The 57,431-nt window shown below is 75.6% G+C and carries 54 protein-coding genes, 1 tRNA gene and 1 riboswitch (2 of these 56 running past the window's edge); of the genes, 35 read left to right on the forward strand and 20 right to left on the reverse strand.

Translation table 11 applies throughout. The annotated features are described in order from the left end of the window. Positions 1-423, forward strand: partial view of an aldo/keto reductase gene (locus tag FMM08_RS11140; RefSeq protein WP_147926438.1) — the end only. Its footprint begins 549 nt before the window's first position; 423 of the gene's 972 nt are visible here — the last part of the coding sequence; the start codon falls outside the window, past its left edge; its stop codon occupies positions 421-423. 75 nt (positions 424-498) lie between these two features. Here the strand turns inward: FMM08_RS11140 and purB are convergent, their stop codons facing one another. The 4 genes from purB to FMM08_RS11160 all read right to left on the reverse strand — a co-directional run bounded on the left by purB (position 499) and on the right by FMM08_RS11160 (position 4,425). Next, positions 499-1,941 carry an adenylosuccinate lyase gene (purB, locus tag FMM08_RS11145; protein ID WP_187279695.1) on the reverse strand — a complete coding sequence of 481 codons (1,443 nt, stop codon included), beginning with the start codon at positions 1,939-1,941 and terminating at the stop codon, positions 499-501. 94 nt (positions 1,942-2,035) lie between these two features. Then, on the reverse strand, positions 2,036-2,983 hold the full coding sequence (locus FMM08_RS11150; protein ID WP_147926439.1) for a M23 family metallopeptidase: 948 nt from the start codon (positions 2,981-2,983) through the stop codon (positions 2,036-2,038). Positions 2,984-3,118: 135 nt separating this feature from the next. Next, entirely contained in the window at positions 3,119-3,778 is a 660-nt protein-coding gene (locus FMM08_RS11155; protein WP_255472285.1) for an MOSC domain-containing protein, read from the reverse strand. Next, entirely contained in the window at positions 3,775-4,425 is a 651-nt protein-coding gene (locus FMM08_RS11160) for a glycosyltransferase (protein WP_187279696.1), read from the reverse strand. Before FMM08_RS11160 ends, FMM08_RS11155 begins: the two co-directional genes overlap by 4 nt. Before the next feature lie 121 nt (positions 4,426-4,546). On the opposite strand from FMM08_RS11160, the gene FMM08_RS11165 reads away from it, so the two are divergent. Together FMM08_RS11165 and FMM08_RS11170 are read left to right on the forward strand one after the other, a co-directional pair. Further along, complete coding sequence (locus FMM08_RS11165) at positions 4,547-4,882, forward strand: hypothetical protein (RefSeq protein ID WP_147926441.1); 336 nt, start codon at positions 4,547-4,549, stop codon at positions 4,880-4,882. Next, the gene (locus FMM08_RS11170; RefSeq protein ID WP_147926442.1) at positions 4,879-6,465 is read left to right on the forward strand and encodes a hypothetical protein; all 1,587 of its coding nucleotides are present in this window, start codon (positions 4,879-4,881) and stop codon (positions 6,463-6,465) included. Before FMM08_RS11165 ends, FMM08_RS11170 begins: the two co-directional genes overlap by 4 nt. Before the next feature lie 51 nt (positions 6,466-6,516). Here FMM08_RS11170 and FMM08_RS11175 read toward each other — a convergent pair whose 3' ends face one another. Beyond that, positions 6,517-7,986 (reverse strand): sugar porter family MFS transporter, encoded by a 1,470-nt coding sequence (locus FMM08_RS11175; RefSeq protein WP_147926443.1) that lies wholly within the window; start codon positions 7,984-7,986, stop codon positions 6,517-6,519. A gap of 96 nt (positions 7,987-8,082) precedes the next feature. On the opposite strand from FMM08_RS11175, the gene FMM08_RS11180 reads away from it, so the two are divergent. The 4 genes from FMM08_RS11180 to FMM08_RS11195 all read left to right on the forward strand — a co-directional run bounded on the left by FMM08_RS11180 (position 8,083) and on the right by FMM08_RS11195 (position 13,042). Continuing rightward, the gene (locus tag FMM08_RS11180; RefSeq protein WP_222710672.1) at positions 8,083-9,219 is read left to right on the forward strand and encodes a histidinol-phosphate transaminase; all 1,137 of its coding nucleotides are present in this window, start codon (positions 8,083-8,085) and stop codon (positions 9,217-9,219) included. A 97-nt stretch (positions 9,220-9,316) separates the two neighbouring features. Then, positions 9,317-10,468: a thiamine pyrophosphate-dependent dehydrogenase E1 component subunit alpha gene (locus FMM08_RS11185; RefSeq protein WP_147926444.1), complete on the forward strand. Its 1,152-nt coding sequence runs from the start codon at positions 9,317-9,319 to the stop codon at positions 10,466-10,468. After that, complete coding sequence (locus FMM08_RS11190; protein ID WP_147926445.1) at positions 10,465-11,544, forward strand: alpha-ketoacid dehydrogenase subunit beta; 1,080 nt, start codon at positions 10,465-10,467, stop codon at positions 11,542-11,544. The genes FMM08_RS11185 and FMM08_RS11190 overlap by 4 nt, the downstream gene beginning before the upstream one ends. 40 nt (positions 11,545-11,584) lie before the next feature. Further along, positions 11,585-13,042: a dihydrolipoamide acetyltransferase family protein gene (locus FMM08_RS11195; protein WP_147926446.1), complete on the forward strand. Its 1,458-nt coding sequence runs from the start codon at positions 11,585-11,587 to the stop codon at positions 13,040-13,042. Positions 13,043-13,135: 93 nt separating this feature from the next. On the opposite strand, the gene aroQ is transcribed toward FMM08_RS11195, so the two are convergent. Then, positions 13,136-13,579, reverse strand: coding sequence for a type II 3-dehydroquinate dehydratase (gene aroQ / locus FMM08_RS11200; protein ID WP_147926447.1), 444 nt, complete (start codon positions 13,577-13,579; stop codon positions 13,136-13,138). 43 nt (positions 13,580-13,622) lie between these two features. Here aroQ and FMM08_RS11205 point away from each other — a divergent pair, with 43 nt between their 5' ends. Next, entirely contained in the window at positions 13,623-14,429 is an 807-nt protein-coding gene (locus FMM08_RS11205) for a carbon-nitrogen family hydrolase (protein ID WP_147926654.1), read from the forward strand. A 25-nt stretch (positions 14,430-14,454) separates the two neighbouring features. Here the strand turns inward: FMM08_RS11205 and FMM08_RS11210 are convergent, their stop codons facing one another. Next, complete coding sequence (locus tag FMM08_RS11210; RefSeq protein WP_147926448.1) at positions 14,455-15,261, reverse strand: hypothetical protein; 807 nt, start codon at positions 15,259-15,261, stop codon at positions 14,455-14,457. A 96-nt stretch (positions 15,262-15,357) separates the two neighbouring features. Between FMM08_RS11210 and FMM08_RS11215 the strand changes: the two genes are divergently transcribed. Genes FMM08_RS11215 through FMM08_RS11230 form a run of 4 tightly spaced genes read left to right on the forward strand, consistent with a single transcriptional unit; the run spans position 15,358 to position 22,653 of the window. Beyond that, a complete protein-coding gene (locus tag FMM08_RS11215; protein WP_147926449.1) occupies positions 15,358-17,418 on the forward strand; it encodes a bifunctional copper resistance protein CopD/cytochrome c oxidase assembly protein in 2,061 nt (686 codons plus the stop codon). Further along, positions 17,415-19,538, forward strand: coding sequence for an alpha/beta fold hydrolase (locus FMM08_RS11220; protein WP_147926450.1), 2,124 nt, complete (start codon positions 17,415-17,417; stop codon positions 19,536-19,538). Before FMM08_RS11215 ends, FMM08_RS11220 begins: the two co-directional genes overlap by 4 nt. Then, positions 19,535-20,581 carry a Gfo/Idh/MocA family protein gene (locus FMM08_RS11225; protein WP_147926451.1) on the forward strand — a complete coding sequence of 349 codons (1,047 nt, stop codon included), beginning with the start codon at positions 19,535-19,537 and terminating at the stop codon, positions 20,579-20,581. The genes FMM08_RS11220 and FMM08_RS11225 overlap by 4 nt, the downstream gene beginning before the upstream one ends. A 29-nt stretch (positions 20,582-20,610) precedes the next feature. Further along, positions 20,611-22,653: an NHL domain-containing thioredoxin family protein gene (locus FMM08_RS11230; RefSeq protein WP_147926452.1), complete on the forward strand. Its 2,043-nt coding sequence runs from the start codon at positions 20,611-20,613 to the stop codon at positions 22,651-22,653. Between the two features lie 106 nt (positions 22,654-22,759). Here the strand turns inward: FMM08_RS11230 and FMM08_RS11235 are convergent, their stop codons facing one another. Further along, the gene (locus tag FMM08_RS11235) at positions 22,760-23,419 is read right to left on the reverse strand and encodes a response regulator (protein WP_147926453.1); all 660 of its coding nucleotides are present in this window, start codon (positions 23,417-23,419) and stop codon (positions 22,760-22,762) included. Then, complete coding sequence (locus tag FMM08_RS11240) at positions 23,407-25,506, reverse strand: sensor histidine kinase (RefSeq protein WP_147926454.1); 2,100 nt, start codon at positions 25,504-25,506, stop codon at positions 23,407-23,409. Before FMM08_RS11240 ends, FMM08_RS11235 begins: the two co-directional genes overlap by 13 nt. Positions 25,507-25,662: 156 nt before the next feature. On the opposite strand from FMM08_RS11240, the gene FMM08_RS11245 reads away from it, so the two are divergent. Together FMM08_RS11245 and FMM08_RS11250 are read left to right on the forward strand one after the other, a co-directional pair. Continuing rightward, positions 25,663-26,040, forward strand: coding sequence for a hypothetical protein (locus FMM08_RS11245; RefSeq protein WP_147926455.1), 378 nt, complete (start codon positions 25,663-25,665; stop codon positions 26,038-26,040). A 51-nt stretch (positions 26,041-26,091) separates the two neighbouring features. Continuing rightward, positions 26,092-26,733, forward strand: a complete 642-nt coding sequence (locus tag FMM08_RS11250) for a LysE/ArgO family amino acid transporter (RefSeq protein WP_147926456.1) — start codon at positions 26,092-26,094, stop codon at positions 26,731-26,733. A 14-nt stretch (positions 26,734-26,747) separates the two neighbouring features. Here FMM08_RS11250 and FMM08_RS11255 read toward each other — a convergent pair whose 3' ends face one another. Next, complete coding sequence (locus FMM08_RS11255) at positions 26,748-27,335, reverse strand: helix-turn-helix domain-containing protein (RefSeq protein ID WP_147926457.1); 588 nt, start codon at positions 27,333-27,335, stop codon at positions 26,748-26,750. 46 nt (positions 27,336-27,381) lie between these two features. On the opposite strand from FMM08_RS11255, the gene FMM08_RS11260 reads away from it, so the two are divergent. The 5 genes from FMM08_RS11260 to FMM08_RS11280 all read left to right on the forward strand — a co-directional run bounded on the left by FMM08_RS11260 (position 27,382) and on the right by FMM08_RS11280 (position 30,845). After that, positions 27,382-28,116, forward strand: coding sequence for an AzlC family ABC transporter permease (locus FMM08_RS11260; RefSeq protein ID WP_222710674.1), 735 nt, complete (start codon positions 27,382-27,384; stop codon positions 28,114-28,116). Then, positions 28,113-28,445: an AzlD domain-containing protein gene (locus FMM08_RS11265; protein WP_222710675.1), complete on the forward strand. Its 333-nt coding sequence runs from the start codon at positions 28,113-28,115 to the stop codon at positions 28,443-28,445. Before FMM08_RS11260 ends, FMM08_RS11265 begins: the two co-directional genes overlap by 4 nt. A gap of 110 nt (positions 28,446-28,555) precedes the next feature. Beyond that, complete coding sequence (locus FMM08_RS11270; protein WP_147926459.1) at positions 28,556-29,650, forward strand: DNA polymerase domain-containing protein; 1,095 nt, start codon at positions 28,556-28,558, stop codon at positions 29,648-29,650. A 149-nt stretch (positions 29,651-29,799) separates the two neighbouring features. Continuing rightward, a complete protein-coding gene (locus tag FMM08_RS11275; protein ID WP_147926460.1) occupies positions 29,800-30,021 on the forward strand; it encodes a DUF6458 family protein in 222 nt (73 codons plus the stop codon). Between the two features lie 92 nt (positions 30,022-30,113). Next, on the forward strand, positions 30,114-30,845 hold the full coding sequence (locus FMM08_RS11280; RefSeq protein ID WP_147926461.1) for a hypothetical protein: 732 nt from the start codon (positions 30,114-30,116) through the stop codon (positions 30,843-30,845). A 67-nt stretch (positions 30,846-30,912) separates the two neighbouring features. Here the strand turns inward: FMM08_RS11280 and FMM08_RS11285 are convergent. Further along, positions 30,913-30,983 (reverse strand) — tRNA-Gly (locus FMM08_RS11285). Between the two features lie 53 nt (positions 30,984-31,036). Continuing rightward, positions 31,037-32,446: a TonB-dependent receptor gene (locus FMM08_RS11290; protein ID WP_147926462.1), complete on the reverse strand. Its 1,410-nt coding sequence runs from the start codon at positions 32,444-32,446 to the stop codon at positions 31,037-31,039. Between the two features lie 220 nt (positions 32,447-32,666). Between FMM08_RS11290 and dcd the strand changes: the two genes are divergently transcribed. Then, a complete protein-coding gene (dcd, locus tag FMM08_RS11295) occupies positions 32,667-33,269 on the forward strand; it encodes a dCTP deaminase (RefSeq protein ID WP_147926463.1) in 603 nt (200 codons plus the stop codon). A gap of 15 nt (positions 33,270-33,284) precedes the next feature. Continuing rightward, positions 33,285-34,292 (forward strand): hypothetical protein, encoded by a 1,008-nt coding sequence (locus FMM08_RS11300; protein ID WP_147926464.1) that lies wholly within the window; start codon positions 33,285-33,287, stop codon positions 34,290-34,292. A gap of 22 nt (positions 34,293-34,314) precedes the next feature. Here the strand turns inward: FMM08_RS11300 and FMM08_RS23025 are convergent, their stop codons facing one another. Next, on the reverse strand, positions 34,315-34,482 hold the full coding sequence (locus tag FMM08_RS23025; protein WP_187279697.1) for a hypothetical protein: 168 nt from the start codon (positions 34,480-34,482) through the stop codon (positions 34,315-34,317). Positions 34,483-34,516: 34 nt separating this feature from the next. Next, positions 34,517-34,798, reverse strand: a complete 282-nt coding sequence (locus FMM08_RS11305; protein ID WP_147926465.1) for a DUF4235 domain-containing protein — start codon at positions 34,796-34,798, stop codon at positions 34,517-34,519. A gap of 54 nt (positions 34,799-34,852) precedes the next feature. Beyond that, positions 34,853-34,965, forward strand: a riboswitch (TPP riboswitch). A gap of 69 nt (positions 34,966-35,034) precedes the next feature. Here FMM08_RS11305 and FMM08_RS11310 point away from each other — a divergent pair. The 9 genes from FMM08_RS11310 (at position 35,035) to FMM08_RS11350 (ending at position 44,146) form a co-directional block, all read left to right on the forward strand. Continuing rightward, the gene (locus tag FMM08_RS11310; RefSeq protein WP_147926466.1) at positions 35,035-35,853 is read left to right on the forward strand and encodes an ECF transporter S component; all 819 of its coding nucleotides are present in this window, start codon (positions 35,035-35,037) and stop codon (positions 35,851-35,853) included. Between the two features lie 7 nt (positions 35,854-35,860). Then, the gene (locus FMM08_RS11315; RefSeq protein ID WP_147926467.1) at positions 35,861-37,516 is read left to right on the forward strand and encodes an ABC transporter ATP-binding protein; all 1,656 of its coding nucleotides are present in this window, start codon (positions 35,861-35,863) and stop codon (positions 37,514-37,516) included. Then, positions 37,513-38,319 (forward strand): energy-coupling factor transporter transmembrane component T family protein, encoded by an 807-nt coding sequence (locus FMM08_RS11320; protein ID WP_147926468.1) that lies wholly within the window; start codon positions 37,513-37,515, stop codon positions 38,317-38,319. Before FMM08_RS11315 ends, FMM08_RS11320 begins: the two co-directional genes overlap by 4 nt. A gap of 164 nt (positions 38,320-38,483) precedes the next feature. Continuing rightward, positions 38,484-39,125: a GNAT family N-acetyltransferase gene (locus FMM08_RS11325; protein WP_147926469.1), complete on the forward strand. Its 642-nt coding sequence runs from the start codon at positions 38,484-38,486 to the stop codon at positions 39,123-39,125. A 182-nt stretch (positions 39,126-39,307) separates the two neighbouring features. Next, complete coding sequence (gene dnaK / locus FMM08_RS11330; RefSeq protein ID WP_147926470.1) at positions 39,308-41,194, forward strand: molecular chaperone DnaK; 1,887 nt, start codon at positions 39,308-39,310, stop codon at positions 41,192-41,194. Then, complete coding sequence (gene grpE, locus FMM08_RS11335) at positions 41,191-41,832, forward strand: nucleotide exchange factor GrpE (protein ID WP_147926471.1); 642 nt, start codon at positions 41,191-41,193, stop codon at positions 41,830-41,832. Before dnaK ends, grpE begins: the two co-directional genes overlap by 4 nt. Before the next feature lie 69 nt (positions 41,833-41,901). Further along, complete coding sequence (locus tag FMM08_RS11340; protein WP_147926472.1) at positions 41,902-42,963, forward strand: DnaJ C-terminal domain-containing protein; 1,062 nt, start codon at positions 41,902-41,904, stop codon at positions 42,961-42,963. 6 nt (positions 42,964-42,969) lie between these two features. Continuing rightward, positions 42,970-43,446 carry a heat shock protein transcriptional repressor HspR gene (locus FMM08_RS23950; protein ID WP_304653981.1) on the forward strand — a complete coding sequence of 159 codons (477 nt, stop codon included), beginning with the start codon at positions 42,970-42,972 and terminating at the stop codon, positions 43,444-43,446. A 226-nt stretch (positions 43,447-43,672) separates the two neighbouring features. After that, entirely contained in the window at positions 43,673-44,146 is a 474-nt protein-coding gene (locus tag FMM08_RS11350) for a DUF4262 domain-containing protein (RefSeq protein WP_187279698.1), read from the forward strand. A 49-nt stretch (positions 44,147-44,195) separates the two neighbouring features. Here the strand turns inward: FMM08_RS11350 and FMM08_RS11355 are convergent, their stop codons facing one another. Then, complete coding sequence (locus tag FMM08_RS11355) at positions 44,196-45,140, reverse strand: aldo/keto reductase (protein ID WP_147926474.1); 945 nt, start codon at positions 45,138-45,140, stop codon at positions 44,196-44,198. 117 nt (positions 45,141-45,257) lie between these two features. Here FMM08_RS11355 and FMM08_RS11360 point away from each other — a divergent pair, with 117 nt between their 5' ends. After that, positions 45,258-46,043, forward strand: a complete 786-nt coding sequence (locus FMM08_RS11360) for an isocitrate lyase/PEP mutase family protein (protein WP_147926475.1) — start codon at positions 45,258-45,260, stop codon at positions 46,041-46,043. A 35-nt stretch (positions 46,044-46,078) separates the two neighbouring features. Here the strand turns inward: FMM08_RS11360 and FMM08_RS11365 are convergent, their stop codons facing one another. Next, on the reverse strand, positions 46,079-47,497 hold the full coding sequence (locus FMM08_RS11365) for a GGDEF domain-containing protein (protein WP_147926476.1): 1,419 nt from the start codon (positions 47,495-47,497) through the stop codon (positions 46,079-46,081). A gap of 149 nt (positions 47,498-47,646) precedes the next feature. Here FMM08_RS11365 and gnd point away from each other — a divergent pair, with 149 nt between their 5' ends. The 4 genes from gnd (at position 47,647) to clpB (ending at position 54,702) form a co-directional block, all read left to right on the forward strand. Further along, positions 47,647-49,152, forward strand: a complete 1,506-nt coding sequence (gene gnd / locus FMM08_RS11370) for an NADP-dependent phosphogluconate dehydrogenase (RefSeq protein ID WP_147926477.1) — start codon at positions 47,647-47,649, stop codon at positions 49,150-49,152. A gap of 147 nt (positions 49,153-49,299) precedes the next feature. Next, a complete protein-coding gene (locus tag FMM08_RS11375) occupies positions 49,300-50,769 on the forward strand; it encodes a DUF2786 domain-containing protein (RefSeq protein WP_187279699.1) in 1,470 nt (489 codons plus the stop codon). A gap of 173 nt (positions 50,770-50,942) precedes the next feature. After that, positions 50,943-51,905 (forward strand): manganese catalase family protein, encoded by a 963-nt coding sequence (locus FMM08_RS11380; protein ID WP_147926479.1) that lies wholly within the window; start codon positions 50,943-50,945, stop codon positions 51,903-51,905. 88 nt (positions 51,906-51,993) lie between these two features. Further along, positions 51,994-54,702, forward strand: a complete 2,709-nt coding sequence (clpB, locus tag FMM08_RS11385; RefSeq protein ID WP_147926480.1) for an ATP-dependent chaperone ClpB — start codon at positions 51,994-51,996, stop codon at positions 54,700-54,702. Between the two features lie 89 nt (positions 54,703-54,791). Here the strand turns inward: clpB and FMM08_RS11390 are convergent, their stop codons facing one another. The 4 genes from FMM08_RS11390 to FMM08_RS11405 all read right to left on the reverse strand — a co-directional run. Beyond that, positions 54,792-55,244 carry a hypothetical protein gene (locus FMM08_RS11390; RefSeq protein ID WP_147926481.1) on the reverse strand — a complete coding sequence of 151 codons (453 nt, stop codon included), beginning with the start codon at positions 55,242-55,244 and terminating at the stop codon, positions 54,792-54,794. Further along, a complete protein-coding gene (locus FMM08_RS11395) occupies positions 55,241-55,543 on the reverse strand; it encodes a DUF4190 domain-containing protein (protein ID WP_147926482.1) in 303 nt (100 codons plus the stop codon). Before FMM08_RS11395 ends, FMM08_RS11390 begins: the two co-directional genes overlap by 4 nt. A 120-nt stretch (positions 55,544-55,663) precedes the next feature. Further along, complete coding sequence (locus FMM08_RS11400; protein WP_147926483.1) at positions 55,664-56,809, reverse strand: alpha/beta fold hydrolase; 1,146 nt, start codon at positions 56,807-56,809, stop codon at positions 55,664-55,666. Positions 56,810-56,817: 8 nt separating this feature from the next. Further along, positions 56,818-57,431, reverse strand: the 3' portion of a protein-coding gene (locus FMM08_RS11405) for an exodeoxyribonuclease III (RefSeq protein ID WP_147926484.1). 187 nt of this gene lie beyond the right edge of the window; the window shows 614 of its 801 coding nt (coding positions 188-801); the start codon falls outside the window, past its right edge; it ends in the stop codon at positions 56,818-56,820.

A 57,431-nucleotide genomic window follows, 5' to 3' on the forward strand; every position in this document is an offset into this window, starting at 1 on the left:
GCCGGGCTGCCCGGCCCCGTCGCCGTGCAGAACGCCGGCAGCGCCGTCACGCGCACCGACCCCGCCGTCGTCGACGCCTGCCGCCGCCACGGGCTGCTGGCCCTGCCCTACGGCGCGCTCGCCTCGGGCTTCCTGACCGGCAAGTACTCGCGCGGCGGCGAGGTGCCCGAGTCCGTGCGCGCCGAGGGCGTCGGGAAGCGCTTCGGCGACGAGCGCAGCTGGGCGGTGCTCGACGCCGTCCGCGCTGTCGCGCAGGCGCGCGGGGCGGAGCTGGGCACGGTGGCGCTGGCCTGGCTGCGCGCCCAGGGCGCGGTGCCGATCGCCTCGGCGCGCACGCCCGAGCAGCTGCCCGCCCTGCTCGCCGTGACCGCCGTGGAGCTGTCCGCCGACGAGCTGGAGAGCATCACCACCGCCGGTCTCTGAGGTGGACGACGACGGCCCCGCACCCTCACGGGTGCGGGGCCGTCGCCGCTCGCGCAGCGGTGGTCGGGCGGAGGGTCAGACCGTGCGCGCGAGCTGCTCGGCGATGCCGGTGTAGGTGCCCGGGGTGAGGGCCAGCAGGCGGTCGCGGGCGTCGTCGGGCAGGCCCAGCCCGGACACGAAGGCGCGCATGCCCTCGGCGTCCACCCGGCGGCCGCGGGTGAGCTCCTTGAGGCGGGAGTAGGGGTCGTCCATGCCGGGCACGCCCGCGACCGACGCCGCGCGCATGACGGACTGCACGGCCTCGCCGAGCACCTCCCAGTTGGCGTCGAGGTCGCGCGCGAGGGCGGCGTGGTCGACGTCCAGGCCGGCCAGGCCCTTGCGGACGTTGTCCAGCGCCAGCAGCGAGTGCCCGAAGGCGGTGCCGATGTTGCGCTGCATCGAGGAGTCGGTGAGGTCGCGCTGCAGGCGGGAGGTCACCAGCGTGGAGGCGAGGACGTCGAGCAGGGCGCTGGAGACCTCGAGGTTGGCCTCGGCGTTCTCGAACCGGATCGGGTTGACCTTGTGCGGCATGGTGCTGGAGCCGACCGTGCCCTGGCCGCGCACCTGGGCGAAGTAGCCCAGCGAGATGTAGCTCCACACGTCGGTGCACAGGTCGTGCAGGACCCGGTTGAACCGGGCGACGTCGCTGTACAGCTCCGCCTGCCAGTCGTGGCTCTCGATCTGGGTGGTGAGCGGGTTCCACTGCAGGCCCAGGCCCTCCACGAAGGTGCGGGAGACCTCCTGCCAGTCCGTGGTGGGGACGGCGACCACGTGCGCCGCGTACGTGCCGGTCGCGCCGTTGAGCTTGCCGAGGAAGTCGGCGCGCTCCACGCGGCGCAGCTGCCGGTCCAGGCGGGCTGCGGTCACCGCGAGCTCCTTGCCCAGCGTCGTGGGGGTGGCGGGCTGGCCGTGGGTGCGGGCCAGGGCGGCGGCCCCGGCGGCGTCGTGGGCCATCTGGACCAGCTGGGCGTGCAGGGACCGCGCGGCGGGCAGCCACACCTGCTGGACGGCGCCGCGCACCATGAGCGCGTAGGAGAGGTTGTTGACGTCCTCGCTGGTGAGGCAGAAGTGCACCAGCTCGACGAGGTCTGCGGCCGACCCGGCGGCCAGCTGGCGCCGCAGCCACACCTCCACGGCCTTGACGTCGTGCACCGTCTCGCGCTCGATGGTCGCCATCTCCTCCACGACGGCGGGGCCGAACCCGTCGACCAGGGCGCGCACGGAGGCGACCTCGGCGTCGGTGAGGCGCCGCGCCCCGGGCACAGCGCCGGTGGCGGTCAGGTGGACCAGCCACTCGACCTCGACGCGCAGCCGCTCGCGGTTGAGGGCCGCCTCCGACAGGTGCTCCACGAGCGGGGAGACCGCGGCGCGGTAGCGGCCGTCGAGCGCGCCGAGGGCGTAGCCGGCCTCGGCCAGGGACGACGGCTGCGACGGCTGCGAGGACGACGACGGTGCAGCAGCAGGCGTGGGGGTGCTCACGGAGCCTCATCCTCCCAGGCGCGAGAGCACCCCCGCGCCAGGTGGCGCGGGGGTGCGGAGTGCGGCTGGGCGGCTGCGCGCCTCGTCGTCGTCCTCAGGCGGCGGGGGCCACGCGCACCGGGATCCCGGCGGCCATGCGCAGGTGCGGGGTGTCCACGAGGAGCAGCTGGGCCTGGGGCTCGGGGACGGCGCCGGAGCAGCCGACCGACCCGACCACCTGGCCGGGCAGCACCCGGTCTCCGGGGCTGACCCGCACGGAGCGGCGCTGCAGGTGCGGCAGGACGGCGTAGCGGCCGCCGCCGCAGTCCAGGACCACGTGGTTGCCGAGCACCGCGCGGGTGCCGACCAGCTCGCGCGCCGCGTCCAGCAGCCCGCCGCAGGCGCGGGCCAGCCGGCTCTGGCGGCAGGCGTGGTCACGCGCTCCCTCGACCACGCGCAGCACGGTGGCGTCGGCGGGGGCCAGCACCGGCTCGCCGAACGTCGCGGCGTCGCCCACGGGCAGCAGGCCGAGGCGGCGGGCCAGCGCGGCGCGGCGGCCCGGCACGGGAACGGCGGCCGGGTCGGGGACGGCGACGTCGAGGACCAGGCCCACGGCGTGCGCCCGGCCGTAGGAGCCGGGGCCGGTGGAGCCGGAGTCGTCGGCCTCCACGCAGCTGCCCGCGAGGGGGGCGGCCACCAGCTGCAGGGACGACCAGCGCCCCCGCGGTGCCAGCACGGACAGCAGCGACGCCAGGGCCACCAGCGAGACACCGGCCAGCCCGATGACCGTGGCGCCGTCGCCGGCCAGCTGGGGCCACGGCAGCGGCAGCAGGTGCAGCGCAGCACCGGCGGCCACCAGACCCGCGCCCGCCAGACCGGCCGCACCGCGGACCCGCGCGCAGGCGCGGACGGCCAGCGGGGTGCGCGCCGGCGACGTCACCAGCTCCAGGGTCGCGCTCGACCGCTCCCCGCCCTGGGAGGGCGCCTGGGCGCCGCCTTCCAGCAGCACCAGCTCGTCCAGCAGGGAGCGCGAGGGGTGCGGGATGTCCGGCAGTGCGGTCACTCGAGCACGCTAGGCACGCGGGGCGCCGGATCTGCGGCGCCACGCCGGTGGGTCCACGGGGAACACCGGACCGCCGCCAGAGCCCTCCGGTGGCGGTGGGAGGCGCCGCCGCTCTGCTGCGGGTGCGGGTGCGGGTCAGGGGAGCCGACGGCCCCCGCGCGGCAGCACCGCCTCGCCGGCGCGCGCCGGCTCGAGCGGGACGTCGGAGAGCAGGACGGCCGCGCCGCGGTGCAGCCGCCCCGACCCGAGGGGCTCGCAGCGCAGCCCGCCCCGACCGCGCAGCGCCGCGTGCGCTCCGGGGGCCAGCTGGCGGTCCATCCACGCGCACGGCGCGGCAGGACGGCGACCCGCCAGGAGCACCGGACCCCCTCCGCAGTCCAGCGCGAAGGTCCGCCCCCGCAGCGGCTCCAGCTCGGCGCCGCGCAGCACGACGTTCCGCCTCGCCAGGAGCGGGTCGAAGGGGACGGCGCCGAGCTGCGCGGCCACGGCTTCCAGGGCCTCCACCGCGAGCAGCGTCACGGCGGCGTCCATGTGGGCGGCCTTGCCGAAGAACCTGTCACCGACGATCCCGCGTCCGGCGACCACGTCGGCGCTCTCGCGGTCCTCCGACGCGGGTCCGGTCGCGCCGCCGTCGCCCTGGTGCTCGTCGGTGTCGAAGGGGAGCGGACCGTCCTTCGGGCGGCCGAAGTACCGGTGCACCGGTGAGACCAGCAGGTGGAGGACCTCCACCGGCGTCCGGTGGACCAGCAGCGCCAGCGCCTGCTCCGAGGCCGTCACCGGTGCGGGCGCGGTCACCGGTGCAGCGGGCCCGGCCCGCAGCGCACGGGCACCTGCGCCACGCGCCAGCCCTCGGCGGCCGCGGCCGCCAGCAGCTGCTCGGGCGCCGAGCCGTCGACGGCGGCCAGCAGCTGGCGGCGGGCGGCCAGCGCCGGAACGGCGTCGCCCAGGCGCAGCGGTCGGCCGGTGGTGTCGCAGGGCCCCGGGGTCCCGCTCCGTGCGGCCAGCTCGGTCAGGCGCCGGTCCATCCGGCGGGCGGCCGCGCCGTCGAGGAGCCGTCGGTGCAGCGGCCACCGCCACAGCGCGGTGGGGTCCCACGCCCGGCGGCGGACGGCCACCACGAGGTCGGCGCTGCCGCGCGCCACCGGCTCCGCGAGCCGCTCCAGCTCTCGCGGGTCGACCCCGCTGCGGCCGTCCATGAGCGCGACCACCGGCGCCGTGGTGCGCTCCAGGCCCGCGGCCCAGGCCGCCTCGAGCCCGTCCGGGGCGTGCCCGTCGAGGGGCGCGACCACCCCGCGGTAGCCCTCGGGCAGGCGGGCCAGCACCCAGTCCGGCGCGCGGCCCCGCGCTGCGGCGAGCACCGCGTCGACGCGGGCCGTGCCGGGCGGCGGGGAGCAGGCGAAGGTCGGCTCCAGGTCCCTCGCGGCGTCGTGCACGCTCTCCACGAGGTCCGACGGTACGTCGCCCAGCACGTCGTGCGCCCACAGGTGCTGGTCGGGGGCGCGTCGTCCACAGGCGCGGTCCGCGGCGCTCGGCTGCGGGCCGGTGCGCCAGGACCATCGACGGGTGCCCCAGACCACACCCACCGCCGGGTGCACCAGCGGCTACCGCGACCTCGGAGACGACCTCCGCGCCCTCGCGGCGCCGAGCGAGGCGCTCGCGCAGCTGGCCGCGCGCCTGCGGACCGCCGCCTCGACGGTCGAGGCCCAGGCGGCCGTGCACCGCGGGCTGCTCGCGCTGGACTGGCACGGGCTCGCCGCGACGGCCTTCGTCGGGCTCGTCGCGGTGAGAGCGCTGCGGCTGGAGCGCCTCGCCGGAGAGCTGTCCGACCTCGCCGACGGCGCAGCCCGACGGGCTGCCGCGGGCGACGCGGTGCGCTCCGCCGCCGGGTGGGCGTCGTGAGCGCTGACGAGGGCCTCCGGGTCTCAGGTGGGGCGGGTGGCACGGCGGTCGAGCTGGAGGACCTCGACCACGCCGCGACCCGCCTCCACCACAGCGCCGCGGACCTGCGCGAGGCCGGTGCAGACCTGCACCGGGGGAAGAGCCTGCTCCAGGGCCTCGACGGCGTCCTGGCGGACCCCGGAGCCGTGCTCGCGCTCGAAGGCGGCCTGGTGGCTGCGCACCAGGAGCTGCAGCAGGTCGCTGAGAGCACCGAGGGCCTCGCCCAGCTGGTGGCGGTCTGCCTCGCCGGGTACCGGACCGCGGACGAGGCCGACCGGAACCGGTGGGCCGCGTTCGGGGCAGCGGTGGGGCTCGTGAGCCCCGTCATCCCCGTGCTGGGGTGGGTCGTGACCGAGAACACCTCGGCGTGGCGGCGCGAGCCACCGGGCGGCGGCGGGGCCGAGGTGCCCGCCCCGGGCGCCCCGTCCGCGGTGCAGCAGCTGCCGCCGCCGGGTCCGGGCGTCGCGCTCGGTCCGCCGAGCGGGGCGGTGCCCTCCTCCGCTCCTGCTCTCCCCGGGCTCACCGGGTCGTTGCCCGCCACCGCCGATCCGCAGCTGGTGCCGGTGCCCGGTGCTCCGGTGCCGGCACTGCCGGGCGCAGGCGCGCCGGTGGTCCCCGAGGCCGAGCAGCACCCGGACGGGCTGACGGTCCTCGGCCGCTTCATCGGGCCGGCGGAGGAGCCGTTCTTCGGCGCGCTGGCCGGTGCCCTCGCCGGGCCCGCGGCGCTGCTGGTCCCGGCGGCACCGCTCCTCATGTCCCGTGCGTCGTCGTCCGGCGCCGACCGTGGCATCGGAGCCAGCACGAGGACCGTCGTGACCCCGCGCCCCCTGCCAGCGGAGGTCGCCGCTGCTGGGGCGCCCACAGGTGTCGGCGACGTCCTCCGACGCCTCGAAGACGCGCACGAGGCCCCCCGGTCCGAGCTCCGCATCCGCGTGGAGCGGACGGTCCACGCCGACGGCAGCCGTTCGACGATCGTGTACCTGCCCGGCACGAAGGACTGGTCGTCGGGGTCCACCAACCCCGCGTCCTGGGACGCGATCGCGCTGGGGATGGCCGGTGAGCCCTCCGCCTTCACGGACGCGGTCGTGAAGGCCGTGGAGGACGCCGGCGTGGAGGCCGACGAGCCCGTCATGCTCGCCGGCTACAGCCTGGGCGGCATCACGGCGGCGCAGCTGGCCGCCGACCCCGCCCTGCGGGCCCGGTTCGACGTGCAGGGGCTGGTCACCGCGGGCTCGCCCATCGGGAACGTCGACCTGCCCCCCGACGTCCAGGCGCTCTCCCTGGAGCACGACGAGGACCTGGTGCCCAAGCTCGAGGGCGTCGAGAACACCTCGCTCCGGAGCAACCAGGTCACCGTCACGGCACCCACGCCCGGCCAGCTGGGCGCCCACGAGGTGCAGGGCTACGCGGTGCTCGCGGAGGCGGTCGACGCCTCCGACGACGCCTCGCTGACCGCCGTCCGGGCAGCCGTGGGGCAGTTCTTCTCCCAGCCGGGCGACAGCACCACGGTCACCGAGGTGGCGGCGACCCGGGTGGACCGGTGAGGCGCCGGCCCGGACGGCCCGGACAAGCCGGCCGGCCCGGACGGCCCGCGGTCAGGCGCGAGCGCGCTCGCGGCGCTCCACGCGCAGGTCGTCCATGTCCTCCAGCTCGCGGCCCTTCGTCTCGGGCACCGCCCTGAGGACGAAGAAGAACGACAGCAGGGCCAGCACCGTGTAGAGGCCGTACGCCAGCGGCAGCCCGACCTCCGCCAGCGGCGGGAAGGTCGTGCTGATGACGAAGTTCGCGATCCACTGGGCCGCGGCGGCCACCGACAGGGCGGCAGCGCGGATGCGACCGGGGAACATCTCGCCGAGCAGCACCCAGACGATCGGGCCCCACGTGATGCCGAACGAGACGATGAAGAGGTTGGCCGCCACCAGTGCCACCGGGCCCCACGGAGCCGGCAGGGAGAGGTCCTGGCCGTTCGCGGTGCCCTGCGTGAAGGCGAGGGCCATGGCGCCCAGCGACACGGTCATGCCCAGGGAGCCGGCCAGCAGCATGGGACGGCGCCCCACCTTGTCGACCAGGGCGATGGCGATGAGCGTCACGAGCACGTTGGTGATGGCCGTGATGACCGAGAACAGGCCGGACTGCTGCTCGTCGAACCCGACCGAGCTCCACAGCGAGGTGGAGTAGTAGAAGATCACGTTGATGCCGACCGCCTGCTGGAAGACGGACAGCAGGATGCCGACCCAGACGATGGGCTTCAGGCCCAGGCGCGGGCCCCGCAGGTCGCGCAGCGACGGCTCGCGCTCGGCGGCCAGGTGCTTGGCGATCTCGGCGATGCGCCGCTTCACCAGCCCGCGGTCCTTGAGGCCCTGGATGCTGGCCAGCACCCGCCCGGCCTCCTCCTGGCGCCCCTTGGCCACGAGGTAGCGCGGTGACTCCGGCACCGCGAGCGCCAGACCGGCCCAGACCACGGCGGGGATGACGCCGACGAGGAACATCCAGCGCCAGGCGGGCAGGCCGAGCCAGAAGTCCTCGCCGGCCCCGCTGGCGGCACCGGCCAGCAGCGCGTTGGAGACCAGGGCCGACAGGATGCCGACGGTGATGGCGAACTGCTGCAGGGAGCCGAGCCTGCCGCGGATGGCGGCCGGGGAGACCTCGGCGATGTAGGCGGGGGCGATCACCGACGCGGCGCCGATGCCCACGCCTCCGACGGCCCGCCACAGGATGAGGTCCCACACGGCGAACGCCAGGCCGGAGCCGATGGCGCTGACGGCGAAGATCGCGGCAGCGATGACCATGACGCGCGTGCGGCCGAACTTGTCGGCCAGCGGGCCGGCGAACCACGCGCCCACGGCCGCGCCGAGGAGCGCGCACGAGACCGTGAAGCCCTTGAGCAGGGCGCCGATGCTGAACTGCGCGGCGAGGGCGTCGACGGCACCGTTGACCACGGAGGAGTCGAACCCGAAGAGGAAGCCGCCCACGGCCGCCACCACGGCGATGGCGATGACCTTGCCGGTGGTCTTCTCCCCGCCCGCGGGGGACCCCCCGCCGCTGCGCTGCGTCGTGCTGCTCACCCCGGGCACCCTCCTCCTGCCGCAGGCGCCTCGCACGCCGAGACCTCTCGTGATCGCCCTCCCGGGTGGCGGTCTGCGCGGCCTACCGTGGCGCGCGTGAGCAGCCCGCCGTCGTCGTCCTCGTCCTCCTCGCCCGTGGCGGTGTCTCCGCGCGTGCGCGCAGCGGTCAGCGCCCTGCCCGGCTACCTGCCCGGCCGGCCCGCGCCCTCAGGCCCCGGGGGCGCCTCGTACAAGATCTCCTCCAACGAGAACCCGTACCCGCCGCTGCCGGCCGTGCTCGAGGTGGTGCAGCGGGCCGCAGCGGAGCTGAACCGCTATCCCGACATGGGCTCGGCGGACCTGGTCCACGCCCTCGCCGAGCACCTCGACGTGCCCGCGGCGCGCGTGGTGCCCGGCACGGGCAGCGTCGGCGTGCTCGGGGCCGTGCTGCAGGCGGTCTGCGAGGCCGGTGACGAGGTGGTCTTCGCGTGGCGCTCCTTCGAGGCCTACCCGATCGTCGTCGGGCTGTCCGGCGCGACGCCGGTGCCCGTCCCGCTGGACGGCGCCGGCCGCCACGACCTCGGCGCGATGGCCGACGCCATCACCGAGCGGACCCGCCTCGTGCTGGTCTGCACGCCGAACAACCCCACCGGTCCGGTGGTGGGCGCCCAGGAGCTGGAGGCGTTCCTCGCCCGCGTGCCGCGGGACGTGCTCGTGGTGGTGGACGAGGCCTACCTGGAGTTCGTGCGCGACCCCACCGCCGTCGACGGGCTGGCCGTCCACCGCGCCCACCCGAACGTCATGGTGCTGCGCACCTTCTCGAAGGCGTACGGGCTCGCGGGCCTGAGGGTCGGCTACGCGGTGGCGCACGAGCCCGTCGCCGACGCGCTGCGCCGCGCTGCGGTGCCCTTCGGCGTCTCGGGCATCGCCCAGCTGGCGGCCGTCGCGTCGCTGCAGCAGGCGGACGCCCTCATGGAGCGCGTGGACGCCATCGTCGACGAGAGGGAGCGGGTGGCCTCCGAGCTGGCGCGCCAGGGCTGGCGGATCCCGCGCTCGGAGGCCAACTTCGTCTACCTGCCGGTGGGCAGCTCCACCCCGGACCTCGTGGCCGCCTGCTCCGACGCCGGCCTGTCGGTGCGCGGGTACGGCAGCGACGGCGTCCGCGCGACGGTGGGTGACGTCCCCGCGGACGACGTCCTCCTGGAGGTGTGCGGGGCCTTCCTGCAGCGCTGGAGCCCCGACCGGGTGGGCTGAGGGGGGCACGGGGAGGAGGGTGGCGCGCGGCGCTTCCGCAGGAGACCTACGGGACCGTAAGGTACGGTCCCGTAGGTAGTCCAGCACAGGAGGTCGCGTGCCCCCCGTCGCCCCCGCGCCGCAGGCGCCGGTCCAGCTGCTCAGCCCCGCCGGGGTGCGGCGCAGCCAGCCGACCGGTGAGCACGAGCACCCCGACGTCGAGGAGTACGCAGCCCTCGTCGCCGAGGTCGGCGCCGAGCAGCTGCGCGCCCGCTACCGCGACATGGCGCTGGTGCGCCGCTTCGACGTCGAGGCGACCGCGCTGCAGCGCCAGGGCGAGCTGGCCCTGTGGGCCAGCTGCACCGGCCAGGAGGCCGCCCAGATCGGCGCCGGGCACGGCCTGGCCCGTCACGACCACGTCTTCCCCACGTACCGCGAGCACGGCCTCGCGTGGGTCCGCGGGGTGGACCCGCTGCAGGTGCTGCAGCTCTACCGCGGCGCCAGCCACGGAGGCTGGGACCCGGCCGCCCACGCGTTCCACGTGTACACGCTGGTCATCGGAGCCCAGCTGCCCCACGCCACCGGCTACGCCATGGGGATCCAGCGGGACGGCCTCGTGGGCACCGGAGACCGCGGCCGCGACACCGCGGTGATGGCGTGCTTCGGTGACGGCGCCAGCTCCCAGGGCGAGGTCAACGAGTCCCTCAGCTGGGCCGCCGTCTTCAGCGCCCCGGTGGTCTTCTTCTGCCAGAACAACGGCTGGGCCATCTCCGCCCCCGCCTCGCGCCAGAGCGCAGCGCCGCTGCACGCGCGGGCCGCGGGCTTCGGGATGCCCGGCGTGCAGGTCGACGGCAACGACGTCCTCGCCGTCGAGGCGGTCGTGCGCGCTGCGGGCGACCGCGCCCGCAGCGGCGCCGGCCCCACCCTCGTCGAGGCCGTCACCTACCGCGTGAACGCGCACACCACCTCCGACGACGCCGGGCGCTACCGCACCCGCGAGGAGGAGGAGTCCTGGGTCGCCAAGGACCCGCTCACCCGCGTCGAGGCCCACCTGCGCGCCACCGACGGCGCCGACGACGCCTTCTTCGCCGCCGTCCGGGAGGAGTCCGACGAGCTCGGCGCCCGGGTGCGCCGCGGGGTCCGCGAGATGACCGACCCCGCCCCCACCTCGATGTTCGACCACGCCTACGCCGCTGAGCACCCGCTGGTCGCCTCCGAGCGCGCCTGGCTGGAGACCTGGCTGGCCACCGAGCCGGAGGAGGCCCGATGAGCGCCACCACCACCCGTCCCGGCGCCGCCGGCGCGGGAGCGACCGCCGGTGCCGCGCCCGCATCGGGCACCGCCACCCTGACCCTCGCCAAGGCCATCACCGCCGCCCTGCACGACGCCATGGCCGCGGACGACAAGGTCCTGCTGATGGGCGAGGACATCGGCAGGCTCGGCGGCGTCTTCCGCGTCACCGACGGCCTGCAGGCGGCCTTCGGCGAGGACCGCGTGGTCGACACCCCGCTCGCCGAGGCCAGCATCCTCGGCACCGCCGTCGGCCTGGCGCTGCGCGACTACCGGCCCGTCTGCGAGATCCAGTTCGACGGGTTCGTCTACCCCGCGTTCAGCCAGATCGTCACCCAGCTGGCCAAGATGCCGGCCCGCCTCGCCGGGACCGCGCAGCTGCCCGTCGTCGTCCGGATCCCCTACGGCGGGGGCATCGGCGCGGTGGAGCACCACAGCGAGTCGCCCGAGGCCTACTTCGCCCACACCGCGGGCCTGCGGGTCATCACGCCGGCCACCCCGCAGGACGCCTACTGGATGCTCCGGCAGTCGCTGACCCAGCCCGACCCGGTGGTCCTGCTCGAGCCCAAGCGCCGCTACTGGGACAAGGGCTCCGTCGACACCTCGGCCGAGGCGCTCGCCGCGGCCCCCGGCCTGCACAGCGCCCGCGTCGCCCGCCCCGTCAGCGACGCCCGCGTCTCCGAGGGCGGCGCCGTCACCGTGGTCGCCTACGGCCCCACCGTGCGGGTGGCCCTCGACGCCGCCCTGGCCGCCGCCGAGGAGGGCGTGGAGCTGGAGGTCGTCGACCTGCGCAGCCTCTCCCCGCTCGACGTCGGCGTGGTCGAGGCCAGCGCCCGGCGCACCGGCCGCGTCGTCGTCGTCCACGAGGCCCCGGTGTTCCTGGGCATGGGGGCGGAGGTCGCCGCGCGCGTCACCGAGAGCTGCTTCCACTCCCTCGAGGCGCCCGTGCTGCGCGTGGGCGGCTTCGCCGTGCCCTACCCGGCGGCGCGCATCGAGGAGCACTACCTGCCCGACGCCGAGCGCCTGCTCGACGCCGTCGACCGCGTCCTCGCCTGAGCCAGGCCCTGATCCCGTGACCATCCTCGAGGAGGCGTCCGTGACCACCCCGACGAGCACCACGAGCACCCAGCACTTCCTCCTGCCCGACGTCGGCGAGGGCCTCACCGAGGCCGAGGTCGTCAGCTGGCGCGTCGCCGTGGGCGACGTCGTGGCCGACGGCGACACCGTGGTCGAGGTCGAGACCGCCAAGTCCCTGGTCGAGCTCCCCTCGCCGTTCTCCGGCCGGGTGGTCGGCCTGCTGGTGCCCGAGGGCACCACCGTGGACGTCGGCACCCCGCTCATCGCCGTGGAGACCGCTGCTCCCGCAGAGCAGGCCGGCCGGCCGGTGCAGGACCACCCGCACCGCCCCGCGCCCGTGGCGCCCACCGGCCAGGGCGGTTCCGGCCTGGAGGGCGGTCCCGTCTCCGCCGTCGACCACGAGCACGAGGTCGAGCGCGAGGCGGTGCTCGTCGGCTACGGCGTGAGGCCCGCCACCCACGGCCACGCCGCGCGCCGCCGCCGCACCGTCCGCAGCCAGCGCCCCGCGGGCCAGACGGCGTCCGCCCCGCCCCGCCAGGGCGGCGCCTCGGACAAGCCGCTCGCCTCGCCGCCGGTGCGCGCCATGGCCCGCGACCTCGGCGTGGACCTGGCCAGCGTCACCGCCACCGGGGACGGCGGCGTGGTCACCCGCGACGACGTGCGCGCCTTCGTCGACGCCCGCGGCGCCCTGCCCGAGGCGCCCGCCGGCCAGCGGCCCGACGACCTCGCGGTGGTCCAGCTGCCCGCCGACACCACCTCCACCGAGCCGGGGTCGGACCGCGAGACCCGCATCCCCGTGCGCGGCGTGCGCCGCGCCACGGCCCGCCAGATGGTGGCCAGCGCCTTCACCGCGCCCCACGCCACCGCCTTCGTCACGGTGGACGTGACGCGCTCCATGAAGATGCTCGAGCGCGTCCGCGCCGAGCGGGAGTTCCGCGACGTGCACGTCTCCCCGCTGCTGCTCGTGGCCCGCGCCGTGTGCCTGGCGGCAGCGCGCCACCCCGGCATCAACGCCAGCTGGGACGAGCTTGCGCAGGAGATCGTCATCAAGCACTACGTGAACCTCGGCATCGCCGTGGCCTCCCCGCGCGGCCTGCTCGTGCCGAGCATCAAGGACGCCCACGAGATGTCCCTGGTGCAGCTCGCCCACGCCCTCGGCGACCTCGTCTCCACCGCGCGCGCTGGGCGCTCGCAGCCCGCCGACCTGTCGGGCAGCACCCTGTCGATCACGAACATCGGCGTCTTCGGCGTCGACTCAGGCACCCCGATCCTCAACCCCGGCGAGGCCGCCATCCTCTGCGTGGGCCAGGTGGCCAAGAAGCCGTGGGTGCACAAGGGGAAGGTCAAGCCCCGCGACGTGGTGGAGCTGTCGGTCTCCTTCGACCACCGCCTCGTCGACGGCGACCTCGGCTCCAAGTTCCTCGCCGACGTCGCGCGCGTGCTCGAGCGGCCCGACACGGCCCTGCGCTGGGCCTGACCGACCCCGCCCTCCCCGCACTTTCCGCGGAAAGTGCCTTTCCCGTGCCCTTCTTCTCGCACTCTCCGCGGAAAGTGCGAGAAGAGGGGGTGGTCAGTCGGTGCTGAGGCGGCCGGCGAGGTAGCGCAGCGCCGCCAGGTAGCCCTCCGGACCCATGCCCGCGACGACGGCCGCGGCCACGGGGGAGATGTAGGAGTGCGCCCGGAACGGCTCCCGCGCGTGCACGTTGGTCAGGTGCACCTCCACCAGGGGCGCGGTCAGCTGGGCGCACGCGTCGCGCAGCGCCACGGACGTGTGGGTCCACCCCGCGGGGTTGAGCACCACGCCGGCGCCGAGGTCGGCGGCCTCGTGGACCCAGCCGATCATCTGGCCCTCGGTGTCGGTCTGCCGGCAGGTCAGCTCCAGACCCAGCTGGGACGCGACCTCCGTGCACCGGGCCTCGATCTCCGGCAGCGTCGTCGCGCCGTAGACGGCGGGCTCGCGCAGGCCCAGGCGTCCGAGGTTGGGGCCGTTGAGCAGGAAGACGGGTGCGGTCACGCCGCCTAGGGTGCCAGCCGTGACCAGTGCCCAGCAGGGGACCGTGCAGGTGAGCGTGCTGCAGGTCGGCTACGACGACGACGAGCCGGTGGCCGCCCGCGTCGACCGCGTGGCGCAGCTGGTGGCCGACCAGCGCGGCGCCGACCTCGTGGTGCTGCCCGAGCTGTGGGCGCCGGGCGGCTTCGCCTACCGCGAGTGGGAGCGGCGAGCGGAACCGCTCGACGGGCCGACCGTGCGGGCCCTGGCCGACGCCGCGCGCGCTGCCGGTGCCGTGGTGCACGGGGGCTCGCTGGTGGAGCGCACCGAGCAGCCCGGGCCGCAGGGGCGCCACCTGTGGAACACCTCGGTGGTGCTGGGACCCGACGGCGCCCTGCTGGCCAGCTACCGCAAGGTCCACCGGTTCGGCTTCGGGGCGGGGGAGCCTCTGCTCATGGAGGCCGGTGAGGACGTCGTCGTCGTCGACCTCCCCCTCGGACCGGAAGGCGAGGCGGTGAGGACCGGCCTCGCCACCTGCTACGACGTGCGCTTCCCCGAGCTGTTCCGCCGCCAGGTGGACCTCGGTGCCGAGCTCGTGCTGCTGCCCGCGGCCTGGCCGGCGGCGCGCTTGGCGCACTGGCGGCTGCTGACCCGTGCGCGCGCCGTGGAGGACCAGGTGGTGCTCATCGCGGTCGGGACGGCGGGCACGCACGCGCGCACGCCGATGGCGGGCCACAGCGCCGTCGTCTCGCCGTGGGGCGAGGACCTCGCCGAGGCCGACGCCGACGAGCAGGTGCTGCGCGTGGAGGTGGACCTCGGCGAGGTGGCCCGCTGCCGGGAGCAGTTCCCGGTGCTCGCCGACCGCCGCCTGTAGCGAGCGGGCCAGCGGCCGGGCCCGGTCAGGCCGTCGCGGCGACGGCCTCGTGCAGGGCGGTGGCCGTGAGGTCCACCACGTCGTCGGCGTCGTGCGGTGCGGAGGGGAAGGGCAGCCGCAGGTGCAGGCGGTCGCCGTCGGAGAGCACGCCGAGCACGGTGGCTCCCCGCTCGTCGACGGCCACGGGCAGCACGTCGGCCAGGTCGGAGGTGCCGCGCCAGGCCGGTCCGTCCAGCACCATGCGGGAGCGGGCGGCGGGGCTGGCGCGGCGCAGCCCGTCGAGCAGCTCCTCGCGCAGGTCCACCCGCAGCCGCTCGAGGGCGTCCGCCTCCCAGGGCGCCACCGGGTCGGGGACGGCCGCGGCGAACTCCTCGGCGTCGACCTCCTCGCAGCGGGGTGCCCGGTGGCAGTGGGCGTGCTCCACGGTGCCGCGCAGCAGCCGGCGCCCGCGCCAGCTGCGCAGGGCCTCGGACAGGCTGTGGCACGCGGCCAGCAGCTCCAGCGCCGCCGGGCGCTCCGAGGGGGGCACCTCCTCCAGCTCGAGCCAGACCTGCACGCTGGCGAGCGGCACCGTCGCATCGGGCAGGGCGGCGCTGCGCTCCACCTCCAGCACGCACGTGCCCGGGTGCGGGCCGACCGGCGGCAGGTCGGGCAGCACGGCGTCGGGCGGCAGGAGGAGCACCACGCGGCCCTGCTCGTCGCAGCCGTGCAGCACGCCGTGGCTGCGCCAGCCGGCGACGGCGAGGACGGCGACGCCGGAGCCGGCGGCCACGGTGCGCGCGGTCACCGCGGCGGTCAGGAGGTCGGTGGAGGCGGGGGAGGCGGCGGTCACGGGCGCCAGTGTGGACCGGGCCCGAGGAAATAGGCAAGGCTTGCCTAAGTTCTTGGACGTCCCCGGGGTGTCGGCTCGGCGGCATACCCTCGACGGGTGGTGCTCGAGCGGGACGCGACGGCTGTCCGAGACGTCGACGGCGCAGGTCGCTCCCCCGTCGCCCTGGCCCTCGTGCTGGGCCTCCCCACGGCCCTGGTGGCAGTGGTCGTGTCGATGGTGGCCACCGGTGCGGCCGTGCCCGGGGTGCTGGGCGACGCCGGGCCCGTCGTGCGCTGGGGCCTGCCCGTGCTGCGCACCACCGGGGACCTCGCGGTCTCCACCGTGCTCGGGTCGCTCGTCCTGCTGGCGTTCGCGCTCGTGCCCGGCTCCCCCGCCTGGCGGGCGGTCTCGCGGCTGGCCTCCGGCGCTGCCGTCGCCTGGGTGCTGACCGCCGTCGTCCAGCCCGTCCTGTCGTTCGCCGACATCGCCGGCACGCCCCTGAGCAGCGCGGGCCTGGGGAGCCAGATCGGCTACTTCCTCACCGAGGTCCCCCCTGGCCGCACGCTCCTGGCCACCGCTGTGCTGGCGGTGCTCGCCGGCACGCTCGTGGCCCTCGGCACCGCCACGCCGGCCTCGGCCGCCGTCGCGGCGCTCCTCACCGCCGCGGCGCTGGTGCCGATCGCCCTGGGCAGCCACGGCAGCGCGGAGGGCGGCCACCACACGGCGGTGTCCGGCTGGTGGCTGCACGCCCTGGGCGTCGGGGTGTGGTTCGGCGGGCTGGTCGCCCTCGCCGTGGCCGGGCCGCACCTCGGGCGGAGCCTCCCGGTGGTGGTGCGGCGCTACTCCGCGATGGCGCTCGGGGCGTTCGCGCTCGTCGTCGTCTCGGGCCTGGCCAACGGCTGGGTGCAGATCGGCGCCACGGCCTCGGGCCTGCTCAGCCCCTACGGGGCGCTGCTCGGCGTGAAGACGGCCGCCGCCCTCGCGCTGGGGGTCGCCGGGTGGCTGCACCGCCGCAGCGCCATCGCCGGCCTCGACGGCGCCGTCGAGCGGGGCAGGAGCGCCGCGGGAGCGCCGTCGCCGTTCTGGCGGCTCGTGGGAGGTGAGGTGCTCGTCATGGCCGCCGCGGTCGGCGTGGCCGTCGCGATGGTGCGCACCGGCCCGCCCGCCGGCGCCGACGGCGGTCCGCGCTCGCTGGCGGAGCAGCTCACCAGCGACGTGGTGCCGCCGCTGCCCGCCACCCCGCTGCGGCTGCTGCTCCAGCCCGCCCCCGACCTGCTGTGGCTGGTGGTGTGCGGCGCCCTGGTGGTCGCCTACGCGGCGGGCCTGGCCCGCCTGCGCGCCCGGGGCGACCGCTGGCCGGCCGGCCGCGCCGTCTCGTGGTTCGCCGGGGTCGCGGTGCTGGCGTGGGCGACGTCGTTCGGCCCGCAGGCCTACATCGACCTGCTCTTCAGCGCCCACATGGTGGCGCACATGACGATCATGATGGTCGCGCCGATCCTCCTGGTGGCCGGTGCGCCGATCACCCTGGCGATGCGCACCCTCCCCAAGCGGCGCGACGGCAGCCGCGGTCCCCGCGAGTGGCTCATGGTGCTCGTCCACTCCCGGTGGGCGCGCTTCGTCTCCCACCCCGTGGTCGCCGCGGTCCTCTTCGCCGGCAGCATCATCGTCTTCTACTACTCCCCGCTGTTCGGGCTGGCGCTGTCCACGCACCTCGGTCACGAGCTCATGGAGGTGCACTTCCTCCTCACCGGGTACCTCTTCGCGTCCGCCGTGATCGGGGTGGACCCCGGCGCCTGGAACCCGCCCTACCCGCTGCGGCTGCTCCTGCTGCTGGCCACCATGGCGTTCCACGCCTTCTTCGGGGTGGCGCTCACCGGTGGCAACGAGCTGCTCGCCGCCGACTGGTTCTCCCGCCTGGGCCTCGGCGTGGACGCCCTGGCCGACCAGCGCACCGGCGGCGCCATCGCCTGGGGCATCGGGGAGATGCCCACCCTGGTGCTGGCCATCGTGCTGGCGGTGCAGTGGTCGCGCAGCGACGAGCGCGAGACCCGCCGCCGCGACCGCGCCGCTGACCGCGACGGGGACGCCGAGCTCGCGGCCTACAACGCGATGCTGGCCGCCCGGTCCGGTGGCTCCCCTGACAGCGCGACCCAGGGTGCTGGTAGGCAGGAGCGATGAGCCGCACGCCCGACGGCACGCCCTTCTCCGACCTGGTCGCGTACACCCGGCTGCCCCGCACGGGGGGTCTCGCGCTCTCCCCGGACGGCACCCGCCTGGTCACCGCGGTCTCCCAGCTCGACGAGCGCGGGGGCGGCTCCACCACGGCGCTGTGGGAGGTCGACCCCACCGGCCGGCGCCCGGCGCGGCGGCTGACGCGCGGCGCCGAGGGCGAGTCCTCACCAGCCTTCACCCCCTCTGGCGACCTGCTCTTCACCTCCGCCCGCCCCGACCCCGCCGCGGCGGAGGACGACGGCGACGACGCGCCGGCCGCGCTGTGGTGCCTGCCGGCAGCGGGCGGCGAAGCGCGGAAGGTGGCGGTGCGCCCGGGCGGTGTCGCGGGCGTCGTCGTGGCCCGCGAGGCCGGGACGGTGCTGCTCGGCAGCCCCACGCTGCCCTCGGCCACCGACGCCGCCGACGACGCTCGGCTGCGGAAGCTCCGCAAGGACACCCGCACCACCGGCGTCCTGCACGACGCCCTCCCGGTGCGGAACTGGGACCACGACCTCGGCCCCGACCGCCACCGCCTCCTCGTGGCGGCCTCCGGAGACGGGGTCGACGTCGGAGCGGTGCTGTCGGGAACCGGCGGCCGCTCGGGCAGCGGCGACGACCGCCTGGAGCTGCGCGACCTCACCGGCCACGTCGGTGCGGCCCTGCCCGACGACCCCGCCTGGACGATCACCGCAGACGGCTCGACGGTGGTCACCGAGTGGCACGTCCCCGAGGCGCGCGGCGACTCGCGGACCAGCCTGGTCGCCGTCGACGTCGCCACCGGGGAACGCCGGACCCTCCTGGACGACGTCTCCCACGACCACACCGCGCCCGTCGCAGCGCCCACGGGCGGACGCGTCGCGGTGCTGCGGTGGAGGCGCGCGACGCCGTCGCACTCGATGGACGTCGACGTCGTCGTCGTCGACGCGGCCACCGGGGAGAGCCTCGTGCTCGCCGCCGGGTGGGACCGCTGGCCGGCGTCGCTGACGTGGACCCCCGACGGCACCGCGCTGCTCGTCACCGCCGACGACGGCGGCCGCTGCCCGGTCTTCCGCCTCGCCGTCGACGGGTCCTCCGCCGACGGGGCGGAGCGGCTCACCGCCGACGACGGCGCCTACTCCGACGTCGTCGCCTCCCCCGACGGCCAGTGGGTCTACGCCCTGCGCGCGGCCGTCGACGCCCCGCCGACCCCGGTGCGCATCCCCGCGGCCGGCGGCGAGCCGGAGGTCCTGCCGGCGCCCGCGCACGCGCTCGGCGCCTGGGACGCGACCGGCCCGCAGCTGCCGGGCACCCTCACCGAGGTCACCGCCACGGCCGAGGACGGCACCCCGGTGCGCGCGTGGCTCGCGCTGCCGCACGGCGCCGGCCCCGACAGTCCCGCCCCCCTGCTGCTGTGGATCCACGGCGGTCCGCTGAGCAGCTGGAACGCGTGGAGCTGGCGCTGGAACCCGTGGCTGGCCGCGGCCCGCGGCTACGCCGTGCTCCTGCCCGATCCCGCCCTGTCCACCGGGTACGGCCTCGACTTCATCGAGCGCGGGCTGGGGCGCTGGGGCGCCGAGCCCTACACCGACCTCATGACCATCACCGACGCCGCCGTGGCCCGCGACGACGTCGACGCCGAGCGCACCGCCGCGATGGGCGGCTCCTTCGGCGGGTACATGGCCAACTGGGTGGCCGGGCACACCGACAGGTTCCGGGCGATCGTCACGCACGCCTCCCTGTGGGCGCTCGACCAGTTCTCCGGCACCACCGACTTCCCCGCGGAGTGGGCGAGGGAGATGACCGCCGAGATGGTGCGCCACAACTCCCCGCACGACCACGCCGACGCGATCACCACGCCGGTCCTCGTCATCCACGGGGACGACGACGACCGCGTGCCGGTCGGGGAGGCGCTGCGCCTCTGGTACGACCTGCTGAGCCGTTCGACGGAACCCGACGGGCGGTCGCCGCACCGCTTCCTGCTCTTCCCCGACGAGGGCCACTGGGTGCTCGGCGCCGGCAACGCCCGGCTCTGGTACGCCACCGTCTTCGCCTTCCTGGACCAGCACGTGCTGGGCCGGCCGTGGACCGCACCCGAGGAGCTGGGATGACGACGAGGACCACGAACGTGCGCTGGGGCGTGCTCGCCACCGGCGGCATCGCCGCCACGGTGAGCGGCGACATCGCGCTCGTGCCGGGCGCGGAGCTCGCCGCCGTCGCCTCCCGCGACGCCGGCCGTGCGGCCGCCTTCGCGGACGAGCACGGCTTCGCCCGCTCCTACGGCTCCTACCGCGAGCTCATCGAGGCCGGCGCTGACAGGTCGAGCGAGGCCGGGCTCGACGCCGTCTACATCGCCACCCCGCACGCCCAGCACGTGGCGCTGGCCCGCGCGTGCGTGGAGGCGGGGCTCCCCGTGCTCGTGGAGAAGCCCGTCGGCTGCACCGCCGCGGCCACGCGCGGGCTCGCGGAGCTGGCGCGCGAGCGCGGCGTCTTCGTCATGGAGGCGCTGTGGGCGCGCTTCCAGCCCAACCACGTCCGGCTCCGCGAGATCCTCAGCAGCGGCGTCATCGGCGAGGTGCGGTCGGTGGCGGGCGACCTCGGCTTCGCGCTGCCCTACGACCCCGCCCACCGGCTGTGGGACCCCGAGCAGGGCGGCGGCACCCTCCTGGACACCGGCGTCTACCCGGTGTCCTTCGCGCAGGGCGTCTTCGGCGGCTCCCCGCGGGCGGTCCACGCGGTCGGCGTGCTCGCCGAGAACGGCGTCGACGCCGAGGCCTCGCTGCTGCTCGACTGGGGCGGCGGCCGCACCGCGCGCCTGGGCTCCACGCTGCTCGCCCACGCCGGTGGCGCGGGGACCATCACGGGCACGAAGGGCCGCATCGAGGTGGCCGGGCCGCTGCACAAGCCGTCCCACCTGCAGGTGTGGGCGGACGGTGCCGGCCGCGACGACGAGCCCAGCGAGGTCGTCGACCTGCCCGTGACGGGCCGGGGCTACGTCCACATGGTCGAGCACGTCCACGAGTGCCTGGCCGCCGGACTCGTGGAGAGCCCGGTCATGCCCATGTCCGACTCGGTCGCCGTCGCGGAGGTGCTCGACGCCGCCCTCGACGCCCTGGGCGCCGTCCACCGCGACGACGACACCGCCCTCGTCTGACCACGAACACCCTCGCTGGAGCTCATGCCATGACCTCTCCCGTCCGTGATCATGGACTTCCGAAGCAGTCCGCCAAGCGCAGCCGCGTCCGCGCCCCCGAGCTCGTGGGCCGCCGCTGGGTGGGCACGGGCGGTGCCGACCTGTCCCTGGCCGACCTGCGCGGCCGCATCGTGCTGCTCGACTTCTGGACCAGCTGCTGCGTCAACTGCCAGCACGTCCTCGACGAGCTGCGCGAGCTGGAGCACGAGTTCGCCGACGTCCTCGTCGTCGTCGGGGTGCACTCCCCGAAGTTCGCCCACGAGGGGACCGTCGAGGCCGTCGACGCCGCGGTCCTGCGCTGGGACGTGCGCCACCCCGTCCTCGACGACCCGCAGCTGACCACCTGGCAGGCGTACGCGGCGCGCGCCTGGCCGACGCTGGCGGTGGTCGACCCGGAGGGCTACGTCGTCGCGTCGATGAGCGGCGAGGGCCACGCGCACGGGCTCGGGGTGCTGCTGCGCGAGCTCGTCGCCGAGCACGAGGCCAAGGGCACGCTGCGTCGGGGCGACCAGCCCTACGTCGCGCCGCCCGCCCCCGACTCCGCCTTCGCCCTGCCCACGGCGCTCCTGCCCCTGCCGGCGTCCGCCGGAGGCGGCTACCTGCTCTCCGACACCGCCCACCACCAGCTCGTCGTCCTCGACGACGACCTCGCCACCGAGCGCGCCCGCATCGGCACCGGCGAGCGCGGCCTCGTGGACGGCGGGCCCGACCAGGCCCGCCTGTCCGAGCCGGTGGGCCTGACGCTGCTGCCCGCCGACGTCGCGGCGCGCGTGGGGTGGGACGTGGCCGTGGCCGACTCCACCAACCACGCCGTGCGCGGGCTGCGCCTGGCCGACCTGTCGCTGGTGACGCTGGCGGGCACCGGCCGGCAGCTGCGCCGCCGCGAGGGCGGCGGCCCCGCGCTCGAGCAGGACCTGTCCACCCCGCTCGACACCGCCTGGTTCGACGACCAGCTGGTCATCGCCATGGCCGGCGTGCACCAGCTGTGGGCGCTCGACCCGGCCCCGGCGGGCCCGGCCGGCGCCGTGGACGCCACGGGCGGCGTGGTGCGGGTGCTCGCCGGCACCACCGCCGAGGGCCTGCGCGACGGCGCTGCCGAGCAGGCGTGGTTCGCGCAGACCGGCGCGCTGGAGACCTCCGCCGACGGCTCGCGGTTGTGGGTGCTGGACTCCGAGACGTCGGCGCTGCGCTGGCTGGAGCGCTCCGGCGGCGCCACCGGTGGACAGGTGGACCGCGAGGTGAAGGCCGTCGACGACGACCGCATGGCCAACGTCCTGCCCGTCGCGGGCGCCGGCTACGAGGTCGGCTCCGTGGTGGGCACCGGCCTGTTCGAGTTCGGCCTGCGCGACGGCGAGGCCGCTCAGGCGCTGCTGCAGCACCCCCTCGGCATCGCGCTGCTCCCCGACGGCTCCGTGGTGGTGGCTGACACGTACAACGGCGCGCTGCGCCGCTACGACCCCCTGGGGGGCGACGCGGGCGAGGTGACCACGCTGGCCCGCGACCTCGCGGAGCCGACGGCGGTGGCGGTGGAGCTGGACGACGACGGGCGAGCGGCGACCTTCGTCGTCGTCGAGAGCGCTGCGTCCCGTCTCACCCGCCTGCAGGTGCCGGCGGCAGCGTCGAAGCTGGCGGGGGAGGCGCAGCGCGTCAAGCGCCCGCCGACGCCGCTGGCGCCGGGCCCCGTGGCGCTGCGCGTGGCGTTCACCCCGCCGACCGGGCAGAAGCTCGACCACCGCTGGGGAGACCCGACGCGCCTGGTGGTCTCCTCCTCGCCGCCGGCCCTGCTGAGCGCGGGCGCCGGAGACGCCGAAGGGCTCACCCGCGACCTCGTCATCGACAGCTCCGCCCTGCATCCCGGGGCGACGGGCGTGCTGCACGTCTCGGTGCAGGCCGCCGCGTGCGACGGCGACCCGGTGACCGGTGAGGTGCCCGAGTTCGCCGCGTGCCACCTGTACCAGCAGGACTGGGGCATCCCCGTGGTCCTCGACCCCTCAGGTCCGTCCGAGCTCGCCCTCGACCTGCGCGGCGCCTGACCCTCCGAGCCCTTCTCGCGCTTTCCGCGGCAAGTGCGGAATGGACGGGGGTGCCTGGCGCAGCTTCCGCGGAAAGTGCGGGATGAGGGGGCGCGGGAGGGGCGGGTCAGCGCCAGGGGGCGGCGTGGCCGAGGTGCGCCAGCACCGCCAGCACGCGGCGGTGGTCGTCGTCGGTGACCACCAGGCCGAGCCGCCCGAAGATCGACGCGACGTGACCCTCCACGGTCCGCTGCGTCAGCCACAGGCGCCGGGCGATCCCGGCGTTGGTGCGCCCCTCCGCCATGAGCGCCAGCACCTCGCGCTCCCGCGGCGTCAGCGACCCCAGCGCACCGCTCGTGCCGGGCGCCTGCCCGCCCAGCAGCCGGCCCACCACCTCCGGGTCGAGCGCGGACCCGCCCGCGGCGACGCGGCGCAGGGCGTCGAGGAAGTCGTCGACGTCGAGGGCACGGTCCTTCAGGAGGTAGCCGAAGCGCCCCGAGCTCACCAGCTCCACCGAGTGCCGCACCTCCACGTGCTGCGAGAGCAGGACGATCCCCAGCGACGGGTGGCGGTGGCGCAGCTCCCGGGCGGCGCGGGCGCCGTCGTCGGTGAGGTCGGGTGGCATCCGCACGTCGATGACCGCCAGGTCCGGCTCGTGCTCCTCCACCGCTGCCAGGAGCGACGGCGCGTCGCCCGCCTTCCCGACGACGGCGTGGCCCGCGTCCTCCAGGAGCGCCGCCAGACCCTCGCGGAACAGCGGGGAGTCCTCCCCGATCACGATCCGCACGGCAGCCGCACCTCCACCACCGTGCCGGCGCCGGCGGGGCTGACCACGTGCAGCTCACCGCCCGCGGCGGCCACTCGGTCCGCCAGGCCCGCGAGTCCGGTGCCCCGGCGCAGCGCCGCTCCGCCGCAGCCGTCGTCACTGACCCGCACCACCAGCTGGTCCGCCCGCCGCGCCGCCGTGACGCCGATCCTCGCCGCGCCCGAGTGCTTGACGGCGTTGGTGACGGCCTCGCTGGCCACGTAGTAGGCGGTGGTGGCCACCGCCTCCGGCACGGCCCGTGGCCCACCACCGGCCGGCCCGTCGTCGTCGTCGAGGTCCACGGACAGGTCCACCCGCACCGGCACCCGCTCGACGAGGGAGCCGAGGGCCGCCCCCAGGCCGTCGCCGAGGCTGGAGGGGCGCAGTCCGTGCGCGACCTGCCGGAGCTCGGCCACCGCCGTCGCCAGCTGCTGCACCGCCCCGTCGAGCACCCCGTCGAGGGGGCCGCCCGGCGCCGCCCCTGGACCGACGACGTCGAGAGCACCGCTGGCGAGGTGCCGCTGCGCCAGCCGCAGGGACATCCCCAGCCCCACGAGGCGCTGCTGGGCGCCGTCGTGGAGGTCCTGCTCGAGGCGGCGGCGCTCCTCCAGGGAGGCGGCCAGCAGACGCCGCCGGCTCTCGGCGACCTCCCTCAGCGCCGAGGTCAGCCCCACGCGGAGGCGCACCACCTCCACGACGAGCGCGCTGGCCGCGGCGGCCTCCCGCAGCAGCACCCTGGACGGTCCGGGGGGTGCCACGAGCACCCCGACCGGCTCGCCGGCCACCTCGACGGGCACGACCTGCTCCTCCGGCGCGACCGGGGGCAGCGGAAGCCCGTCGGCGTCGACGTGCGGGTCGCCCGGACCGCCGCCGGGGAGCCGGTAGCCGACCCGGACGGGCCCGTCGAAGGCCTCCGCCAGCACCGCCTGCAGCTGCTCCGGGCGCACCAGCCCGGCGTGGGCGCGCGCCTCCAAGGAGGCCACGGCCCTGAGGACGCGGTGCCGGGCCGGGTCGACCCGGTGGTCCACCACCCGCCGCAGGCGCGCTCGGACGGGGGAGAGCGCAGCGGCGCACACGGCGGTGGTCGCTGCGGCCAGCACCGGGGAGTCGCGCCCCAGCCACAGCCCGCCCACGAACGCCGCCAGCGTGTAGACGCCCAGCAGCGCGGCCGACAGCAGCGCGTACGTGGTGGTGGCGGCGAGCGCCCTGTCGACGTCGTACAGGTCGTGCCGGAGCACCGCGACGCCCGTGGCCGCCGGGATCGCCACGCCGATCGCCACCAGCCCCGGTACCACGAGGTCCGGTCCGTCGAGCACCACGGAGGACAGCCAGCACAGGAGCAGCGTCAGCGGCACGAGCGTCGCGCCCAGGAGGAACCACGTGAGCTGGGCCCGCTCCACGCCCGCGCTGCGCCGGTACCGGCGCACAGCCGCCACGAGGGAGACGACGAGCAGGGTGAGCAGCGCGAACGGCGCCGCCGTCCACACCGCCGTCGCCGCCGCGCTGACCGCAGGTCCCAACGGGAGCGGTGCGGGTACGCCGGGGAAGTGCGTGCTCGGCGCTGGCACGAGCAGCAGCGCCGCCAGGTGCGCCAGCGGCACGGCCACCACGCCCACCGCCACCGGGCGCCACCGGCGGCTGAGCAGCTGGCCCGTGGGGAACAGGAGCAGCAGCAGCGCCGGCGGGACGTACCAGGCCATCCAGCTGGCCTCTGCCAGTGCCGCACCCCACGGCGTCGGCTCCAGCGCCGGAGCGGGTGCGGTGACGAGCGCCGTCCAGGCGTCGCTGACCCCGACGAGGCACGGCACCAGCCCCTGCAGGCCGAGCAGCGCCGCCACGGGGCTGCTCGGGCGCCGCACCCCGACCACCACGGCGACGGCGAGCGAGGCGAGCCCCACGAGGTCCATGAGCGCCAGGTAGAGGACGGGGACGACGACGGGGTCGAGCAGCGCCAGGCGGGCGGTGGCGACCACGCACGCCAGCGCGGCGGCGGTGCAGGTCAGCGCCGCGGCCAGGCCCGGTCCGAGCGCTGCGGTCCGGGCCTGCAGGTGGAGCTGCTCCGCGGCCACGGGCCGACGGTAGGACCGCGCGGCGCCGGTGGACAGGGGGCCAGCACGGGGGGCGCGGTCAGGTGGCCGCACGGCAGACCCGCCGGCCCCTCCGGCGCCACGGTGGCGGCGTCCACCTCGCAGCACGTCCGTCGTCGTCCCGCCCGGAGGTCTCCCGTGAAGCGATCCGCAGCCCTCGTCACCGGCCTGGTGCTCAACGCCCTGTCCGGCCTGTCCGGCATCCCGACGCTCCTCGACCCGACGATGGGCCCGGCGCCGGTGGTGATCAACGTGGTCACCGGCGTGCTCGGCATCGTCACGCTCGTCGGTGTGGTGCTCGTCTGGCGCTGGCGCAGCGGCCGGGTCGGCCTGGGCGTCGCGCTCATCGCGGTCAGCCAGGTGCTCGACGTCATGACCGCCGTCCCGGCCTTCTTCGCCGACATCCCCGCCGGCTACAAGGCGGCCATCGCCGCCGGCGTGGTGCTCACGCTGCTCGGCGTCGCGCTCGTGCTCCCCGCCCGCCGCGCCGCGGCGCTCAGAGCAGCGGCGGCGTGAGCAGGGCCTCGCTGCCGATCGAGCACCTCCTGCTTCCCCGGGAGACCCGCTGTGGACCCGTTCGTGCTCGGCCTGCTCGTCGGTCTCGCCTCGGCCGCACCCCTCGGCCCGCAGAACGCCTACCTGCTCCAGGCGGGCCTCCAGCTCCCGACCACCAGGGCGTGGGGGGCCGCCGCCCTGGTGGTCGGGCTCGACGTCTCCGTCTCCCTCACCGGAGCGCTCCTGGCCGGGCGCCTGCTGTCCGCGGCACCGGGACTGCGGGTGCCCGCCCTCGCCGTCGGCGCGGCGGTCCTGCTGCTCATGGGCGGGCAGATCCTGTGGCGCACCCGCCCCCGTCGTCGTCCTCGACACCTCCTGGGAGCCACGACGTCGGAGGGCTCCCCGGCGTCGTGGAGCCGGCGCCGCCTCGTGCTGGGCGCGCTCGCGGTCACGTGGCTCAACCCGTCGGCGCTGCTCGACTCGTCGCTGCTGTTCGGCGGGCTGGTCGCGGCGACGCGGCTGGCTGACCTGCCGGCGCTGGTGCTCGGGCTGTGCGCGGCCTCCGCGCTGTGGACCGCCGGCTTCATGGCGGTGCTGCGGGCGGTGCGGGCGCGGCTGGTCGAGCGGGCGCGGTGCTGGGTGGAGCGTGCAGCGGGCGCGGTGGTCGTGGTGGTGGGGGTGCGCTTCGCCGCCCAGGTCTTCGGCGCCCTGTGACCGGGCCCCAGGGGTCAGCGGTACTGGCTGACCATCACCGCGGTGGTGCCGGGCTCCAGGGGGTGGAACGTGTGCGGCAGGTCGGCGGGGTAGGCGACGTAGTCGCCAGGGCCGAGCTCGACCGGGTCCTCGAGGATCCCCGCGAGCGCGCGGCCGGTGGCGATGACGAGGTGCTCGACCGTGCCGGTGGCGTGCGGCTCGGAGTTGCGGGGAGGGCCCGGCTCAGCGGCGATGCGGTAGACGTCGAAGCTCACGCCGGGCGTGCTCGCCGCCAGCAGCGTGGCGCGGAAGTGCGCGCTCTCGGCGGCCAGCGTGGGCCCCTCGCCGGCGCGGAGCACGCGCACGGCCGGAGCGGGCGGGTCGACCAGGGCGGAGAACGGCACCCCCAGCGCGGTGGCCAGCGACCACAGCGTCTCGACGCTGGGGTTGGCCGAGCCGGACTCCAGCTGGGACAGCGTCGACTTGGCGACGCCGGCGCGAGCGGCCAGGTCTCCCATCGACAGCCCCGACCGCTGCCGGTGCTGGCGCAGCGCGGCGGCGATGGCGGCGATCGGCGCACCGCCGCCGGCGGGTGCCGTCGCCTTGTTCGGTTCGTTGGTCATGCGGTTCGCCTTGACGAACGTCGTCCCATGCACCCATCCTCGCAGAGTGCGTTCGTCACACCGAACAGTCGGTATCGCAGACCGGATATCTGACCGCGTCCGAGAGGTCGACAGGACGCTCCTGCGCGACGTCCTGCTGGTCTGCGCCGCTGACGGCGTCGTCGGCCTCTCCTTCGGCGCGGTGGCCGTCGCCTCGGGCACCCCGCTGTGGGTGCCCGTGCTCCTCTCGGTGGTCGTCTTCGCCGGCGCCAGCCAGTTCGTCTTCGTCGCTCTGGTCACCGGCGGCTCGTCTCCGCTGGTCGCCGCCCTCACCGGGGTCGTGCTGAACGCGCGGATGGTGCCGCTCGGGATGGGCGTGGCCGACATCGTCCCCCGCACCGGGTGGCGGCGCCTCGTGGCCGCGCACCTGCTCACCGACGAGTCGGCCGCCTTCACCCTCCCGCGCCGCGACCCCGCCGAGCGGCGTGCGGCGTTCTGGCTGACCGGGGTGCTGCTGTTCGTCCTGTGGAACGCCGGGGTGCTGGTCGGTGCGGCGCTCGGCGGCACCGTGCTGGCCTCCGTCGACCCCGGCACCCTCGGGCTCGACGCGGCGTTCCCCGCCGTCCTGCTGGCGCTGCTCGTGCCCGCGCTGCGCACCCGGGCCGACCGGCGGACGGCGCTGACCGGCGCCGTCGTCGCCGTCGCTGCCGTCCCGCTGCTCCCGGCCGGTCTGCCCGCCGTCGCCGCGGTGCTCGGGGTGCTCGCCGGTCGCGCGCGGTCGCCGCGGGGAGGTGCCCGGTGACCTGGGGACCGGAGCACTGGGTGGGCCTGGCGCTGCTGGCCGCCGCCACCTTCGCGCTGCGCCTGCTCGGCCCGTGGCTGGCCGCTCGCGTCGGCGGCGGACCCCGGGCGGAGAGCACGGACGCCCTGCTCGCCGGGCTGGCGGTCGCGGTGCTCGCGGGCCTCGTGGTGACGCAGGCCCTGTTCGACGGCCGCGAGGCGGCGGGCTGGGCCCGGCCGCTCGGGGTCGTCGTCGCCGGGGTCCTGGTGTGGCGGAAGGCGCCGTTCCTGCTCGTGGTGCTCGCGGCGGCCGCCACCACGGCGCTCCTTCGCCTGCTCGGCCTCCCCTGACCCGCCCCTCCTCTTCCTCCCCCCCCGGCAGGGCACGTGGAGTGCGAAGTGCCCACCAGGGGGGCGCGTCGGAGGTGCGGCGGGGTGCCCCGGCAGCGCAGAGTGCTCGCGTGGCACCGAAGGCACCGGCCGAAGAGCTCGACGTCGACGGCGTCGCCGTCAGGTTCACCAGCCCCGACAAGGTCGTCTTCCCGGCGCTCGGCGCCGGCGGCGGCACCAAGCGGCACCTCGTGGAGTACTACCGCTCCGTCGCGCAGCGCGGCGAGGACGGCGAGCTCGGCCCGCTGGTGCGCGCCCTGCTCGACAGGCCCACCTACGTGCAGCGCTTCCCCGACGGGGTGGACGGCGAGGAGGTCTACCAGAAGCGCGTCCCGCCGCACGCTCCCTCGTACGTGCGCACCACGCGGGTGACCTTCCCCTCCGGTCGCCACGCCGACGCGATGCGCGTCGACGCCGCCGCACCCCTGGTGTGGGCCGCCCAGATGTCCACCGTGACGTTCCACCCCTGGCCGACCCGCGCCTCCGACCACAACCCCGACGCCGTCGAGCACCCCGACGAGCTGCGCATCGACCTCGACCCGCAGCCGGGCACCGGCTTCGCCGAGGCCCGCGCCGTCGCGCTCGACGTCGTCCAGCCCCTCCTCGCCGAGCTCGGGTACGCAGGGTTCCCCAAGACCTCCGGCGGCCGCGGTGTGCACGTCTACGTGCGCATCGATCCGCGCTGGGAGATCAAGCAGGTCAGGACCGCTGCCATCGCCTTCGCCCGCGAGGTCGAGCGGCGCGCCGGCGGCCGCGTGACCACGGCCTGGTGGAAGGAGCAGCGGACCAGCGCGATCTTCGTGGACTACAACCAGAACGCCCGCGACCACACCATCGCCTCGGCGTACTCGGTGCGCCGCACCCCCCGCGCGACCGTCTCCACCCCGGTGACGTGGGAGGAGCTGGCCGACGTCGAGCCCGACGACCTCACCATGGCCACCGTCCCCGCGCTGCTGGCGCGCCGCGGGGACCCGATGCGCGCCCTGGACGACGCCCACCACGACCTCACCCCGCTGCTGGAGATGGCCGAGCGCGACGCCGCCGCCGGTGAGGGCGAGATGCCGTTCCCGCCCAACCACCCCAAGCAGGACGGCGAGCCCAAGCGGGTGCAGCCGAGCCGCGACCGCGCCCGCCCCGGCGGCCCGGAGGACCCCTCCCGGGGCTGAGCCCCGGACCGCGACCGGGCGACCGGTCGCGGTTCCGGGAGGGGCTGGAACCACGACCGGGCGACCGGTTGCGGTGAGCGGCGCGCCCGTCCGGGTGAGGGGGTCCACCTCGGCTGGTGGCCGCGAGCGGCGCTCCCACCATCGACGTCATGGGACTCGGAACGGGCATCTTCCTGCTGGTCGTCGGCGCGATCCTCGCCTTCGGCGTGCGTGACGGCGTCGAGGCGGTGGACCTCACCGCCATCGGCTGGATCTGCATGGGCGCGGGAGCGCTGTCGCTGGTGCTCGTGCTGGCGCTGAGCCGCCGCCGGGGCCGCGTCACCAGCAGCACCTACGTCGAGCGCCACGACGGTGTGCCGCCGGGCGCCTGACCGCTCCCGCACAGCCCGCGGGCAGGCGGTGCGCAGTCCCCGCACGTAGCGTGGAGGCGACGCCCACCCGCCCTGCGAGGAGAGTGACCACGATGGGCTTCCTGGACCGACTGCTCGGCCGCGAGGACCGCTCCACCAGCCAGCGCCCGAGCACGGGCTACCCGGCGGCGCCGGGCCAGCAGGCGGGCTACGGCCAGCCGACCGGCTACCGCACCGACCACCCGACCGGTGGCCAGCCCGTCAGCCAGCAGCAGCGGGCGCCGCAGGGGCGGCCGATGAGCGACGACGAGCGCGCCGTGGAGCGGTACCGCTACCTGCTGCGCACCGCCCCGCCGGAGCAGATCGAGCAGGCGCACGCCGAGGCGTTCGCCAAGCTCACCCCGGCCCAGCGCCAGCAGGTGCTGTCCGAGCTGGGCAGCCAGGTGCCCGCGAACGAGCGCGCTCGCACCGACGACCCGCGCGACCTGGCTCGCATGGCCACCCGTGCCGAGATGCGCCAGCCCGGCACGCTCGAGCGCAGCTTCTCCGGCGGCGGGATGGGCGGGATGGGCGGCGGCCGAGGCCTCGGCATGGGCGCGGTCATCGGCGGCAGCCTGCTGGCCGGTGTCGCCGGTGCCTTCGTGGGCACGGCCATCGCCGACGCGATGTTCGACGGTTTCGACGAGAACGAGTACGCCCAGGGCTTCGAGGACGGCGCCCAGGCCGACGTGGCGGCTGACGGCGGCGACCCCGGCTACGACGGCGGTGGCTACGACGACGCGGGTTTCGACGGCGGCGGGTTCGACGGTGGGGGCGACTTCGGAGGCGGCGACTTCGACGTCTGACCCCGCCACCCCTCAGGACGACGACGAAGGCCCCCGCTCACCGAGCGGGGGCCTTCGTGGTGCTGAGAGCGGACGACGGGAATCGAACCCGCGCTATCAGCTTGGGAAGCTGAAGTTCTACCATTGAACTACGTCCGCGTGGCGCCTCGTCGAGACGACCGCCACCAGGGTAGCAAGCCCGGCCGGACGCCTCAGACGGCGTCCCTCTTGTAGCCGAAGAACGACCGCTTGCAGATGAGCTCGGCCACCTCGGTGGGGACCATGTCCTGCCAGGTCTCGTCGTGCGCGGCGATCCGCTTGAGCACGTCGCGGGACAGGATCGAGAGGTACTCGGGGTCGTAGTCGGCCAGGTGCACGAAGCTGCCGCGACCCGAGAGGTAGTCGAAGAGGGGCTGGAGCTCCTCCCCGACCTCCATGTCCTCGACGGTCACGACCTCGCCGGTCTCGATGTCCTTCTTGGGGTACACGAACAGCTTCAGCTCGTTCTTGAGCAGCCGTCCCCAGCTCTCGAGGAGGCCGCCGGGCAGGTGCGCGTGGGTCTCCTCGCGGAAGAGGGCCTCCAGGCTCGGCACGCCCATGACCATGCCGATGCGCTCGCTGGTGCGGGCCTGCAGGTAGGCCGCGAGCCGGTGGTAGTCGGCGAAGTTGGAGATGAGCACGGTGCTGCCGGTGGCCGAGAGGAGGTCGGCGCGGGCGAGGAAGTCGCGCCGGTCCACCTTGGAGCCGCCCGCCAGCAGGTTGCTCATCGTCAGCTCGGTGAGCACGAGCACCCGCTTGCCGGCCACGTCCGGGTCCTTGGCGAACTCGCGCTTGGCGCACTCGAGCATGTCGATGTTGACGTTGGTCGGCGGGCGGAAGCTGCCGCGCTCCACGAGCACGGGGCGCTTGCGCAGCGCCTCGGAGGGCTGGAGCACCTCGCGGTCAGCGCTGAACATCGCCACGCCGGACAGGCCCAGGTTCACCAGCTGCAGGGCCATGAGGCGGTTGTCCACGCTGCGGAACTCGATGCCCGAGAACTTGATCATGTCGACCTCGATGCGCCCCGTGTTGAGGCGGTCGAGGAGGCTGGCGACCACCTGGTCGGGCTCGGCGCGCTCGAAGAAGGCGGCGTGGAGGAGGTTCACGCCGACGATGCCGAGCGCCTCCTGCTGCTGCGCGGCGTCGTCGTCGAGCATCCGGACGTGGATGAGGATCTCGTTCGGCTCGTCCTCGGGGTGCGCCTGGAAGCGCACGCCCATCCAGCCGTGGCACTCGTTGCCGCCGCGGTAGCTGCGCGCCACCACGGTGTCGGCGAAGGCGAAGAAGCAGGTGTCGTCACCGCGGGCCTCGGAGAGGCGCTCCACGTTGAGCGTGTACTCGTGCTCGAGCATCGCCTGCAGGCGGCCCTGGGAGACGTAGCGGTCGGAGCGGCCGTAGACGGCGTCGGAGACGGCCATGTCGTACGCCGACATGGTCTTGGCGATCGTGCCGGCGGCACCGCCCGCGCGGAAGAACCAGCGGGCGACCTCCTGGCCGGCGCCGATCTCGGCGATGGTGCCGTACCAGCGCGGGTCGAGGTTGATCCTCAGCGCCTTCTGAAGCGTGTCCTCGCCGACGTCCATGCCGCCCATCCCGTCGTCCCCCGTCCGTCCCCCGGGCCCCGGCAGGGGCTCGGACCTCGCAGTGAGCGGTCCTCGTCGACACAGCACTCGTCGGTGCCGATGATGGCGCGCCCAGGGCGGTTCGACCACCTCCCCCGGCAGAACCGGGGGCGTCGGTCTGGTCACCCGCACGTGTCATCGGCGCGTCGGGCCCGTGACTGGAGCCCACTACGGTGGCGCCGTGCTCCTCTCCGACCGGGACCTCCACGCCGAGGTCGACGCCGGCCGCGTGGTGCTGGACCCGTGGGACCCCGCGATGGTGCAGCCCTCCAGCATCGACGTCCGCCTCGACAGGTTCTTCCGGCTGTTCGACAACCACAAGTACGCCGTCATCGACCCGGCGCAGGAGCAGCCCGAGCTGACGCGGCTGGTCGAGGTGGACCCGGGTGAGGCCTTCGTGCTGCACCCCGGCGAGTTCGTCCTGGCGTCGACCTACGAGGCGGTGACCGTCCCGCACGACCTGGCCTGCCGCGTCGAGGGGAAGAGCTCGTACGGCCGGCTGGGCCTCGTGACCCACTCCACGGCCGGCTTCGTCGACCCCGGCTTCTCCGGTCACATCACCCTCGAGCTGAGCAACGTGGCGACGCTCCCGATCAAGCTGTGGCCGGGCATGAAGATCGGTCAGCTGTGCTTCTTCCGGCTGACGAGCCCGGCGGAGCACCCCTACGGCAGCGCGGAGTACGGGTCCCGCTACCAGGGCCAGCGCGGGCCGACGGCCTCGCGCTCCTTCCTCAACTTCCACCGGTCCGACGTGCACGGGCCCGCCGTGCCCGACCCGGCCTGACCCCGGGCGTCCGCCGTGGCCTCCCTCGTCCTCGGGCGTGACGCCGGGCGCGCGCTGGCGGGGCACCACCTGCTCCTCCTGCCCGACGAGCTGCCGGAGGCCGTGGTCCTGGGGCTGGTCCGCGCCCGCCACCCTGACGTCGTCCCCCTGGGCGGTGCCACCTGGCGGCTGGGCCGCTGGACCACGCTGCGCGGTCCGCTGCTCCTGGACGCCGCCGCAGCGGCGGGAGCGGCGGTCCCCGACCCGTGGCGCTGCGCCTGGGTGCTGGAGTGCCCGGTGGAGCGCGGCGACCCGCCGCTGGCGGGCACCACCGACCGCGAGGGCCTGCACCGCGCCTTCCCCGACGGGCTGCCGGTCATGGCGGAGCGCCGCACCCTCGACCTGGCGCTCGCGCTGGCGCGCCGCCTCGAGGGCGCGGTCCGCGTGGCCGCGCAGCCGTCGGGCCAGGGCTGGGCCCTGCTGCGACCCGACCCGCTGTCCTGGGTGGACCGGACCGTGCTCAGCCCCCGCTGGGTGGCCCCCGAGGACGCCCTGGACATCGCCGCGCACGCCGTCCCCGGGGTGGAGCTGGCCGTGGAGGGCACGGCGTGGGAGGGGCTCACGCCGGAGGCGGTCGCAGCCCTGGAGAGCACCCACGACGACGACGCACCCCCGCCCGAGGCGCGCGAGGCGCTGCACGTGGCTGCGGACGCCCGGGACGCCGCCGTCGCAGCGGGCGAGGACGTGCTGGACGCGTACGCGCTCGTCGTCCCCCTGCCCGAGGGAGGGCTGGTCCAGCTGGAGGTGGCGGGGGTGACCGAGCCACCGCCCGCGCTGCACGGGGTGCCGTGGGCCGGCGAGGCCGTGACCTACAACGCCGTGTGGTGGCCCGACGACCCGGCCGCCGCCGAGCACGAGGTCCCGGCTCTCGACGTCCGCCGGGCACGGGCCCGCGCCGGTGCGGTCGTCCAGACCCTGACTGACGCCATCGCCCGCGAGGTCGGCGGAGTGGTGGTGGACGCCGACGGCTTCCCGCTGGCGTAGCGGGACACCTGCGAGGCGCGGGCTAGAGGAGCACCTCGCCGAGCCAGCGCACCACCGGGCCGAGCAGCACGGCCAGCACCGGTGCCGCCGCGCCGAGCATCCCCAGCACCACCAGGCCCGCCACGACGCGAGCCAGCAGCGAGGGACGCCCCGCTCCCGGCTCCCGCAGCGACCTCAGCAGCCCGTCCACACGAGCCCCCCGGTGCCCGGCCGCTCCTCCGCGGTCAGGCGCTGACGTCCTGCATCTTCTTGGGCAGGTGGCCCGCGCTCTTCTCGTAGAACTTCGCGGCCTGGCGGGTGGCGAGCATGCGCACCACGCCCACGAGGGCCCCGGAGACCACGGCCCAGCCGACGGCCTCCGCGAGCGCGACGTGGGGGCTGAGGGGGTTGGCCGGGGGCTGCTTGCCGGTGGCGAGCACCCACAGCTTCTTGATGACGGAGCGCGCGGCCGACTGCGCCGCCAGACCGCTGCCCGTGCCCAGCACGGTCCACACGAGGTTTCCCACGGCGCCAGCCTCCCAAGCCAGCTGGGAGCCGTCCAGCGGAGGCAGTACCGTTGCCCCGATCGACAGGGGAGCGCCCACCTCGCGGGAGGCGCTGAGAGTGCGGGAGACCGCAGACCCTCGAACCTGATCCGGTTCACACCGGCGTAGGGAGTCGAGCTTTCTGCCGCCGCCGTGGCGTCCGGACCCGGGCGCGACGGCGCGGCACCCCTCCTCGCGACCCAGCTGGGAGGCACCTGATGAGCACCACCGAGAAGCACCACGGACCCACCGACGGGTCACCGCGCGCCGGATCGCGCGCCAGCACCGTCGCCACGCTCCTGCTCGCCACCGCCGTCGTGGTGGTCAGCGCCCTGGTGTGGTGGGGTCCGGTCTGGTTCTCAGCCCTCGACGACACCGGGGGTGAGGCGGCTCCCCAGCCGCTGGTCGGCGTGCTCGCGCTCGTGCTCGGCCTCCTGGCGATCGTCGGGTGGCGCACGGCGCCGCGTCGCTCGTGGCGGGTGGTGGACATCGTCGTCGCCAGCGTCCTCGGTGTGGCGATGGGCCTCGTCTTCACCGTCTGGAACCTCGGCTGGACGCCGATCTCCAACGCGCTCGCGTTCTTCCCGCCGGCGTCCGCTCTGCTCGTGGGCGTGTGGCTGTCCGCAGGCGTCGTCGGTGGCCTGGTGATCCGCAAGCCCGGCGCGGCGGTCTTCGTGGAGCTCGTGGCCGCGGTCGTCTCCGCCCTCGTCGGCAACCAGTGGGGCTTCGCCACCGTCTGGTACGGCCTGCTGCAGGGTCTGGGCGCCGAGGTGGTGCTGGCGGTGCTGCTCTACCGCCAGTGGGGCGTGGTCGCCGGGATCGGCGCGGGGGCTGGTGCCGGCGTCGTCGTCGGGATCCTCGACACCGTCCTGTACTACCCGGAGTTCGTGGTCGGTTGGAAGGTCGCCTACGTGGCCTTCGCGATCGCGTCGGGGATCGTCATCGCCGGTCTCGGAGGGTGGGCGCTGACCCGGGCGCTCGCCCGTACCGGGGCGCTGGCGCCGCTGGCCTCCGGCCGCAACGCCCAGCGGGTCTGACCCCGCCGTGGCGTCCGGCCCGCTGCTGCGCGCCCGCGGCTGGGGGTGGCGCTGGAACGCGCGCCGCGCCCACGCCGTGCGCGGCCTCGACCTCGACGTCGAGGCCGGTGAGCGCGTCCTCCTGCTCGGCGCGTCGGGGGCGGGCAAGTCGACGCTGCTAGCCGGTGTCGCCGGGCTGCTGGACGGCGGTCCGGACGGCACCGGCGAGGCCGAGGGGCAGCTCCTCCTCGACGGCGTGCCCGCGGCCGAGGCGCGGCTGCGGGCCGTCGCCGCGGGCGAGGGCCGCGCCCGGACGGGACTGCTCCTGCAGGACCCGCAGGCCCAGACGGTGCTGGCCCGCGTCGGCGACGACGTCGCCTTCGGGCTCGAGAACCACGGCGTGCCCGCGGAGCGCATCTGGCCCCGCGTCGACGCCGCTCTCGCGGACGTGGGGCTGACCCTCCCGCGCCAGCACTCCACGGCCCACCTGTCCGGGGGACAGCGCCAGCGCCTGGCGCTCGCCGGGGTGCTCGCCCTGGAGCCGCAGCTGCTCCTGCTCGACGAGCCGACCGCGATGCTCGACCCCGACGGCGCCGCCCGGCTGCGCGACGTCGTCGCCGAGCGCCTCGCGGCCACCGGCGCGGGCTGCCTGCTCGTGGAGCACCGCGTGGACCTCTGGGTGGAGCTGGTCGACCGCGTGGTGGTGCTGGCTCCCGGGGGCGGGGTGCTCGCCGACGGCCCCGTCGCCCGGGTGCTGGCCCAGCGCGGCGCCGAGCTGGCCGCCGCGGGCGTGTGGGTGCCGGGGCACCGACCCGCGCCCGTCCCCGCTGCTCCGCCCCGCCCCGGCGCCGCCGGGGCGGGGCCGCCCCTGCTGTCGCTCGACGACGTCGCGGTGGGCCGCCGCGGGAGCGGCGCCCCGGTGCTGAGCGCCGTCACGGCGGGCGTCCGCTCCGGGTCCGTGACGGCGCTGCGCGGCGTCAACGGGGCCGGCAAGTCGACCCTCGCCCTCGCGGTCGCGGGGCTCGCTGCGCCGGTGGCCGGGCGGGTCCGCGCCGAGCCGGTCCTGCTCGGCGTGGTGCCCCCGGCACCACCGCGCAGGCGCTGGCGCGACCGGCGCCAGGAGGCCTCCCCCGACGACCCGGCCCGCTGGGCGCCGCGCGACCTCGTCTCCCGGATCGGCTCGGTCTTCCAGGACCCGCGCCACCAGTTCGTCGCCCAGACCGTCACCGAGGAGCTGGCCGTCGGGCCGCGCCGCCTGGGCCTTCCCGAGGCCGAGGTCGCGGCGCGGGTGGAGGACCTGCTGCAGCGGCTCCAGCTCGACCGCCTCGCCCGGGCCAACCCCTTCACGCTCTCCGGCGGAGAGCAGCGGCGCCTCTCGGTGGCCACCGCGCTGGCCACCCGGCCCCGCCTCCTCGTGCTCGACGAGCCGACGTTCGGGCAGGACTCCCGCACCTGGGCGGAGCTGGTGGCCCTGCTCGCCGCACTGCGCGACGAGGGGGCCGCGGTGCTGGCGGCCACCCACGACGACGCCCTCTGCGCGGCGCTCGCCGACGCCACCTGGTGGGTCGGTGACGGGCGGTTGCGCGTGGAGGAGACCGCAGGGGGTTCCTCGGACACCACCCCGCCCCCTCCCACCACCACGACGACGACGAGCACCTCGCGCCGCCAGGAGGGCGCTGCGTGAGCACCGGTCTCCTCGACGCGGGCGCGGTGAGGTCCACCCCGCTGAGCCGCGCCAACCCGGTGGCGAAGCTGGCCGTGGCCACGGTGCTCGCCGTCGTCCTGCTCCTGTCGGTGGACGTGGTGACCGCCGGCACGGCGGTGGCGCTGGAGCTGCTGGCCCTGCCGCTGGTGGGACTGGGTGCGGCGGCGCTGGCGCGCCGCAGCACTCTGCTGGCGCTCGCCGCGGTGCCCACGGCGGTGCTGACGGCGCTGGTCGGCGTCGACTCGGGCTCCGTGCTGCTGGCCGCCGGGCCGCTGACCGTGACCACCGGCTCCCTGGAGGCGGGTGCTGCCGTGGGTCTGCGCGTGGTGGCGATCGCGCTGCCCGGCGTCGTCCTGCTCGCCACCACCGACCCCACCGACCTGGGGGACGCGCTCGCCCAGGTGCTGCGGCTGCCGGCGCGCTTCGTGCTGGCGGCGCTCGCGGCGTTCCGCGTGGTCGACGTGCTGGGCGAGGAGTGGCGGCAGCTGTCGCTGGCGCGCCGGGCCCGCGGGCTCGGCGGTGGCGGGGCGGTGGCCGCGGCGCGCGACGTGGCGGGACGGACCTTCGTGCTGCTCGTCATCGCGGTGCGCCGCGCGACGGTGCTGGCCACGGCGATGGAGGCGCGCGGCTTCGGCGCGGGGCCGGCGGAGCGCCGCACGTGGGCGCGCCCCAGCCGGATGCGCGGTGCCGACTGGACGGTCGTGGCGGGTGGGGTGCTGCTGGCGGCCCTGGCGACGACGGCGGGCGTGCTCGCCGGTACGTGGCGGCTGCTGCTCACCTGACGCGCATCCGCCGCTCCGGGGCCGTCGGAGGTCCGTGACAGAACTGTGACCCGGGCGAACCACGTGGTGGCCGTGCCGCATTACCACGATCCGCGAGGGGCGCGACACACGCGCGTCACACATGTGCAACCGAGGCGGAAACCTCTCAGGTCAACCTCCTCCTCGTGAGCGCAGAGACCGTGATGACCCGAGTGCCGACCCTCCGGGCGGCCGCCCCCCTCGCCGCCCCGGAGCAGGCTCCGAGCGCGGCCCTGCTGGCCCAGCCGTGGACGTTCCTCGCCGGCGGGCAGCGCCTCGTCGTGCGTCCCGCCCGCGTGCAGGACCTCCCGGTGCTGGCGTCCCTGCTCGTCCGCTGCAGTCCCACCACCCGCCTGGGCTGGTCCGGCCGCGGTGGCACCGTGCTGCCCCTGGTGCAGCAGGAGGCCTGGCTGCGCGAGCCCGGTGCCGTGGTCGTCGAGTCCGGCCCCGGTCGGGCGGTGGCCGTGGGCGCGCTGCGCCCGGCCACCTGCACCGGCGAGGAGGACCCCATCGCCATGGCCGCGGAGGTCCTCGTGCAGGACTCCTGGCAGCACCGCGGGATCGGCTCGACGCTGCTGGCGCACTTCGCGGGCGCCCTGCTCGTGCAGGGCCGCACCGAGCTCCAGGTCCACCCCGACGCCGACCCGGTGGCGGCCCAGGCGCTGCTGTCCGGGCTGGGAGGCCGGGTGCGCGGGCAGCGCCACGCGCACGGCCGCTGCCCGCGGGTCCACGTGCCGCGCACCGCGGTCGACTCCCTCGGCCCGCTGCGGGAGCTCTCCTACCGCTAGACCGTCCGGAGGCGGCGCTGAGCGGCTCGGGCTGGCCCGGTGGAGGGACCGGGAACAGACGGCGGCACCTGAGAGTTGAGTGAGACAGGCTCAAGAACGAGCCGCCCGGTTCGACAGAGCCGACCGGGCGCGCAAGACTTGAGCGGCACTCACTCAGCAGTCTGCTCTCAGGAGGAACCACCATGGCCCGAGCGGTCGGCATCGACCTGGGCACCACCAACTCCGTGGTCGCGGTGCTGGAGGGCGGCGAGCCCACTGTCATCGCCAACGCCGAGGGGGCCCGCACCACGCCGTCCGTCGTGGCGTTCGCCAAGTCCGGCGAGCCGCTGGTCGGAGAGATCGCCAAGCGCCAGGCGGTCACCAACGTCGACAGGACCATCTCGTCCGTCAAGCGCCACATGGGCACCGACTGGACCCAGGTCGTCGACGACAAGAAGTACACGGCGCAGGAGATCTCGGCCCGCGTGCTGCAGAAGCTCAAGCGCGACGCGGAGGAGTACCTCGGCGAGCCGGTGACCGACGCGGTCATCACGGTCCCCGCGTACTTCAACGACGCGCAGCGCCAGGCGACCAAGGAGGCCGGCGAGATCGCCGGCATGAACGTCCTGCGCATCATCAACGAGCCCACCGCTGCGGCCCTCGCCTACGGCCTGGACAAGGGCAAGGAGGACGAGCTCATCCTCGTCTTCGACCTGGGCGGCGGCACCTTCGACGTCTCCCTGCTCGAGGTCGGCAAGGACCCCGAGGACGGCTTCTCCACCATCCAGGTGCGCGCCACCTCCGGTGACAACCACCTCGGTGGTGACGACTGGGACGCCGCCATCCGCGACTGGCTGGTCAAGCAGGTGAAGAACAAGGAGGGGGTCGACCTCTCCAAGGACAAGATCGCGATGCAGCGCCTCCGCGAGGCCGCTGAGCAGGCGAAGAAGGAGCTCTCGTCCGCGACGAGCACCAACATCAGCCTGCAGTACCTCTCCATGACCGAGAACGGCCCGGTGCACCTCGACGAGAAGCTCACCCGCGCCGCCTTCGAGGACATGACGCGCTCCCTGCTCGAGCGCACCAAGGCCCCCTTCAACAGCGTCATCAAGGACGCCGACGTCAAGCTCAGCGACATCGACCACGTGGTGATGGTCGGCGGCTCCACCCGCATGCCCGCCGTCGGCGAGGTCGTGCGCGAGCTGACCGGCGGGCGCGAGCCCAACCGCGGCGTGAACCCCGACGAGGTCGTCGCCGTGGGTGCGGCCCTGCAGGCCGGCGTGCTGAAGGGCGAGCGCAAGGACGTCCTGCTCATCGACGTCACGCCGCTGAGCCTGGGCATCGAGACCAAGGGCGGGGTGATGACCAAGCTCATCGAGCGCAACACGGCCATCCCGACCAAGCGCTCGGAGGTCTTCACCACGGCTGACGACAACCAGCCCTCCGTGCTGATCCAGGTCTACCAGGGCGAGCGCCAGCTGGTCCGCGACAACAAGGCGCTGGGCACCTTCGACCTCACGGGCATCGCCCCCGCCCCGCGCGGCGTGCCGCAGATCGAGGTCACCTTCGACATCGACGCGAACGGCATCGTCCACGTCTCGGCGAAGGACCGCGGCACCGGCAAGGAGCAGCGCATGACGATCTCCGGGGGCAGCGCGCTGTCCAAGGAGGACATCGAGCGCATGGTCAAGGACGCCGAGGCCCACGCCGAGGAGGACGCCAAGCGCCGGGAGGAGGCCGAGGTCCGCAACTCCGCGGAGCAGCTGGCCTACTCCACCGAGAAGTTCGTCTCCGACAACACCGACAAGCTCCCCGAGGAGGGCGTGACCAAGGTCCGCGCCGCCATCGCCGAGCTCAAGACGGCGCTCGAGGGCGACGACATCGACGCCGTCAAGGCCAAGCAGGAGGAGCTGGCGAAGGTCAGCCAGGAGCTCGGCTCCGCCCTGTACAGCCAGGGCGACGCTGACGGCTCTGCCGCTGCCGGCGGTGCGGCTGGCGGTGCCGGTGCGGCAGGCCAGTCCTCGACGTCCGCCGCTGATGACGTGGTCGACGCCGAGGTCGTCGACGACGACACCGAGGGCCGCAAGTGACCGCTGGTCCCCAGCACCCCGCGCAGCCCGAGGAGCCGGTGGTCGTGCGCGACAAGCGCCGGCTCGACCCGGAGACCGGGGAGGTGCGCACCCCGCCCGGGGACCAGGTCCCCGGCGCGGGAGGCGGCCCCTCCGGCGCTGACCGGCCCGCGCAGGACGAGCGCGCCGCCGCCGCTGACGCCGAGGGCGTCGACGGCGCCGGCGACGAGCTCGCCACCGCGCGCGGCCTGGCCGAGGAGCGGCTGGGAGACCTCCAGCGGCTCCAGGCGGAGTACGTCAACTACCGGCGCCGGGTCGACCGGGACCGGGACGTCGCCCGCGCCTCGGCCACCACGAGCCTGCTCGAGGCGCTGCTGCCGGTCCTCGACGACGTCGAGCTGGCCCGCCAGCACGGCGACCTCGAGGGCGGACCGTTCGCGTCCATCAGCGACAAGCTGGAGGCGGCGCTCGCCCGCTTCGGGCTCTCGCGCTACGGCCAGGTCGGCGAGCAGTTCGACCCGTCCGTGCACGAGGCGCTGATGCACGCCGAGAGCACGGAGGTCACCGAGACGGTGGTGACCACCGTGCTGCAGCCCGGCTACAAGGTGGGGGAGAAGGTGCTGCGACCCGCCCGGGTCGCCGTGACCTCCCCCGCCTGAGACCCGACCAGACCCGACCCGCGCCCCGGCACCCCGGGGCGCGGGTCGGGGCGTTCCCGGAGGTACCGCATGGCCGGCCAGGACTGGCTCGAGAAGGACTTCTACAAGACCCTCGGCGTCTCCAGCGACGCCTCGCAGGACGACGTGCGCAAGGCCTACCGCAAGCTCGCTCGCACGCTGCACCCGGACGCCAACCCCGGGGACGCCTCCGCCGAGGCGCGCTTCAAGGAGGTCGGCGAGGCGTACTCGGTGCTCAACGACCCCGAGCAGCGCCAGCAGTACGACGCCGTGCGCGCCATGGCCGGTGGCCGGGCCCGCTTCTCCTCCGGTGGGGCCGGGCCGAGCGGCCCCGGTGGCGCGGCCGGCTTCGAGGACCTCTTCGGCGGGCTCTTCGGCGGCGGCGCGGGAGCCGGCCAGCGCGTCCGCTACGGCGCCCCCGGCCAGGGCGCTGGCGGTCCCGACATCGACGACCTGCTGGCCGGGATGTTCGGTGGTGCCGCCGGGCGCGGCGGGCCGGCCGGCTTCCAGGCGCCCGGTGGTGCGCCCGGTGGTCGCCGGGGCGCCGGGGTCGACCTCGACGCCGAGACGACGCTGCCCTTCGCCGAGGCCGTGGGCGGCTCGACCGTCACGCTGAGCGTGGACGGTCAGCCGCTGACCGCCCGGATCCCTCCGGGCGTGCGGGACGGCCAGCGCATCCGCCTGCGCGGCAAGGGGCGCCCCGGCCCCCGCGGTGGCGAGCCGGGCGACCTGTTCATCACCGTGCACGTGCAGCCCCACCCGGTCTTCACGCGCGACGGTGACGACCTGCGCGTGACCCTGCCGGTCACCTTCGACGAGGCCGCCCTCGGCGCCGAGGTCAGCGCCCCCACGCTGGACGGCGGTGCGGTGCGCCTCAAGGTGCCCGCGGGAACGCCCTCGGGGCGCACGCTGCGGGTCAAGGGCCGCGGCGTGCGCCGCGGCGAGCACACCGGCGACCTGCTCGTCACCACCCAGGTGGTGGTGCCCCAGCGGCTCGACGGTGCGGCGCGGGCCGCTGTGGAGGCCTTCCGCGAGGCCGGCGCCGGCTCCGACGGTGCCGACCCCCGCGCCGACCTGCTCGCGCGCGCCCGCGGCGCCGCTGGAGGGAGGTGACCCGTGGTGGACGCTGGTGACCAGCGCTCCAGCCTGCACCCGGACGCCGCCGTCTTCGTCATCTCCGTGGCCGCGGAGCTGGCGGGGATGCACCCGCAGACCCTGCGCCAGTACGACCGCCTGGGTCTCGTCTCCCCCTCGCGGGCCTCCGGCCGCGGGCGGCGGTACTCCCCTCGGAACGTGGTCATGCTGCGCGAGGTGCAGCGCCTGTCCCAGGAGGAGGGCGTCAACCTGGCGGGCATCAAGCGCATCCTCGAGCTGGAGGACCAGGTCAACGCCCTGCAGTCGCGCGTGGAGGAGCTCAGCGCCGAGCTGACCAGGGTCTACGACGCCCTCCAGCGCTCGCGACGGGTCTTCGCCGCGGGGCCCGCCGGTGACGTGGTCGCCGTGGAGCGCGGGCAGCGGCCGCAGCGCCCCGCGCGGCCCGCTCCGACCTTCGGGCCCTCGGGGGCCCTGGTCGTCTGGCGGCCACCGCCGCGCTGATCCGCCGGGCTGTCAGACCCTCTCCCTAGCCTTCCGAGCAGTGCCGACGACACCCCGTGGAGCAGGTCGAAGAGCCTCCGCTGGTCGAACACCTGTTCTACAGCGGGGTGGTCGGCGTGCAGGACTGGGGCCAAGTCACACGGGCCCCAGCCGTCACGACTGTCACATTTGTCATTTATGCTCGGACCTGCAGGCGACGACTGAGGAGGCGGCTCCGGTGATGCGTGTGGACCACAGGGTTGTCGAGGCCCTGGACGAGCACCGCCGTCTCATCGACGAGCAGGGGTGGTCGGTGGTCTCCGTCGGGGGCGCCGGTCGCCGCGCGCTGCCCTTCTCCCACACCGTGGGTCTCAACCGGCTGGGGCACCCCGAGCTGCTCGTCAGCGGCCGCGCTCCCGCCGAGGCCGGCTACCTGCTCGGGCTCCTCGGTGACGAGGTGCTCGCCGGGCGCCGCTTCCACGTCGGTGACCTCCTCCAGCGCGCCCCGTGGCCGTCGCTGCGGCTGCTGCGCGTCACCTCGCCGGACGCGCTCGTGGTGGCGCAGGCCGTCGCGTCCGACGACGTCGAGGTGCCGGCGCTCCAGGTGGTCTGGTGCGATGACGAGGGTCGCTGGCCGTGGGACGCGCACCGCCTCGCCGGCGCCGCGCACCAGCAGCTGTTCGCCCGCGCCCCGAAGGTCGCCGCTCCGCGCCAGCTCTGAGGAGCGGCTGGGGCGCCGTGGACGGGGTCCGGCAGGTGCCTCGGCTGCCTCAGCGCCAGTCGCGGGCCGACCTCTCGCCCCAGTAGGTGGCGGGCTCCTGCGCGAGCGGTGCGAGCGCCTGCAGGGCGTCGTCGTCGAGTTCGAGCCGTGCCGCAGCCGCACCACGGGCCACCTGCTCGGGCGTCACCGCCCCGGACAGCACCACGCCCGCCCACGGCTGCGCCAGGGCCGTGGCCAGCGCCAGCTGGTCGAGGCGCACGTCCACCCGGTGGGCCGCTCGCTGGGCGCCGGGGTCGCCGCCGGGGGCCAGCCGGCCGTTGGCCAGCACCTCCTTGACCACCACCAGCCAGCCTGCACCCGCGGCGTCGCCCAGTGCTGGCCCCGCGGAGGGCTCGAGCGGGTTCCACGTGGACTGCACCTCGCTGAAGAGCTGCTCGCCGTCGACGACGACTTCCAGCGCAGCGCGCACGACGTCCCCCTGGTGGGGGCCGGACGTCGACAGCCCGATCCGCAGACCCCGCTCGCGCTCAGCGGCCAGTGCGCGCAGCAGCGGGCCGTCGCGCAGGACCGGGCTGTCGGGGGTGACCGAGTGCACCTGGTAGAGGCGCAGGTGCTCGCCGAGGAGGTCGCGGGTCTGCGCCAGCTGCTCGGTGAAGGCGCCCAGGGAGTGGTCCTTCACCTCGTGGACCTCGGCGTCCATCCGCCAGCCGCCCACGTACCGGTAGCCCCACTTCGAGGCCACCACGAGCGAGGCGTCACCGGCGACGTCGGGGCGCGAGGCCAGCCAGTGCGCCAGGAACTCCTCCGCGCGCCCGTAGGAGCGGGCGGCGTCGAGGTGGCGCACCCCCGTGCTCCACGCCGCGCCGAGCACGGTGGCGGCGCGGTCGCGCATCGCCGCCACCGACCTGTCGGCGCCGAGGTCGCCGTCGCGTCCTGCTGTGATGTACGCGGGCCTGCCCAGCGCCGCCAGTCCCAGCCCGAGCCGCGCAGTCACGACCACGTCCTACCCGGCGGTGCACCAGCCCGCACCCCTCGTCCGCGCCGCGCCGCGCCGCGCCCCTCCCGACCGCGGCGTGGCCGACCACCCCCGCGGGCGCTAGCGTCGACGGGCGTGACCGACCTCGCCGCCAAGGCACAGACCCTGCTCGACCTGCACCGCGCCCCGGAGCTGCTGGTGCTCGCCAACGCCTGGGACGTCGTCTCCGCCCGCGCCGTGGCCGCCGTCGAGGGGACGAAGGCCATCGCCACGCCGAGCCACGGCATCGCCGCGACGTTCGGCTACGAGGACGGTGAGCAGATCCCGCTCGACCTCCACCTGGACATGGTCGCGCGCATCGCCGCTGACGTCGCCCTGCCGGTGACCATGGACTTCGAGGGCGGCTACGGCGACGCGGGCGAGACCACCTGTCGCGCGATCGCCGCCGGCGCGGTGGGCGGCAACCTCGAGGACGGGCTCAAGCCCCTGGAGGAGTCCGTGGCCGCCGTCGAGGCGAGCCTGCGCGCGGCCCGCGACGCCGGCGTGCCCGGGTTCGTGCTCAACGCCCGCACCGACGCCTTCACCAAGGCCCCTGCGGGGCAGGACCCGGCCGACACGCTCGCCGAGGCGATCACCCGGTGCAAGGCCTACCTGGAGGTCGGGGCTCCCGTGGTCTTCGTGCCGCGCGCGGCGCGGCGCGAGCACGTGGAGGCGCTCGTCTCCGAGCTCGGCCGCGGTGTGGTCACCCTCATCTCGATCCCCGGCGTGTCGCTGCCCACCCGTGAGCTCGAGGCCCTCGGCGTCGCCCGGGTCTCCACGGGGCCGTTCACGCAGCGCGTGGCGCTGACCGCCCTGCAGGACGCCACCGCGGAGCTGCTGGCCGGGGGCGTCCTGCCGCCCGGCACCCGCCCGCTCAACTGACGCTCGGCCGACGCTCCACCGACGTCGGCCGGTGGTCAGCGGCCCTCGCCGCTGGCCACCGGGTCGGGCTCCTCGCCGCGGTGGCGGTCGGTGGAGCGCCGCGCCTCCCGTCGCCGCTCCGCCGGGGGGACCGGCACCTCGCCCAGCACCACGACAGCGCCGCGCAGGCCCTTGGCGCTGTACATCGCCTCGTCGGCCCGCTCCTGCAGGGCCACGGCGTCGGTGGCGTGCAGGGGTGCGAGCGCCACGCCGGCGCTCGCACCCACCGAGGCGGTGGTGTGCCCCAGGCGCACGGGCCGGCTCAGCGCGCGGACCGCCTCCGCGGCCCGTGAGCGCGCCGCCTCGAGGCTGGCCCGGGGCACCACGAGCGCGAACTCGTCACCGCCGAGTCGGACCACCACCTCGCCCTCTCCCGCACCGTCGAGCAGGCGGCGGGCCAGCTCCACGAGCAGCTCGTCGCCGGCGGCGTGCCCGAGGCTGTCGTTGACGGCCTTGAACCTGTCGAGGTCGACGACCACCAGCGCCACGACGTCCCCCGCGTCCACGCCGGCCAGCGCCTCCTGCAGGGCGCGCCGGTTGCCGAGGCCGGTGAGCGCGTCGGTCATGGCCAGCGCCCGGATGGTGTTCAGCACGTCGAGCTGGCGGAAGACCACCACCGTCTTGGCGGTCATCAGCACCATCGTCACGAGCGCCGCCCACGCCGCGGCCGGGTTCAGCGGCGACACCAGGTGCCAGCTGAGCATCACGATGCTGCCCGCGGTGAGGGTGATGGGAGCGATGACGACGTCGGCCGTGCTCTCCAGCGCGGTCGCCCCTGCCGCCGGGTCCCGCAGGAGGGCCGCGGCGACCACCGCCACCACCACACCCACCCTCAGCGCGGCGGCGGTCACCGTCCCGGCCCCCGACCCCGCCGACCCGAGCAGCCCGGCGGCCTCCGCGGACAGGTGCAGCAGGGCCGCGGCGCCCAGCGCCCTCATCCGCGGGTCCTGCGGGCGCAGCAGGAGGGTGGAGGTGAGGCAGAAGCTGGCGGCGATCTCCGCGGCTCCCGCGGGCACGAGGACGACGGTCGCCCACGCGACCGACGCGCCGGAGGAGCGCTCGAGCAGGGGCGTCCCGATGGCCCAGGCCAGACCGAGGCCCATGGCCGCTCCGCTCGCGACGTCGAGCCAGCTGCGAGCCGTGGAGGTGATCAGGCGCCGGCGCAGGAGGCGCATCTGGACGGCGATGAGACCCGCGCTCAGGAGCAGGGAGGCCGTCGCGCTGAGCACCAGCGGCGCCGGGTCGCCCGTCAGCGGGGCGTCGTCTCCGACGGCGGCGAGCACCGCCAGCCCCGAGGCGACCAGTGCCGCGGCCGCGGCGCCGGCTCCTGCTCGCCTCCGCAGGCCCACGGCGGCCAGCACCGCGGCGGCCACGAGCGCCGCGACCCCCACGACAGCAGGGCTCAGGCTCCCCACGGACGACCCCCGCTCCACTGATCCCCCGGTCAGCGCCGCACCAGCGATCAGCGCAGCGCCGCATCCTCTCAGGCCCCGATCATGCGGGAGAGGCGGATGTGACAGGACCAGGCTGGCGGGCGCCTCGCCGCGCCCGGCAGGATCGGCCCATGGCAGACGAGTCCTCCTCCCCCTCCACCGGCGCGCGCGCCGACATCGGTGTCACCGGTCTGGCGGTGATGGGCCGCAACCTGGCCCGCAACTTCGCCCGCAACGGTCACGTGACCGCGCTGCACAACCGCACCCAGTCCCGGGTGGATGAGCTGGTCGCCCAGTTCGGGGCCGAGGGCGACTTCGTGGCCTCCACCGACCTGGCCTCCTTCGTGGCCTCCCTCAAGCGCCCCCGCCGCGTCATGATCATGGTGAAGGCCGGCAAGGCCACCGACGCCGTCATCGATGAGCTGGTGCCGCTGCTGGAGGAGGGCGACATCGTCATCGACGGCGGCAACGCCCACTTCGACGACACCCGCCGCCGCGAGCAGGCCCTGCGGGCCGAGGGCCTGCACTTCGTGGGCACCGGGGTCTCCGGGGGTGAGGAGGGGGCGCTGAACGGGCCGAGCATCATGCCCGGCGGCTCGAAGGAGTCCTACGAGGCCCTCGGCCCGATCCTGGAGTCCATCGCCGTCGACGTCGACGGCACCCCCTGCTGCACCTACGTCGGCCCCGACGGGGCGGGGCACTTCGTGAAGATGGTGCACAACGGCATCGAGTACGCCGACATGCAGCTGATCGCTGAGGCCTACGACCTGCTGCGCCAGGGACTGGGCAAGACCCCCGCGGAGCTGGCGGAGGTGTTCCGCACCTGGAACGAGGGGGACCTGGAGTCCTTCCTCATCGAGATCACCGCCACGGTGCTGGACAAGGTGGACGCCGAGACCGGCAAGGCGCTGGTGGACGTCATCGTCGATGCCGCCGAGCAGAAGGGCACCGGGCGCTGGACGGTGCAGACCGCCCTGGAGCTGGGTGTTCCCACCACCGGCATCGCCGAGGCCGTCTTCGCCCGGTCGCTGTCGGGCTCGGTGGACCAGCGCAAGGCCGTGCAGGCCGCGGGCACCCTGGTCGGTCCGAGCGGCGCTTCCCTGACCGGCGCTGAGGCCGAGGGCTTCGTCGAGGCGGTCCGCGACGCGTTGTACGCCTCCAAGGTGGTGGCCTACGCGCAGGGCTTCGACATGATCCAGGCCGGGTCTGACCAGTACGGCTGGGACGTGGACAAGGGCGCGATGGCCACCATCTGGCGCGGGGGCTGCATCATCCGCGCGCAGTTCCTGAACCGGATCAAGGAGGCCTACGACAAGGACGCCGCGCTGGCTTCGTTGCTGCTGGATGACTACTTCGCCTCGGCGGTGAGCAACGCCCAGGACTCCTGGCGCCGCGTGGTGGCCACCGCGGTGCGCCTGGGGGTGCCGGTGCCGGGCTTCTCGAGCGCCCTGGCGTACTACGACGGGCTGCGTCGTGAGCGGTTGGGGGCGGCGCTGGTGCAGGGTCAGCGCGACCTGTTCGGGGCGCACACCTACGGGCGGGTGGACAAGGAGGGGACCTACCACACGCTGTGGTCCGGTGACGGCTCCGAGGAGCGCCAGGACACCGCCGGCCAGGGGAGCCACAACCCCCACTGACGCACGTCGTCCGCCCACAGGCGGGTGTCGCTGCTGCCCTGTCCACAGGGCCCGGCGGCACCCGCCTGCTGCTGTCCCCGCTCGCCACCAGCCTGGCGGCGAGCGGGTCGGGCGACCCGCAGCGAGGCGGGTGCAGCGGTGGGACAGGTGTACCGAGGACCGTGGGACGGCTCGGGGTGCGCGTGCGGACGGCCGGGGTGCGACGGGTCGGGTCCGCGCGACGAGTGGCAGGAGCTGCTCGACCAGCTCCACGAGGACCTCAGCGACGACGGCGACGACGGCGCCTGGCCCGAGGAGGACCTCCACCTCGACGACGACGGAGGTGGCTGGGGGGCCAGCCCCTTCGGCCAGGGACCGCCGCGCACCGCGGAGGAGCTGCTCTCGGACGCGGGTGGAGCGCTCCGCACCGGCGGGCGGACCACCGCGGCCCAGGTGCTGGCCGCCGGCCGCGAGGACGAGGTGGACCTCGCCGTGAGGGCGCTGCTGCTGGAAGCGCTCGAGCGCCGCTGGGACCGGGGGTGGGAGCCCGCCGACGTGCTCCGCTGGACGCGCCGGCACCTGGGGGCCGACCGGGTGCCGCTGGCGGGACTCGCGGTCGGGGCCGAGCTGGCGCGGCGGGGCCGGGCCGACCTGCCCCGGCGCTTCCGCCGGCAGGTGGAGGCCGCGGGCGTCGACGTGCGCGAGGCGTCGGCCGGCTTCCTGCGCGACGCGGGGGCGGACCAGCGAGCGCTGGACGCCGCGGGGGCGCTGTGGGCGCCGGTCTGGGCCGTCGTCGCCGCCCAGGCCCTCGAGCTGGCGCTGGAGCTGGACCGGCAGCCGGCGCTGCCGGTCATCGGCACGGCCCCCGACGGGTCCCCGTGGGCCGGGACGGACGCGGCGCTCCAGGGCGCGGACCTGAGGGTGCTCGAGCGGGTGCGCCTGCTGCTGGCCAAGGCTGAGTCGACGGCCTTCCCCGCCGAGGCCGAGGCCCTCACCGCGGCGGCGCAGAGCCTCGTGACGCGGCACAGCCTCGAGGCCGCGCTGGCAGCCGCCAGCGGCTCGCGCACCGGTGGCGCTCCCCCAGCGCCGAGCGGGGTGCGGATCGGCGTGGACGCCCCCTACGAGGGGCAGAAGGCGGCGCTGCTGGCGGCGGTGGCGCGCGCCAACCGGTGCAGCGCGGTGTGGCTGCGGTACGTGGGCTGCTCCGCGGTGGTCGGGTTCGCCGCGGACCTCGCCGCCGTGGAGGTGCTCTTCGCCTCGCTGCTGACGCAGGCCGTGCGCGGGATGACGGCAGCGGGCGCTGACGTGCGCCCCGGCTCCCGCTCGCGCCGCCCGGAGTTCCGCCGGGCCTACCTGGAGTCCTTCGCCCGCCGCATCGGCCAGCGCCTCGACGAGGCAGCGCGGACGGGTGACGCGGAGGTGACCGACGCCCGGCTGCTCCCGGCCCTGCGGGAGCGGGCCGCGGCCGTGGACGCGGCGGTGGCCGACGCCTTCCCCGACCTCGTCACCCGCCGCGGACCGCGGACGCTGGACCGGGCCGGGTGGGCCTCGGGCTGGGCGGCCGCCGAGCTGGCCTCGCTGGACGCCGGGCAGGCCGTCACCGGGAGGGCCGCTCTGCCGAGCGCCGAGGGCGCCTGACACCGGTCCGGCTCCGGCCGGGACCCCGGGCCGGACTCCGAGCCCGGCGGCCCGCGTCCGGTGCGGCGCCCACCACCTGCGGGCGGGAGGGAGTGCAGCACCGGTCGCGGGGTAGGGCAGGCGAGAGCCGGTGGAGCAGTCGCTGGTGCAGGCCTCAGACCGAGGAGCCCCGCGTGTACCTCCACGTCCAGCAGCTCATCCACGACATCGCCCAGGACGAGCCGGACCCCGCGGCCGCCAACGCCCTGCAGGAGGGGCTCGGGGGCCAGTTCGGCGAGATGCGGACGATGATGCAGTACCTGTTCCAGTCGATGAACTTCCGCGGCGACCCCCGCTCGAAGCCCTACAAGGACCTCATGCAGGGCATCGGCACCGAGGAGATCAGCCACGTCGAGCTCATCGGGACGACCATCGCGCGCCTCACGGACGGTTCGCCGCGCTACCAGGGGAAGCAGACCGACCCCCTGGACGCCCCCGGCGGCGGCGGGGCCACCCCGCTGGCGAGCGCGCTGACCGAGGGCAACATCCACCACTACCTCGTGGGGGCGCAGGGTGCGCTCCCGGTCGACTCGGCCGGGAACCCGTGGAGCGGCTCCTACGTCTACAACTCGGGCAACCTCGTGCTCGACCTGCTCTACAACCTCATGCTCGAGTCGACGGGGCGACTGCAGAAGTGCCGCCTGTACGAGATGACGAGCAACAAGACCGCCCGCTCGACCATCTCGTACCTGATCGTCCGCGACCAGGCGCACGAGAACGCCTACGCGCGGGCGCTGGAGACCCTCGGCGTGGACTGGAAGAAGACCCTGCCGATCCCGAAGACGAACGCCGAGCGGTTCCCCGAGGTCGCCGCTCTGGTGGAGCAGGGCCTGCAGAGCGTCAACTACACGTTCGACCTCACGGGGGCGAGCGAGGCGAGCAAGATCCTGCGCGGACCGTCGCCGTCGAACGACGGGACCGAGCTCTCGGTGCCCCGCCAGGCGCCCGAGGGCGGTGAGCCGACCACCGTGGCCCCGCCGCGCTTCGAGGAGTACGCCCCGGGTGCGGACCCCGAGCTGCTCGACCTCATCGCGGCGACGGCCGAGCTCGAGGCCGCTGAGGTGGAGAACACCTTCGAGGCGGTCAGCAAGGGCTGAGCCGCTCGCCCGAGGGCGGGAACAGGGGTGGTGCGGACGGGGTTGAGTCTCATAGGCTCAAGTCGTTCGCACCACTCCCGGAGGTCCTGTGGAGCTCAAGCTCACCACCAAGAGCCAGGAGGCCCTGGCCGCTGCCGCGTCCAGCGCCGTGGAGGCCGGGCACGCCCACGTGCTGCCCGCCCACCTCGCCCTGGCCCTGCTCGAGCAGGACGGCATCGCTGCCGCCCTGCTGGCCGCCACCGGCGCCCAGGTCTCGCCCGTGCGCGAGCAGCTGCGCGCCCAGCTCGCCGCCCTGCCCTCAGCGTCCGGCGCCACGGTGGCCACGCCCCAGCTCTCCCGCCCCGCGCTGCAGGCCCTCACCGCCGCCCGCACCGCCAGCGAGGCCCACGGAGACTCCTTCGTCTCCGCCGACCACCTGCTCGTCGGGCTGGCCAGCGTCGAGGGCCCCGAGTCGGTCGCCCCGCTCCTGGCCCGCGCCGGCGCCACCCGCGACGCGCTCATCGAGGCGCTCCCGGGCGTGCGAGGCGGTGCCCAGGTCACCAGCGCCGACCCCGAGGGCACCTTCAAGGCCCTGGAGCAGTACGGCGTCGACCTCACCGCCCGTGCCCGCGACGGCAAGATCGACCCGGTGATCGGTCGCGACGCCGAGATCCGCCGCGTGGTGCAGGTGCTGGCCCGCCGCACCAAGAACAACCCCGTCCTCATCGGCGAGCCCGGCGTCGGCAAGACCGCCGTCGTCGAGGGCCTGGCCCAGCGCATCGTCGACGGCGACGTGCCCGAGTCGCTGCGGGGGCGCCGCCTCATCAGCCTCGACCTCGGCGCCATGCTCGCCGGCGCCAAGTACCGCGGTGAGTTCGAGGAGCGCCTCAAGTCCGTCCTCGACGAGATCAAGGGCTCCGACGGCGAGGTCATCACCTTCATCGACGAGCTGCACACCGTCGTGGGCGCCGGCGCCTCCGGCGGCGAGGGCGGCCTCGACGCCGGCAACATGCTCAAGCCCATGCTGGCCCGCGGCGAGCTGCGCCTCGTGGGCGCCACCACGCTGTCCGAGTACCGCGAGCGCATCGAGAAGGACGCCGCCCTGGAGCGCCGCTTCCAGCAGGTCTTCGTGGGCGAGCCCTCCGTGGAGGACACCGTCGCCATCCTGCGCGGCCTCAACGAGCGCTACGAGGCCCACCACGGAGTGGAGATCACCGACGCCGCGCTCGTGGCCGCCGCCACCCTCTCGGACCGGTACATCACCGGCCGCCAGCTGCCCGACAAGGCCATCGACCTCGTCGACGAGGCCGCCTCGCGCCTGCGCATGGAGATCGACTCCTCTCCCGAGGAGATCGACGCCCTGCGCCGCTCCACCGACCGCCTGCGCATGGAGGAGATGGCGCTGGCGGCCGAGACCGACCCGGCCTCCCTGGAGCGGCTGGAGCGGCTGCGCGCCGACCTGGCCGACCGCACCGAGCAGCTGGCCGCGCTCACCGCGCGGTGGGAGCAGCAGAAAGCCGGCCTCAACCGGGTCGGTGAGCTGAAGCAGCGCCTCGACGACGCCCGCTCCCGCTTCGAGCGCGCCTACCGCGACCTCGACTACGCCGCGGCCTCCCGCATCCAGTACGAGGAGATCCCCTCCCTGGAGCGCGACCTCGCCGAGGCCCAGGCCGCCGAGGAGGGCGGGGGTGCCGCTGCCGGTGGTGAGCCGCTGGTCGGCGAGCGCGTCGGCCCCGACGACATCGCCGCCGTCGTCGCCGCCTGGACGGGCATCCCCGTGGGCCGGCTGCTGGAGGGCGAGACCTCGAAGCTGCTGCGCATGGAGGAGGTGCTCGGGCAGCGCCTGGTCGGGCAGCACGAGGCGGTGCGCGCCGTCTCCGACGCCGTTCGCCGCGCCCGCGCGGGCATCTCCGACCCCGACCGGCCCACCGGCTCCTTCCTCTTCCTGGGGCCCACGGGCGTCGGCAAGACCGAGCTGGCGAAGTCCCTCGCGGACTTCCTCTTCGACGACGAGCGCGCCATGGTGCGCATCGACATGTCCGAGTACGGCGAGAAGCACTCCGTGGCCCGGCTCGTCGGCGCGCCTCCCGGCTACGTCGGCTACGAGGCGGGCGGCCAGCTCACCGAGGCCGTGCGGCGCCGCCCGTACAGCGTGGTCCTGCTCGACGAGGTGGAGAAGGCCCACCCGGAGGTCTTCGACGTGCTGCTGCAGGTCATGGACGACGGCCGCCTCACCGACGGCCAGGGCCGCACGGTGGACTTCCGCAGCACCATCCTGGTGCTGACGTCCAACCTCGGCAGCCAGTTCCTCGTCGACTCCTCGCTCAGCCCGGAGCGGCAGCGCGAGGGCGTCATGGCCGCTGTGCGGGCCGCGTTCAAGCCGGAGTTCCTCAACCGGCTCGACGAGGTGGTCCTCTTCGACGCGCTGTCCACCGACGACCTCGCCCGGATCGTCGACCTCCACGTCGACGCCCTGGCCCGCCGCCTGGCCGACCGCCGCCTGCAGCTGCACGTCACGCCGGCGGCGCGCGAGCTGCTCGCGCTGGAGGGCTGGGACCCCGCGTACGGCGCGCGCCCGCTGCGCCGGCTCGTGCAGCGCGAGATCGGTGACGCCCTGGCCCGCGAGCTGCTCTCGGGCACCGTCCAGGACGGTGACGCGGTGCTCGTGGACACCTCCTCCGACCCGCTCGGGGTGGGCCGTGACCGCCGCTCGCTGAGCGTGCGGCGGCTCGAGCCCGGTGAGGCGGTCCCGGAGGCGGGCGCCCGCCAGGACGCGCCGTCCGACGGCGACCAGATGAGGGCGCTGCCCAGCGCCTGATCCGCCTCCCACGGGCCTCGCAGGGGCAGGACGACGACGAGGGCCGGGCGCGTGCAGCGCCCGGCCCTCGTCGTCGTGGTCCGGGGAGGTCAGCCGGTGGGCTGGTCGGCGCACGCGGTGGCGAGGAAGTCGCCCTCGAGCTCGCCGTCGGAAGACCTCAGCAGGTCCACCGTCTGCCGCAGGGCCTCCTGGAACGCCGGCGCCCCGGCGTACTCCTGCACCAGGGTCGCCGAGGCGGCGTCGTCGGCGTAGACGTCCATGAGGCGCGACTCGACGCCGCGGTCGCCGAAGGTCGCGCAGGCCGTGGCGTCGGTGAACGCCGTCGGGCTGGCCGGTGCGCCCGGTGAGCTGCTCGTGCCCGCGCTGGAGGGGCTCGCGGACTCGGCGGGCCCCGTGGCGGTGGCCGCGGTGGTCGGCGGCGCAGAGGTCGTCGTGCTGGCGGCCGTGGTCGAGGAGCCGCCGCCGCAGGCGGTGGCCAGCGCGACCAGGCCCAGTGCGGCGGCGAGCGCGCCGGCGCGCGCGCGGCGGTTGGTGGGGCTCACCACGACCCGGCCGAGCTCAGGCCGACCATGGCGGCGAACAGCCCGATGTACGCCACGACGAAGAGCACCACGAGCGCCAGGTAGGCGATCGAGACCCACAGGCCCGCGAGCGCCAGGCCGCGGCCGTTCGTGCCGTCCCTCCTGACGTTCTGCAGCCCGATGATGCTGAAGACCAGCCCCAGCAGCGGGAAGACGAAGGCGAAGACGAGACCGAGCACCGCCATCGTGTCCGTGGGGCGCTGCGACATCGGCGGTGGGCCGCCGTAGCCGTAGCCGTAGCCGGTGGGGGGCTGGGACACGCGGTCCTCCTGCTGGTCCGTGTCGCGCGGACGTCGGGTGCTGGTCGGTGCAGAGCCTGCCGCACCGACCACCACGCGCGGCGAGCACCACGCGGAGACCACCCCGGCGCCGCGCGGAGGTCACCCGAGCAGGGCGCCGACCTCCGCGGCGATCGCGTCGGGCCTCTCGACGAGCATCATGTGACCCGTCCCCGCCACCACCCGCATCCGCGCCTGCGGGACCGCGTCGACCAGGGCGCGGGCGTGGGCCGGCGGCGTCAGCCGGTCGTGGTCGCCCACGACCACGCGCACCGGCGTCCCCGCGGCCGCCAGCAGCGGCAGCGCGGCGTTCTCGTCATGGGCCATGAGCGCGGAGAACCACTCCCCGGTGGTGCGGCCCGAGACCCTGCCCATCGCGCGCATCGTGCTCGCCACGAGCTGCGGGTCCACGCCGGGCCCGTAGTTGGTGCGCTGCGCGAGCAGCCGCGGCGCCCGCGGCACGAGCACGTCCTGCGGGAGGCGTGCCAGGGCGGCCATCAGCGGTGCCAGCGGCCGACCCGCCGAGGACAGGCCCCCCGCTGACGTGCTCACCAGCACCAGCCCGCGCGTGCGCGGGCCCAGCAGGCCCGGGGCCCGCGCACTGGCCGACAGCAGCGCCATGCCACCCATGGAGTGCCCCACCAGCACCAGCGGGCCCTCGGGGGCGCAGGTGTCGACGACGGCGGCGAGGTCGTCGGCGAGCCGGCTGATCGCCGCGACCGGGCGCCCCGCCGGGGCCAGCGGCCCGCGGGCCGCTGAGGATCCGTGGCCGCGCTGGTCGTAGCGGACCACGCGCACGTCGGGACGGGCCTCGGTGATCGCGGCGACCGCGCGGTCCCACACCACCGCGCTGAGCGTCCACCCGTGCACGAGCACCACGGTGGGTGGTGCGGGGTGGCGCCCTGCCAGCCTGTCGCGCCACCGCGGCGCCGGCGGTCGCGCCGGCTCGTGCACGTAGGTGGCCAGGGCGGCACCGTCGTCGGCGAGGACCCACCCGTCGGGCTCGCGCGGACCGACGACCTGCCCGGCGACCGGCTCCTCGGCCAGCGCTGCCGGCGACCCGCCCGGTGCGCCTGGGCCACCGGTGAGGAGGTCACCGCCTGCGTGCTGCAGGGGGCGGCGCTCACGGCCCGCCGCCCGCGGCCGCTGCCCGCCGAGGCGCCGCGTGGAGCCGGCGAGGCCGGCGTCGCGCCAGGTGCGGCGCGTCGCCGGCGCCATGCGCGCGGACGAGCGGCGCTCAGCTCCCACCGGCGGGCTCAGGCCAGGTCGACGATGACGGGGGCGTGGTCGGAGGCGCCCTTGCCCTTGCGCTCCTCGCGGTCGATGGAGGCACCGGTCACCCGGTCCGCCAGCGCCGGCGAGCACAGCGCGAAGTCGATCCGCATGCCCTCGCGGCGGGGGAAGCGCAGCTGCTTGTAGTCCCAGTACGTGTACGTGCCCGGTCCGGGGGCGTGGGGCCTGACCACGTCGGCGAAGCCGGTGTCGACCACGGCGTGGAAGGCGTCCCGCTCGGGCTGCGTCACGTGCGTGGAGCCCTCGAAGACGCTCATGTCCCACACGTCGTCGTCCTGCGGCGCCACGTTCCAGTCACCGCACAGCGCGATCTGCGCCTGCGGGTCGGCGGACATCCAGTCGGCGCCCGCTGCGCGCAGCGCCGCCAGCCACTCGAGCTTGTAGGCGAGGTGCGGGTCCTCCAGGGAGCGGCCGTTGGGCACGTACAGGCTCCAGACCCGCACGCCGCCGCAGGTGGCGCCGATGGCGCGGGCCTCGGTCGCGGCCTCGACCTCCGGCGACGACGACCAGCCGGGCTGCCCCGGGAAGCCCACCTCGACGTCCTCCAGCCCCACCCGGGAGACCACGGCCACGCCGT

The organism is Quadrisphaera setariae, from assembly GCF_008041935.1.
GTDB classification, from domain to species: Bacteria; Actinomycetota; Actinomycetes; order Actinomycetales; family Quadrisphaeraceae; genus Quadrisphaera; species Quadrisphaera setariae.

Bases quoted from the DNA above. Each gene is read 5' to 3' on its own strand.
- gnd (WP_147926477.1), top strand. From the start codon at position 47,647: ATGGCAGACGAGTCCTCCTCCCCCTCCACCGGCGCGCGCGCCGACATC.
- FMM08_RS11310 (WP_147926466.1), top strand. From the start codon at position 35,035: ATGAGCACCACCGAGAAGCACCACGGACCCACCGACGGGTCACCGCGC.
- dnaK (WP_147926470.1), top strand. From the start codon at position 39,308: ATGGCCCGAGCGGTCGGCATCGACCTGGGCACCACCAACTCCGTGGTC.
- FMM08_RS11220 (WP_147926450.1), top strand. From the start codon at position 17,415: ATGAGCCGCACGCCCGACGGCACGCCCTTCTCCGACCTGGTCGCGTAC.
- FMM08_RS11230 (WP_147926452.1), top strand. From the start codon at position 20,611: ATGACCTCTCCCGTCCGTGATCATGGACTTCCGAAGCAGTCCGCCAAG.
- FMM08_RS11255 (WP_147926457.1), bottom strand. From the start codon at position 27,335: ATGACCAACGAACCGAACAAGGCGACGGCACCCGCCGGCGGCGGTGCG.
- FMM08_RS11275 (WP_147926460.1), top strand. From the start codon at position 29,800: ATGGGACTCGGAACGGGCATCTTCCTGCTGGTCGTCGGCGCGATCCTC.
- FMM08_RS11280 (WP_147926461.1), top strand. From the start codon at position 30,114: ATGGGCTTCCTGGACCGACTGCTCGGCCGCGAGGACCGCTCCACCAGC.
- FMM08_RS11340 (WP_147926472.1), top strand. From the start codon at position 41,902: ATGGCCGGCCAGGACTGGCTCGAGAAGGACTTCTACAAGACCCTCGGC.
- FMM08_RS11290 (WP_147926462.1), bottom strand. From the start codon at position 32,446: ATGGACGTCGGCGAGGACACGCTTCAGAAGGCGCTGAGGATCAACCTC.
- FMM08_RS11225 (WP_147926451.1), top strand. From the start codon at position 19,535: ATGACGACGAGGACCACGAACGTGCGCTGGGGCGTGCTCGCCACCGGC.
- FMM08_RS11190 (WP_147926445.1), top strand. From the start codon at position 10,465: ATGAGCGCCACCACCACCCGTCCCGGCGCCGCCGGCGCGGGAGCGACC.